We start from the raw sequence: 55,298 nt of genomic DNA on the forward strand, positions 1-55,298 counted from the left end.
GACGCCGGCAAGAACCCGCGTTCTGGACGTGGCGCGGGACGGCTTTGCCCGCCGTTCCGGTGAGCTTGCCGAAGAAGCCGGTGTTTCGGCGGGTGTCGTTAAGGGCCTTGCCGATGCCGGCGTCCTGGAAAAAGTCGCTTTCACCACCGAGCGCGGTTTCGATGTGCCGGATCTTGAGGTGCCGCGCCCGGCGCTTTCAGCGGCGCAAAGCGATGCGGCGGCGGCAATCGGCACGCGGGTTGAAGAAGGCGGCTTTGAAACGTTCCTGCTTGATGGGGTGACGGGCTCTGGCAAGACGGAGGTTTATTTCGAGGCGGCGGCGCGGGCGCTTGCCGCCGGGCGCCAGGTGCTCATCCTCTTGCCGGAAATCGCCCTTACCTCACAGTTTCTCGACCGCTTCGAGGCGCGCTTCGGATGCCGGCCCGCCGAGTGGCATTCGGATCTTCCGGCGCGCGAGCGCCGCCGGGTCTGGCGCGGGGTGGCGGAGGGCCGTGCGCGCATTGTCGTCGGCGCGCGCTCGGCGCTCTTTTTGCCCTTTGCCGAGCTCGGGCTCATCGTCGTCGATGAAGAACATGAGATCGCCTTCAAGCAGGATGAAGGCGTCCATTACAATGCCCGCGACATGGCGGTGGTGCGCGGCTCGCTCGGTGCCTTTCCGGTGGTGCTTGCCTCCGCCACGCCGGCGCTTGAAACCATGGCGAATGTCTGGGCGGGGCGCTACCGGCATCTCGTGCTTTCCGAGCGTCATGGGGCGGCGCAAATGCCGGATGTCTTTGCCATCGATATGCGCGCCGATCCGCCCGAGCGCGGGCGCTGGCTGTCCCCCCGCCTCGTCAAATCCATGGCGCAAGGGCTGGCAAAAGAAGAACAGTCGCTGCTCTTTTTGAACCGGCGCGGCTATGCGCCGCTTACCCTTTGTAGGAGCTGCGGGCACCGGCTGGAATGCCCGCAATGCGACAGCTGGCTGGTCGAGCACCGGTTCCGGAAAGAGCTCGCCTGCCATCATTGCGGCTATACCGCCCCTTCCCCCAAAGCGTGCCCGGCCTGCGGGGCGGAAGATGCGCTGGTGGCCTGCGGGCCGGGGGTGGAGCGGATCGCCGAAGAAGTCACCGAGCTTTTCCCGGAGGCGCGGGTGGCGCTCCTTTCGAGCGACGTGCTCCGCGGGCCCGCCGCCTACCGCGAGGCGGTGCGCCAGATCGAGGAGCACGAGGTCGATATCATCATCGGGACGCAGGTCGTGGCCAAGGGGCACAATTTCCCGCTTTTGACGCTGGTGGGTGTCGTCGATTCCGATCTTGGCCTTGAGAACGGGGATTTGCGGGCGGCCGAGCGCACGTTCCAGCTTCTCCATCAGGTCTCGGGCCGGGCGGGCCGGGCGGAAAAGCCGGGGCGGGTGCTGATGCAGACCTATATGCCCGAGCATGGGGTGATGCGGGCGCTGCTTTCGGGCGACCGCGACGCTTTTCTGGAGCGGGAGGCGGCGGGGCGCGAGCGGCTCGGCTATCCCCCTTACGGGCGCCTGGCGGGCATCGTGCTGTCCTCGCCCCGGCTCGACCAGCTCCAGGCGCTGGCAAGGGATATGGCCCGCCTTGCCCCCCTTTCGGAGAAGATCGACGTGCTGGGCCCGGCGCCTGCCCCGCTCGCGCTTTTGCGCGGGCGCCATAGGATGCGATTCCTCGTGAAAGCGCGCCGTGAGGCCCACATCCAAGGCTATATTGCCCAGTGGCTTGCCCAGGTGCAAATCCCGGCCGCCGTGCGGGTGGCGGTGGATATCGACCCTTACAATTTTTCCTGAAAATACCTTCCGGCAGGCCCATGTGCCCCACGGGCTGTCCCGGGCTTCGCTTCTTTGCCCCCCGCTTCTTTGCCAAGTAATTGAAAAGACCCGCACAAGCGCTTTTTATGTCCCCATGATGTACCTTTTGCCGCACCCGCTCACTTTTCGTAAGGACTCGTGTTGCCAGCCCTTACACCTTGTGTTACCTACAGCGCGGCTTAGGGGACACCGGCTTTGGCGGGCGTCTTTTTGTGCCAAAAAAGTCAAAAAATTCAATAGGTTAGGGATGTACGCCAATCGGCGGGCCTTTCTTTCTGAGAAGTTCAAGCGCAGGCGAGCCAAACGTGTCATCTGAAGACTCCATCGTCGCTGGTATGGCGGGCCGTTACGCGGTCGCGCTGTTTGAATTGGCGGAAGCTGGCGGCTCTCTCGAGCAGGTGGAAAGCGATCTTTCCACGCTCGTCTCAATGATCGGTTCCTCCAGCGATCTGGACCGCTTTATCCGCTCTCCGCTTTTCAAATCGGACGAGCAGCTGCGGGCCATGAACGCCGTCATGAAGCGGGCCGGTCTTGGCGATCTCACACAGAATTTTATCGGCGTTGTTATCAAGAACCGCCGCCTCTTTGCCCTTCCCTCCATGGTGAAGGTGTTTGGCGCGCTGATGGCGCGCCGGCGCGGTGAAATTTCGGCGGATGTGCTTTCGGCTCATCCGCTTTCTGATTCCCAGGTCACCGAACTCAAGGAAGCGTTGAAGGCTTCCATGGGTAAGGACGTGGCGATCACGACTTCAGTGGATGCGGGGCTTCTCGGCGGTCTTATCGTTAAGATGGGCAGCCGGATGATCGATGCCTCGCTCCGTACCAAGCTCAACAAGCTCAAGTTCGCGATGAAAGAGGCTGGCTGATGGACATTCAGGCCGCGGAAATTTCTGCAATTCTCAAAGAACAGATCAAGGGCTTCGGCCAAGAGGCTGAAGTATCGGAAATCGGTCAGGTGCTGTCCGTTGGTGACGGTATCGCTCGTATCTACGGCCTCGACAATGTGCAGGCCGGCGAGATGGTCGAGTTTCCGGGCGGCATCAAAGGCATGGCGCTGAACCTTGAACAGGACAATGTCGGTGTCGTGATTTTCGGTTCCGACCGTGACATCAAGGAAGGCGACACCGTTAAGCGGACCGGCGCCATCGTGGACGTGCCGGTCGGCAAGGGGCTTCTGGGCCGCGTTGTCGACCCGCTCGGCAACCCGATCGACGGCAAGGGCCCGATCGAAGGTGTTGAACGCCGCCGCGTGGACGTGAAAGCGCCGGGCATCATCCCGCGTAAATCGGTGCATGAGCCGATGCAGACGGGTCTGAAAGCCATCGACGCGCTGATCCCGATCGGCCGCGGCCAGCGCGAGCTGATCATTGGCGACCGTCAGACCGGCAAGACGGCTGTGGCGATCGACGCCATTCTCAACCAGAAGCCGCTTAATCAGTCCGACGACGAGCACAAGAAGCTTTACTGCATCTATGTCGCCATCGGTCAGAAGCGCTCGACGGTTGCGCAGATCGTGAAGACGCTGGAAGAAAACGGGGCGCTGGAATATTCGATCGTCGTGGCCGCCACGGCCTCCGATCCCGCGCCGCTGCAGTTCCTGGCGCCCTTCGCCGGCTGCACTTTCGGTGAATATTTCCGCGACAACGGCATGCATGCGCTGGTGGTCTATGACGACCTTTCCAAGCAGGCCGTTGCCTACCGTCAGATGTCGCTCCTGCTGCGCCGCCCGCCGGGCCGTGAAGCTTATCCGGGCGACGTGTTCTATCTTCACTCCCGCCTGCTCGAGCGCGCGGCGAAGATGAACGACGACAATGGCGCAGGGTCCATGACGGCGCTGCCGATCATCGAAACCCAGGCCAATGACGTGTCCGCGTACATTCCCACCAACGTGATCTCGATCACGGACGGTCAGATCTTCCTGGAAACGGACCTCTTCTATCAGGGCGTGCGTCCGGCCGTAAACGTCGGTCTCTCGGTGAGCCGTGTGGGCTCGTCCGCGCAGATCAAGGCGATGAAGCAGGTGGCCGGCCCGATTAAGGGCGAGCTTGCGCAGTACCGCGAAATGGCGGCCTTCGCGCAGTTCGGTTCCGACCTCGATGCGACGACGCAGCGCCTGCTCAACCGCGGCGCCCGTCTGACCGAGCTTCTCAAGCAGGGTCAGTTCTCGCCGCTGAAAGTGGAAGAGCAGGTCGTCGTGATCTTCGCCGGTGTGCGCGGTTATCTCGACCAGATCGCTGTCGGCGATGTGGGCCGTTTCGAAGAAGAGCTGCTGCGCACGGTTCGCGAAAAGCATGCGGGCATTCTCGATGCGATCCGCACCGAGCAGAAGCTCTCGGACGAGACGGAAGCCCAGCTTAAGGAAGCTGTCGATTCATTTGCCAAGGCGTTTGCCTAAGGCTGGCCATAGCTGGAGGTTGAGGGCTTATGCCAAGCCTTAAGGACCTACGAAACCGTATCTCAAGCGTGCAGGCCACGCGGAAGATCACCAAAGCCATGCAGATGGTGGCGGCGGCTAAGCTGCGCCGTGCGCAGGAAGCGGCCGAGGCCGCCCGGCCTTATGCCGAGCGCATGGAAGCGGTTCTCGCCAATCTTGCTGCCGGGATGACGGGGCAGGACGAAGCGCCGAAGCTCATGGTCGGCACCGGCAAGGACGATGTGCATCTGCTCGTCGTTGCAACCGCCGACCGCGGTCTTTGCGGCGCCTTCAATACGGCCATCGTCAAACTGGCGCGCGAACATGCGCGCCGTCTGACCGGCGAAGGCAAGACCGTGAAGATTCTCTGCGTCGGCAAGAAAGGCGCCGATCAGCTTAAGCGGCTTTTCCCGCAGTCGATGGTCGGCGTGATCGATATGTCCGGCACGAAGAAGATCGGCTTCAACAATGCCAACGAGATCGCCGAGCGCGTGCTCGGCATGTTCGATGCCGGCGAGTTCGACGTGGCGACGCTGTTCTATTCCGAGTTCGGTTCCGTGATCAGTCAGGTGCCGACCGCGCAGCAGCTTATCCCCGCGCATGTACCCGAAGCGGGCGAAGCCGGGGAAGCGGATGCAGATGCCGGCGCTTACGAATACGAGCCGGAAGAATCGGAAATTCTGGCAACGCTTTTGCCGCGTAACATTTCCGTGCAGATCTTCAAAGGTCTTCTGGAAAACGCGGCTTCCGAGCAGGGCGCGCGCATGACCGCGATGGACAATGCAACGCGCAATGCCGGCGACATGATCGACAAGCTGACGCTGCAGTATAACCGTTCGCGTCAGGCGCAGATTACGAAAGAACTGATCGAGATTATTTCGGGCGCCGAGGCTCTTTAAGAGCCTTTGTCACGAAAGCGGCACGATCAGAACGCGCAATACCCCGACGGGCTGGGAGCAAACCGGAGGGGAAGATGGCGAAAGCGGACGGACAAGGCCGTGGGCAGCTTTTTGAGCGGCTCAAGGCCGGGCTGAAAAGGATCCTTCAAGGGATCAGGGCATCGAGGCCGGGCGCGGTTCGCGCGTTGCCGATGCCGAAGCGGCCCGAGAGAAATGAGTGGACGGACAAGGCTCTTTTGGAGCTTCGCCCGGCCGGAATTGAGGAAAGAGCTGCGGCACCCGCGACGGGCGCCGGCTCGGCGATGAACGGAAGAAGGCAAGGGCTTTCTTTTCGACGTGAAACAGGGAAAGACGACATGAGCACAGCTGTCGGAAAAATTACCCAGGTTATTGGCGCCGTGGTGGACGTTCAGTTCGACGGCAATCTGCCGGCGATTTTGAACGCACTCGAGACCGATAATGGCGGCAACCGTCTGGTGCTCGAAGTTGCTCAGCACCTGGGCGAAAATCAGGTCCGCACGATCGCAATGGACTCGACCGAAGGTCTGGTGCGCGGTCAGGACGTCAAAGACCTTGGCTCGCCCATTCAGGTGCCCGTCGGCGCTGGCACGCTCGGCCGTATCATGAATGTGATCGGCGAACCGGTGGACGAAGCCGGCCCCATCTCCGCTGAAGGCACGCGCGGCATTCACCAGGATGCGCCGGCCTTTGTCGAGCAGTCGACGGAAGCTGAAATGCTGGTCACGGGCATCAAGGTGGTGGACCTGCTCGCGCCTTATGCCAAGGGCGGTAAGATCGGTCTCTTCGGCGGCGCCGGTGTGGGCAAGACGGTGCTCATTCAGGAACTGATCAACAACATCGCGAAAGCGCATGGCGGTTATTCCGTGTTCGCCGGTGTGGGCGAGCGCACCCGTGAAGGTAACGACCTTTACTGGGAAATGATCGAATCGGGCGTGAATAAAGAAGGCGGCGGCGAAGGCTCCAAATGTTCGCTCGTTTACGGCCAGATGAACGAGCCGCCCGGCGCGCGTGCGCGTGTGGCGCTGACGGGTCTGACCGTTGCCGAACATTTCCGCGACCAGGGCCAGGACGTGCTGTTCTTCGTGGACAACATCTTCCGCTTCACGCAGGCAGGTTCTGAAGTGTCCGCTCTGCTCGGCCGTATCCCCTCCGCTGTGGGTTATCAGCCGACGCTGGCCACCGACATGGGCGCGCTGCAGGAACGCATTACCACGACGACCAAGGGCTCGATCACCTCGGTGCAGGCCATTTACGTGCCTGCCGACGACTTGACCGACCCGGCGCCGGCCACCTCCTTCGCGCACTTGGACGCCACGACGGTGCTCAACCGTTCGATCGCGGAAAAGGGCATCTATCCGGCTGTGGACCCGCTTGACTCCACCAGCCGAATTCTCGAGCCGCGCGTTGTGGGTCAGGAACACTACGAAACCGCCCGCCAGGTGCAGGAAATCCTTCAGCGCTATAAAGGCCTGCAGGACATCATTGCGATCCTGGGCATGGACGAGCTTTCCGAAGAAGACAAGATCACGGTCGCCCGCGCCCGTAAGATCGAGCGCTTCCTCTCGCAGCCCTTCCATGTGGCGGAAGTCTTCACCGGTTCGCCCGGCCTGCTCGTGGACATCAAGGACACGGTCAAAGGCTTCAAGGGGCTTTGCAATGGCGACTACGACCACCTGCCGGAAGCGGCGTTCTACATGGTCGGCACCATTGAAGATGCGGTGAAGAAGGCCGAGCGCCTTGCCGCGGAAGCTGCCTAAGTCCAATCGCTTGAAAGGGAGTTCCGGCTCAGATGGCTGAGAAACTCAAATTCGATCTGGTCTCGCCCGAGCGGCTTCTCATGACGGCGGAAGTCGATCAAGTCACCGTGCCGGGCGCCGAGGGTGTCTTCGGTGTCGGTCCCGGCCACGTGCCGGTCATGTCGACGCTGCGCCCCGGTGTGCTGGATGTGGTGGAGAACGGCACGGAAAAGCGGTTTTTCGTGCGCGGCGGCTTTGCCGAAGTGAACGCGGACGGGCTGACGATCCTGGCCGAACAGGCGCTGGACCTTGGGGCCATCGACGCTGCCGGCCTCGATCAAGAGATCAAGAATGCCGAGGAAGACGCCGCCGATGCCAAGACGGAGGCGGCCCGCGAGGAAGCCGCCGAGCGGCTGGCAAAGCTCCGGGAAGTCCGCGCCGCTGTTTGAGGCCAAGACATTACGGGCACTAGGGATTTGGAGGGCGGCAGATTGCCGCCCTTTTTCTTTGCGATAGAGTCTTAAATCGGTGGATCACTTGAGTATAATCGTGCGTTAACGATTGAGACGGGTAGCCGACCATGGGTCATTGGACATTAGACGATATCAACTGGGACGCTTTTGAAGCGGACGCGGTCGATCCTGATATCTTGGCCGCGGTCAAGGCGGCGGCGATGGTGGAATATAATGCCGCCGACTATGTGACTTATCTGTGTAACGTCTTCGCCGAGCACCCGGACATTCAGGAGACGATCCGCCAATGGGGCGCCGAAGAAGCACAGCACGGCAAGGCGCTCTCGGCCTGGGCGGAGCTTGCCGATCCGGGCTTCACTTTCGATGAGGCTTTTGCCCGTTTTCAGACGATTTATTCCATCCCCGTCGATGCAACCGAAAGCGTGCGCGGCAGCCGGGCGGGGGAAATGATCGCGCGCTGCGTGGTGGAAACCGGCACCTCTTCTTTTTATACCGCCATCAAAGACGCGGCGGACGAACCGGTGCTGAAGGAAATCGCAACGCGTATTGCCGCCGACGAATTCCGCCACTACAAACTTTTCTATGATGTGCTGCGCAAATTCGAGGGTGAAGAACCCTCGCTCTGGGCGCGGGCGAAGGTGGCACTCGGCCGCTTGAGCGAGGCCGATGACGACGAGCTTGCCTCGGCCTATTACGCCGCCAACACGCCAACGGATGGCAGCACACCTTATAGCCGCAAGCGGTTTGCCGCAGCTTACGAACTGCGCGCGCTCACTCTTTACAAGCGCCATCACACGGACCGGCTGGTCTCCATGATCGCAAAAGCCATCGGCATGCATCCGCATGGGCGCGTGGTGCGCACGCTTTCCCCGGTTGTCTGGAAGGTGATGCAGTATAAGCGCCGCCGCGCCATGGCGGCTGCGGCTTAAGCGCCGGCCAGCGTTAGCGCGCGGAACTCGGCCACCACCTGTTCATAGACCGGCCGTTTGAAGGGCACGATGAGATCGACCAGCTCGTCGATATCGGCCCAGCGCCATTCGCTGAATTCCTGTTCTTCATGCGCCATGATGTCGATATCGCTATCCACGCCGGTAAAGCGCATGGCGAACCATTTCTGCTCCTGGCCGCGGAATTTTCCTTTCAGCCCTTTGCCGATGAGTTCCGGCGGCAGATCGTAGCGGAACCATTCGCGCGCCTCGGCGATGATCTTGGCCTTGTGCGTCCCGGTCTCTTCCTGCAATTCGCGGAAGGCGGCATGTTCGGGCAGCTCGCCCTTGTCGATCCCGCCTTGCGGCATCTGCCAGTGATTGCCGGCGGGCAGGCCTTCCCCGGCCAGCCGGTTGCCGATCCACACTTTGCCTTGCTTGTTCAGGAGCATGACGCCGACGCAAGGCCGGTAGGGCAGTGTGTCCGCAAGGGCAGGGCTCATTGGGTCTTTTCCATTTTCCGTTTCACCGCAGCGCTTACCGGGATAAGCGTGATCCCGGCCTCTTCCAGGGTTTGCGTCCATTCCAAGGCCTTTTCGACCGTGATGGGAAAGCCGGACCCGGTGCCGATCGCGGTGCCCTGTTTTCCGGCATCTTCGGTTAAGTTGTCCAGCGACGTTTCGATGATGTTTTCGCGCAAGGCCGGGTCGATCAGCCGGTCGCCGCTTGCCCAGGGCATGGCGTTTTCAGATGCCAGTTCGCCCGCCACCGAGCGGCGGCCGACGCCTGCATCGATATAGAGAAGGCCGCGCGCCGACAGCGCCTCGATAATCGGCATCATCGCCCCCTTCTCCGCCGTAAAGCGCGCGCCCTGATAAGGCAGGACACCGACATAGCCGGTAAAGCGGCTGAGCAGCCAGTCAAGCCGGTCGAGGTTGTCGGCGGCGCTCGCCCCTGTCAGCAGCGTGTAGGGGCCGGGGTCGTTATTGGGATAATCGAAGGGCTCCATGGGCAGTTCCAGCAGCACTTCATGGCCGTCCGCCCGCGCCTCGTCGATCCAGCGCTGCAGATTGCGCCCGTAAGGGGCAAAGGCGAGGGAGACTTCGGCGGGCAGTTTTTCTATGGCGTTCGCCGTCGCGCTTTCCGAAATGCCGAGCCCGCCGATGACAAGGGCGGCGGCGGGGCCTTCGATGGGCTCTTGCGGGCGGGCATAGGCCTGCCAGGGCCGTGTGCCATCGGCGCCGATCACGGGCAGGGGACCGTATTTGCTTTCCTTGGTCAGCGCCTCGATCGGGGCCTTGGCGAGCGCCCGAGCGGCTTCTTCCTGGGCTTTCTCGGCCCCTTCTTCGGGCTCAGGCTCCTGGGGGATGAGCGTCTCTGCAGGCGCTTTTTCTGCCGCCGGTTCTTCCGTCTTCTTTTCCGTCAGGGGCATGGGCGGGGGCAGGTCGGGCCCGGCCCGGCGCAGCAATTTGCTTAAGTCTTCGCCTTCGCTCGTGCGCTTGCCATTTGCCGGCGGATCGGGTTCCGGGCCGAGCGCGATAATGATTTCCGGGCTTTTTGCCTTTTCCGGCTCGCTCAGCGCCAGCCAGCCTGCGAGCGCGGCATAGACCAGCGCCACGGCCAGCGCGGTGACGAGCAACGGGCTGAAGCGGCCCTGGCGTTTTGCCAGCGCGCGCCGCTGCTGGAGCCTTTCCTTAAGCCACGGGTCCTGTCCGGCGGTTTCCTCCGCCGCGTTATCGTCGTCCGTGGACATTATGGCCTCTTTGCGCGTCTTGCGTTACCGCTCAAGGCGCAGCCCCGTCTTGTCAATTGGCGGTGCCTTGCTCCACACCGGCATTGGATTTTGCCTGCTTGTTGGCTGCGGCCTGTGCGCTTGGTTTCTTGCCGTTCAGAAGGTCGATGGCATAAAGCAGCTGTGTATCGTCTTCCTTGTTGGCCGGCACGTAGGAAGAAGAGCCCGAGGCTTCTTTTTCCTCGCCTTCTTCGGAGGTCAGGTGGCCGCGCAAAGATGCCTCGCCCGTCACGCGGCGGTTTTTCTCTTCCTCGGTTTCCTGGCGCACGATCAGATCGGGATCGATACCTTTGGCCTGAATGGAGCGGCCCGAGGGCGTGTAATAGCGTGCCGTGGTCAGGCGGATGGCGCCGTCCGAGCCGAGCGGAATGATGGTCTGAACCGAGCCTTTGCCGAAGGAGCGCGTGCCGATAACGGTGGCGCGGCGATGATCCTGCAGCGCCCCGGCAACGATTTCGGAGGCCGAGGCGGAGCCGCCATTGACCAGCACCACCACGGGCCGCCCGCCGGTCATGTCGCCGCTGCGCGAATTGTAGCGCTGTGTGTCTTCCGAATGGCGCCCGCGTGTCGAGACGATTTCACCCTGCTCGAGGAAGGCGTCGGAAACCGAGATCGCCTGGTCGAGGAGGCCCCCCGGATTGTTGCGCAGGTCGATGATATAGCCTTTCAGATTGGCGCCGATTTCTTTCTGCAGCGCCGTCACCGCTTCATCGAGGCCGCTCGAGGTCTGCTCGTTGAAGGTCGTGACGCGGATATAACCGATATCGCCTTCGCGCCGGTAGCGCACGGATTTGATGGTGATTTTGTCGCGCGTGATGGAAATATCGAAAGGCTCGTCCCGGCCTTCGCGGATGATGGAGAGCTTGATGCTCGTGCCGACCGGGCCGCGCATTTTTTCCACCGCTTCCGACAGCGACATGCCCATGATCGGTTCGTCGTCGAGATGCGTGATCAGATCGTTCGGGCGCACGCCGGCTTCCGACGCGGGGGTTTCGTCGATGGGCGTGACGACTTTGACGAGGCCGTTTTCCATCGTCACTTCGATGCCCAGACCGCCGAATTCACCGCGGGTCTGCACCTGCATGTCGCGGTAGTTTTTCGGGTTGAGATAGCTGGAATGCGGATCGAGCGAGGAGAGCATGCCGTTGATCGCATTGTCGATCAGCGAGGCATCATCCGTTTCTTCCACATAATCGGCGCGCACGCGCTCGAAAACGTCGCCGAAGAGATTGAGCTGGCGGTAGGTTTCCGAGTTCGCGGCGTTGGCCGGCGTCTCCTGGGAAATGGGCTGAAGAGCGAAAATGGCCAAAGTGGCCGAAAGAGTGCCAATGGCAAAACTGGCAAGTATCTGCCTCTTCATTATCCTCGCGCCTTTCTTTCACTCAGGGCAAACCAGGGTTTGGGGTCTATCGGTTCGCCGTCCTTACGGAATTCAATATAGAGGGTGGGTTTAACGTTTCCCTTTAACGCAGCATTTTTTGCTTCGGACCCTGCCATCTGCCCCAACGGCTCGCCCGCCAGCACCTGCTGGCCGACCTGGGTGTCGATTCGCTCCAGGCCCGCGAACAGCAAATGGTATCCTTCGCCCACCGACAGGATCAAGAGTTGCCCGTATCGCCGGAAGGGTCCAGCAAACACTATTTTACCGTCAAATGGGGCAGTAATTTGCGCATCGGGACGGGTCTTGAGCGATAAACCGCGATTGCGCCCGCCTGCGCCGTCATTTTCGCCGAAAATCTTCGTGATTTCGCCATGGGCGGGCAGGCGAATTTGCCCCCGCGCTTTCGAAAAAAGCCTGTTTTGTCCTGAGATGAGCGGCCTGCCGGAGGGCAGGGAGGCCAGTTGCCGGTCCTCGTCCGCAGGCGCCTCGGGGCCGGCTTCTGCCGGGGAGAGCGGTTTTGAGGCCGGGGCCTGGAGGCGGGCAGAGGGGCGGACAGGGCGCGCCTCGGGCAGGCGGTGGGCGGCGCGGGCTTCCAGTTTTTCGATCAGTTCGCTCAAGGTGCGCGCTTCCTGGGAGAGGCGGGCCACTTCCTCGCGCTCGGTTTCAAGGCGTTCGTCCAGTTCGGCCTGGGCGGTGAGCTTGGCGGAGAGCAGACGTTCCAATTCCTGCTGCTCGGCGGCAAGCGCGCCGCTGGCATCGGAAAGCGTTTCGCGCTCTGCCAGAATATCCTGGCGCACCCGGCGCAGCTCATCGAGGCGGGCGCGGATTTCGCGCGCCTCCGCTTCAAGCTGCGGCACCAGCGTGCCCAGCACCATGGCCGAGCGCATGGCGCCCAGCGCGTCGTCCGGCTTGACGGCAAGGGCGGGCGGGGGATTGCGGTCGAGGCGCTGGAGGGCGGCCAGCGTTTCGGCAAGGTCTTTGCGCCGGGCGCTAAGCTGGGCGCGCAGCACCGCCTCCGCCCCGACAAGGCCCGTCAAGCGGTCTTCGGAAAGCGTGACGTCTTCCTCGCGCGCCTGCACGCGGGCGGCGGCCTTGATCAATTGGGCCCGCAATTTGGCGACTTCCGCGCGCAGCTCTTCGGCCTGCGCTTCCAGCATGACCTGGCGCTCTTTGGCGGTGCCCAGTTCCTTTTCGATGGATTGCAGCGCTTCGGGGTCGGGCGCGCGCTCCTGGGCGGAGGCGCCGCTCCCGGCGGCATGAAAGGCGAGCACGGCGAAAGCGCCAGCCGTCAAAAGGGAAAGGCTGCGGGAACCGGCTGTCTTGTGCCTAAAGCGCGGCACGAGGCGAGGTCTCCTCATCGGTCAGTATGAGCGAGGCGCCGGTCATGCCGGCCGGAGGATCGACGCCCAAAAGGCCAAGCAGGGTGGGCGCGACATCGGCAAGCGTGCCCGGCCGCAGCGGCGCGGCCCCGCCCTCTCTCCCGCGCACCAGCACGAAGGGGACGCGGTTCGTCGTATTGCCGGGATAGATATCGCCGGTTTCCGGGTCCGTCATTGTCTCCGCATTGCCATAGGTCGAGGTGATCAGCAATGTCCCCCCGCGTTTTTCCAGCTGAGCGGCAATCTTGCCGAGGCATTTGTCGATCACTTCGGCGGCCTTGCGGGTCAGCGTAACATCGCCCGTCCGGGCGGCAAGGCTGACATTGGCGAAGTTGAGCACGATGACGTCGTGCGACTTCTTCTTGATCGCTTTCACGGCCTCGCCCGCCATGTCGAGAGCGGCAAGTTCCGGCTTCTTTTCGAATTTCGTGCGCGGCGGCGGTTCCATGATCTGGAAGGTTTCGCCGGGCAGCAGGTCCTTGCGACCGCCCGTCTGATAAAGGCGCGCCTTGACGGCGATGGCCGGATCGGCGAGGTGAAGCTGGCTGAGCCCGGCTTCGGCCAAAGCTTCCGAGAACGAGCCCGTCAGCGTCTCCATGGCGAAAAGGGGCTGCACGGCGCCGTCCAGCGGCGGCATCAGCTCGTAAAGCGAGTATGCGCCGGCAAGGTCCGCGCGGCCCTGGCGCTCGAACAGGGAAAAATCATCGCTGGTAAGCGCGCCCATCAGGGATTGGAAGCCGTCGGCGCGCAGGTTCATGAGCAAAATCGCATCGTCCTGCCGGATGCCCCGGTATTGCGTATGCACGCCGGGGGGAACGAGATGGGGCGGGATACCCTTGGCCTCATAATCGGCGACATGGGAGGGGCCATGCTCGATTTGCTCGCCCAGCCCATGCACGATGGCCTCATAGGCCGCAGGCAGGCGCTCGCCGATACCGACGCCGTCCATCACGTAATTGCGCCCCATGACGGTGGCCAAGCGCGCGTTTTCCGCCCCCGCCAGGTCTTCCATCAGCTCGGCCATGTAATCGACGGCCTTGACCCGGTGACTGTCCACCCCGTCGGCAAAGGCATGAACCCAGACGTCGAACCCTTCATGGCTCAAAAGCGCTGCCAGCACGGCCAGGTGATATTGATGGGAATAATTGGCTGCCGGCGAGGCGATGCCGAAAAGATGTACCGATCCGCCCAGCCGCCGTAGCCGGGCGAGCATGTCCTGCAGCACGGGGTGGGAGGCAATGTTGCCGCCGCCATCGGCGATGAACGTGTCGTGGATGATCTGCGCGGGCCGTGTGACGGGCCGCCCGAGGCCGAGCACCCGGTGCCCGGTTTCGCCATTGCCCGCTTCGCCCGGTTTCATGCCGACCGCCTCGCCGCTTGCCGTTAGCGCGGTGCGTGCATTGCGCGCTGACAGCCGGTCGTAGATCGGCGTCTTGGCGTCGGCCAGTACGTTGCTGCTGCGGTCTGGATTGAGCCCCCAGCCGTCAATTACAGCAAGAACGAGCGGGTGTGCCGGATGGGCCATATTCGGAAACGACTCACAGATTTGGAAGTGCCGGGCAACTTAACCAAGCACCGCAGGGCTGTCCATATTTCCCGGTTTACCCTGGCCCCGCCCGCCTCAGGGGCGGTGGTAAGGATGGCCGGCCAGAATGGTGACGGCGCGGTATAGCTGTTCGGTCAGCATCACGCGGGCCAGCATATGGGGCCAGGTTTGCGGCCCGAAGGCCAGCGTTTTCGCGGCCCGCTCGCGGATTTGCGGGGAAAGCCCGTCCGCCCCGCCGATCAGAAAGGCCATATCGGCGGTGCCGCTGTCGCGCTCCCGGCCTATCCAATCTGCAAATTTTTCACTGCCCATCGCGCCGCCGCGTTCATCCAGCGCCACGATCAGCGCGGTCTCGGGAATGGCGGCAAGCAGCTTTGCCGCCTCGCGCTCTTTCAGCCCGGCGCTTTTGTTCTTTTCTTCGACTTCGGTGAGGTGAAACCCCGTCAGGCCGAGCCCCGGGCCGAGGGCGGCAGCGCGTGCCAGATAATCGGAGCAAAGTTCCTGCTCGGGCCCGGCTTTCAGCCGCCCGACACAGCCCAGAAAAATGCGCATCCGCTTTCAGCCGTCAGTTAATTGACGGCGACATGTTCGGCTTCCACATCCGCCGACCACATTTTTTCCAGCTTGTAGAATTCGCGTACTTCCGGCCGGAAGATGTGCACGATGACGTCGCCGCCATCCATCAGCACCCAGTCGCCTTGCGTGAGCCCTTCCACGCGAGCCGTGCCATACCCGGCCTCTTTCATCCGGCGCAGCAAATGATCGGCGACCGCGCTGACATGCCGGTGCGAGCGCCCGCTCGCCACCACCATGTGATCGGCGATTGCCGTTTTGCCTTGCAGATCGATCGAGACGATATCCTCGGCCTTGTCATCGCCGAGACTTTCGAGAACCACGTCAATGAGGGCCCGTTCGGGCATCTGGCGCGGTTCCGCGGCCTGATTTTTCGCCGCGTTTTTACCGGTGTTGGACACGGCGGCATCGAAGCTGCCTGCCGGTGTACTCGGGGCATCAAAGCCCGTCCTGTCCATGCTCAGGAGTATGTTCCTTTCCCTTGGGTACAAGATCGCCGGCAGCACCTGCCGCCCGGCGGGAGCATCTCTAACGCTAGAGGCGCTCTATGCCAAGAATATGACTGTTGGCGAGTGAGATTCAACCGGCCTGATCAGGCTGCGACGTTTAGCCAGTGAAGGCTGAAATAGTCGTTTTCATCCGTCCAGACGGTATCGGCGGCAAATCCGGCCTTTTCGGCGAGGCGGGTAAACTCTTCCACCGTGTATTTGTGGGAATTTTCCGTATGTAGCGTCTCGCCTTTGGCGAAGGGGTAGCGCGTGCCGCCCAGCTCCACGGCCTGATCGCACAGGCTCTCCAGATGCATTTCGATGCGGCCTTTTTCTTCGTTGAAAAAAGCCTTGTGCATGAAATTGTCCGGCTCGAGGACGGCGCCGAGCTCGTTTTGCATGCGCTTTAAGATATTGAGATTGAAGGCGGCGGTGAGCCCGGCTGCATCGTTATAGGCGGCATCGAGCACGGCTTTGTCTTTTTTCAGATCGACGCCGATGAGCAGCGCCCCGCCTTTGCCGAGCATGGCGGCGATGCGGGAGAGAAAAAGCTCTGCCATTTCCGGCGAGAAATTGCCGATGGTCGAGCCGGGCAAAAAGCCGAGGGCAAGACCGTTGCCGATCGCTGCTTCCGGCGGCAGGGTGAGCGGGGCGGTAAAGTCCGCGCAAATGGCGCCCATGGCGATGTGCGGATAATCGGCGGCAAGCGTGCGCGTTGCGCCGAGCAGATGCTCGCGGCTGATATCGATGGCGATATAGGCGGCCGGTTCATCCAGCGCATCAAGGAGCGTGCGGATTTTGACCCCCGCGCCTGAGCCATATTCGATAATGCGCGTACCCTTGCCCGCTTTCTCGGCAAAGGCGGGGCCCAGTTTTTCCAGCAGCGCGATCTCGGTGCGGGTCACGTAATATTCGCGCGTTTCGCAAATGCCTTCGAAAAGCTCCGAGCCGCGCTGGTCGTAGAAATATTTCGGCGAGAGTGTTTTGGGCGCGCTTGCAAGGCCCGCGCTCGCATCGGCCAGAAAGTCGCCGAGCGGCGGCTCAAGGTCTTCGAAAAAAGCAAGATCCGCCGGCGCCCGGTTTTCGCGTGCTGGTTTTTCGCGCAGATCGAGAGAAGCATTCATAACGGATCGGTTCCTTGAGGGGCCTTTAAAAAGGGGACGGTTAAAGGTCGCTTGCCAGACGCAGGCCGGAAAATTGCCAGCGGGCGGCGGCGGGAAAGAAATTGCGGTACGTGGCGCGCATATGCCCGTGCGGGGTGGCGCAGCTTCCCCCCCGAAGGACCATCTGATTGCACATGAACTTGCCATTATATTCGCCGATGGCTCCGCTCGGCGCGCGGTAGCCGGGATAAGCGCTGTATGAGCTTGCCGTCCATTCCCAGACATCGCCGAAAAGCTGCTGCGGGCCATCGCCTGCTGCGCTTGCCGCCGACATGTTTACCGCTTGCGGGTGGATGATGGGCGCCGCGCCGCCATCGCGCTGAGGCATCAGGAAATTGCCCTCAAGGGGCAGGCCGCGGGCGGCGACTTCAAGCTCGGCTTCAAGCGGCAGGCGCGCGCCTGCCCATTCGGCATAGGCGGCCGCTTCATAAAGGCTGATATGGGTGACGGGGGCGTTCTCATCGAGCGGCACCTCGCCGTGCAGCGTGAACTCGCGCCAGGACCCGTCATCGGCGCGGCGCCAATAAGCCGGGGTCTGCCAGCCGCCTTCGCTTACCGCGTTCCAGCCATCCGAGAGCCAGAGCGGCGCGCGCTGATAGCCGCCCTCTTCGATGAAGGCGCGGAACTCGCCATTGGTGACGGGCCGGCTTGCGAGGCGGAAGGGGCGCAGCAGAATTTCATGGCGCGGGCCTTCATTGTCGAAACTGAAACCGGCCGGGTCCATGTCGCGGCCGATCTCGTAAATGCCGCCGCCGAATTCGCTCCAGCTCAAGGCGGGCGCGGAGGCGCTTTCTCCAGGCGGCGTATAAAGCGCGGGCGAGAGCGGGTTTTGCGCCAGCACATGTTTGATGTCGGTGCAAATGAGTTCCTGATGCTGCTGCTCGTGATTGAGGCCGAGCGTGATGAGCACGGCAAGCTTCTGCCAGAGCGCGGCGCCTGCTTCTTCCATCAGCTCCAGCATCGCCCCGTCCACATAGGCGCGGTAGTCCATCACTTCGGCCACCGTTGGGCGGGAGAGAAACCCCCGGTGAGGGCGCAGCCATTGCGGGCCGACCTGCTGGTAATAGGAATTGAAAAGCAGGTCATACGTCTCGTTGAGAGGGCGGTAGTTTTTTGCGTGGGGCTTCAGCAAGAAGGTCTCGAAGAACCAGCTTGTATGCGCCAAATGCCATTTCGTCGGGCTGACATCGGGCATGGTCTGCACGACCATGTCTTCGGGGGCGAGCGGAGCGGCCAGCGCTTCGCTGTCCCGGCGCACGGTCAGATAATAGGCGCGCATCGCCTCGCGCTCGTTCAGATCGGCAGGGGGCGTGCGCTGGGCTTTCAGCGCGGCAACGCCGCCGGTGCTTTTTGGGGCGCGCGCTCCGCGCTCCGCTTCCGATTCGATATGTGGCTGTGCTGGCCCTGGCATCTACCCCTCCCTCCAGCCGCCTGTCCGGCGGAACCGTTCTCTATTTAGTCCATCACGAGTGAATGTCAGGTGTCCATCACCGTTTCGTGAAAAACGGTTGCGCGCAGAATGGGTTCCGGGGAACCAAAGCGCCGCATCGCCTGCGCGCTGCGGTCCATAAGGGGTTGCTGCGTGCCGGCTCTGTTGTCAGGAAATGGCAGGAGGGAGGATCAACCGAACCTGAATTTCGCCACCAGAACGGCGCCTGCGAGAACCAGCGTCACGGAATTGGCGATGATGAGCGGCAAGTCGCCTGCAAGAAGCCCGTAGATCAGCCAGAGCACGATGCCGAGGCACATGGCCAGAAACATCAAAAGCGAGACATCGGCGGTGGAGCGGGTGCGCCAGGCGCGCAAGACCTGGGGAAGGAAGGCGAGCGTGGTCAGCGTGCCAGCGCTCATGCCGATCAGCGTGATGGGGTCCATGCGGTTTGTCCGGAACGGGCGCGCGCGGCGCGGATTTCTGTAGCGGAGGCCGGGTGCTCCGGTCCCTCAATAAAGGTCAGCGCGGGCGCTTTGACAAGCGGCAAAAGTGCCGCGTCCGCCGCCTCGAGCCGGTAGGGCGCGAGATACTGCGCGGCTTTGGAGAGGCGTGCCTTCAAGGTGAAGCCGGGGCGCGGGTAAACGGCGATCGGCACGGTGCGGGCGATGGTTTTCCAGTCCCGCCATTTCGGAAACTGCACCATATTGTCCGCGCCCATTAGCCAGATGAAATGGACATGAGGGTGGCGGGCGGTGAGTGCCTTCAGGGTATCTGCGGTGTAAGCGGTGCCGAGGCGCCGCTCGATATCGGTAACGCAGATGCGCGGGTGGTCCGCCGCTTCGCGCGCCGAGGCAAGGCGCGCTTCGAGGCTTGCCATGCCGGCTTTGTCTTTCAGCGGATTTTGCGGGGAGACGAGCCACCAGACGCGGTGGAGCTGCAGCTTTTCCATTGCCATGAGGCTGAGGTGGCGGTGGCCTTCATGAGCGGGATTGAACGAGCCGCCCAGAAGGGCGACCTTCATGCCGGGCGAAAGCGCTGGCGTGGCGGTGCGCATGGGCAGCTCGTGTCCTTTGCGGGGTGGCTCAAGGGCGCGTCTGGCCTTTGCCGCGCACCACATATTTGAAGCTCGTGAGTTGCTCGACACCGACCGGCCCGCGCGCATGAAAGCGGCCCGTTGCAATGCCGATTTCCGCGCCCATGCCGAATTCGCCGCCATCGGCAAATTGGGTGGAGGCATTGTGAAGGACGATGGCGCTATCGACCTCGTTCAAAAACTTCTCGGCGGTTTTCTCGTCCGAGGTGACGATGGCATCGGTGTGATGGGAGCCATATTTGCCGATATGCTCGATCGCCTCGCTCACGCCATTGACGACCTTGATAGCGATAATGGCATCTAGATATTCGGTATACCAATCATCTTCCGAGGCTTGCTTGGCGGCGCTCACTTCCGCGCGCACCGTATCATCGCCGCGCACCTCGCAACCCTTTTCCAGCAGCGCCTCGATGATGGGGCGCAGATGCGTGCCTGCGCAGGCGCGGTCCACCAGCACCGTTTCCGCCGACCCGCAAATGCCGGTACGGCGCATTTTGGCATTGACCACGATGTCGCGCGCCATGTCGAGATCGGCAGCCCCGTCCACATAGACATGGCAGACACCGTCGAGATGGGCGAAGACCGGCACGCGGGCTTCCGTTTGCACGCGCTCGATGAGCCCGCGCCCGCCGCGCGGCACGATCACGTCGAGCCTGCCGCCGAGCCCGCGCAGCATCTCGCCGACGGCGGCGCGGTCGCGGGTGGGGACAAGCTGGATCGCCGCTTCGGGAAGACCGGCGGCCGAAAGCCCCTCTACAAGGCAGTCATGGATGGCATGGCTGGAATGAAAGCTTTCCGAGCCCCCGCGCAGGATCGCCGCATTGCCCGCCTTCAGGCAAAGCGCGCCCGCATCGGCGGTGACATTGGGCCGGCTTTCATAAATGACGCCGATCACCCCGAGCGGCACGCGCACGCGCTCTATGCGCAGCCCGTTGGGCCGTTCCCAATCGGCCATGATGTCGCCGACGGGATCTTTCAGCGCGGCGACGGCTTCAAGCCCCTTGGCAATGCCTTCGATGCGCTCTTCATCGAGCGCCAGACGGTCGAGCATGGCGGCGGTCAGGCCCTTTTCGCGGCCGAAGGCCATATCGCGCGCATTGGCATCGAGAATGTCATCGACATTGGCGCGCAGCGTCATGGCGGCGGCGAGCAGGGCGGCGTCTTTCGCCTTCGATGGGGCAAGCGCCAAAAGCTCGGCGCTGGCGCGGGCCTTGCGGCCCACTTCTTCCATCAGTCCGGCGACATCGGCGCTTTGGTCTTCGGCCATGCTCATCTGCTCAACCCGTCTTTCGCGTCTATCTCTTCGTTAAAACCAGATCGTCCCGGTGGATCATGGCGGTGCGCCCACGATAGCCCAGCCGGGCTTCGATTTCACTGCTGTTATGCCCGATGATGAGTTGGGCATCCTCGCTGGAATAAGCAACAAGGCCGCGGGCGATTTCCCGGCCCTCGGCGGTTTTAACCATAACGGCATCGCCGCGCTCGAAATGACCTTCCAGCGCGCTCACCCCGGCGGGCAGGAGGCTGCGCCCGCTCTCCAGCGCTTTGGCCGCGCCCGGATCGATGATCAGTTTACCGCGCGGCTGTAGCGAGCCCTGGATCCAGCGCTTGCGGGCGGAAGCGGGGCTTTGATCGGCGAGGAACCAGGTGGCGCGCGCGCCCTCCTCGATGGCTTTGAGCGGGGCAAGAACATGGCCGCTTGCAATCACCATCTGACAGCCCGCGCTTACCGCGATCTTGGCCGCTTCGATTTTGGTTTTCATGCCGCCTTTGGAAAATTCGGACCCGGCATCGCCCGCCATGGCTTCGATTTCCGGCGTCACGGCGTTGACGACGGGCAGGTGTTCGGCGCCGGGCATATGGGGCGGAGCGGTGTAAAGCCCGTCAATGTCGGAAAGAAGGACCAGGCAATCGGCGCTGATCATGGTGGCGACGCGGGCGGCGAGGCGGTCATTGTCGCCGTAGCGGATTTCGGTGGTGGCGATCGTGTCGTTTTCGTTGATGACGGGCACCGCGCCCAATTTGATCAGTGTCGTGAGCGTCGAGCGGGCATTGAGATAGCGCCGGCGCTGCTCGGTATCATCGAGGGTGAGAAGCACCTGGGCGCAGGTCGCGCCGTGTTTTTTCAAGGCTTCCTGAAAGGCATGGGCAAGATGAATTTGCCCGGCCGCCGCCGCCGCCTGGCTTTCTTCCAGTTTCAATGTGCCCTTGGGCAGGCCGAGCGCGCCGCGCCCGAGCGCGATTGCGCCGGAGGACACGATCACCACTTCCTGGCCGCGCGCGCGCAGCCGCGCCACATCTTCGATCATGCTGGCGAACCAGCTTTGATTGAGCGCGCCCGTGGCCTTGTCCGTCAAAAGGGCGGAGCCGATCTTGACGACGACGCGTTTGGCTTTGGTGAGGCGCTCTTCGTTCATGGCTTCTGCTCTGGCCTTTGCGCCTAAGGGCGCCAGCCTTGCTGTTGTTCTTCGCTGGCGGCGGTGTCTTCTTTCAGCGCCTTGCGCCGTGCTTTGCGCACTTCGCCGAGAAGTTTGTAAAGCACCTCTTCGACGCCTTGGCCGGAAACGCCGGAAAGGCGCATGGGCTCTTGCCCGCTTGCCCCGGCCAGCGCCTTGGCGCGCTCTTCTATCACATCCTCGGTCAAGGCATCGCATTTGTTGAGCGCCAGGATGACGGGCTTTTCATCCAGCCCGTTGCCATAGGCTTCAAGCTCGCCGCGGATGGTGCGGTAATCGCCCGCCACATCCTCGCTCGTGCCATCGACGAGATGCAGAAGAATGGCGCAGCGCTCCACATGTCCGAGAAAGCGGTCGCCGAGCCCATGGCCTTCATGCGCGCCTTCGATAAGGCCGGGAATATCGGCCAGAACGAAACTCTCACCGCCTGCCTGCACGACGCCGAGGCCGGGATTGAGCGTGGTGAAAGGATAATCGGCGATCTTCGGGCGCGCGCGGCTGACGGCGGCAAGGAAGGTGCTCTTGCCCGCATTGGGCAGGCCGACAAGGCCTGCATCGGCGATGAGTTTCAGACGCAGCCAGATCCATTTTTCCGTGCCTTCCTGGCCGGGATTGGCGCGGCGCGGGGCCTGATTGACCGAGCTTTTGAAATAGGCATTGCCGAAGCCGCCATTGCCGCCTTTGGCAAGAACGAGCTTCTGACCGACCTCTGTCATGTCGCAAAGAAGGGTTTCGCCGTCTTCCTCGAAAACCTGCGTGCCCACGGGCACTTTCAAAACGATGTCGGCGCCGTTTGCGCCGTGGCGGTTGCGGCCCATGCCGTGGCCGCCGGTCTTGGCTTTGAAATGCTGCTGGTAGCGGTAGTCGATGAGGGTGTTCAGCCCGTCCACGCATTCGACGATGACATCGCCGCCGCGCCCGCCGTCACCGCCATCGGGGCCGCCGAATTCGACATATTTTTCGCGCCGGAAAGACACGGAGCCCGCCCCGCCGTCGCCGGAGCGGATATAGACCTTGGCCTGATCGAGAAACTTCATGTTCTTTCCGTCGGTTCTGCCCGTTGCAGGCTCGTTCGCCGTGCGGCAGGCGTTGCTTCCGGGCCCTTGCGCGGGGCAAAGACCCGGAAGTCGTGTCAAGAAGCCTTAAGCGGCGTCCTCGGTCAAGAGGTAGTCGCTCAAGGTCTGTTCAAGCAAAAGACAGCGCACCTCTTCCTCACGCGCGGAAGAGTAGCGCATTTCCTCGCCCACATAGCGAAAGCCGGCCTTTTCCAGCACCCGGCCGGAGGCGGGATTGTCGGCGAAATGGCCGGAGATGAGGCGGCCCAGTTTCCAATCGGCAAAGGCATGTTTGACGAGAAGGCGCGCCGTCTTCGTCGCGATGCCCCGGCCCCAATAGGGCTGGCCGATCCAGTAGCCGATCTCCCAGCCCGCTTCCTTCAGGTGATGGTAGCCGGTGGCGCCCACAAGCTCGCCCTGCCAGACGATGGCACGGGGAATGTCCCCCTCCTGCTGGATGTCGGGATGAGAGGCGATCCACTCGCGCGCGTGATCGATCTCGTAAGGGTAGGGCACACGGGTGAGCATGGAGACGATGTTCCAATTATTGATGAGGCCGGAAAGGCGCGGCGCATCGGCCATGGAAAACGGTCTTATGGTCAGCTCGCCCGATTTCAAAACGGGTATCATAGTCCCTCCTCCCCCTGCTGGTTCCTCTTCGGCCTGGCAAGGCATGTGGCCCGCGGTTTGGGTTTGCGGGGCACCTGGGTTTCATTTCAGCGCCTTTCGGGCGCCATTTGGGCAAGAGGGAATAAAAAAGAGGGAGATGGCGGTCCCATCTCCCTCTTGATCCGATGTTCTCGCCATCCGCAGATGGCGGCATCCATCTGCTAAATTAGTCTGCGGCCTGAGCCGGCGTGCCTGCCGGGAGCACGTTCACGAAGGTGCGGCCGTTCTTGCGCATGCGGAACGACACCGTGCCTTCGGTCACTGCAAAGATCGTGTGGTCTTTGCCGATGCCCACGCCTTCGCCGGGATGCCATTTGGTCCCGCGCTGACGCACGATGATGTTGCCGGGGATCACGCGCTCGCCGCCGAATTTCTTGACGCCGAGGCGCCGGCCTGCCGAGTCGCGCCCGTTACGGGACGAACCGCCTGCTTTTTTGTGAGCCATGGGTCTCTCCTAAAACGCCTGATTAACCGGCAATATTGGTGATCTTCAGCACGGTCTGGTGCTGGCGATGACCGGCCTTGCGGCGGTAGTTCTGACGGCGTTTCTTCTTGAAAACGATGATTTTGCGGGCACGGGTCTGGTCCACGACTTCCGCCGTGACCTTGGCACCGTCCACGAGAGGCGCGCCGATCTTGGTCTGGGCGCCTTCGCCGCCGAGCATCAGTACCTCATCGAGTTCAACGGTCGAACCGGCTTCAGCGGCCAGTTTTTCCACCGTGATCACGTCGTCTTTCGCGACTTTGTACTGCTTGCCGCCGGTCTTGATGACTGCGAACATGGGATGTCATCCATTCCAAAGAGAAAAAGCGGGCAAAAGGCCACTTTTGGCCCGCCCGTGAATTGGCGGGCACTATAGCCGCCCGCTTCTATGTGTCAAGCAGGGGCAGGGGAGAATCTGCCTCTATGGCGCAGATTTCGGGCTTTAAGCGGGGTGGCGCGCTTTCGCGGCCCTTAGCGGCGCCAATCGAGGGCGGAGCGCCAGAGGCTGAGCCCGGCAAAATAAAGACTGACCGCGAGCCAGAGCCCTAAAACCGCCGATTCGGTCAGAAGCGGGGTGGGGGCAGGCCCCTTGCCGAACCAGACGAGGAAAACCGCGCCCGCCGCCCAAAGCGCGGTGAGCGGCAGCGTGAGCGCGCGCCATTCGCGCACCCGGAAAGGATGGATGAATTTCAGCGGCACAAAGGTGAGCGCGCCAAGGGCGAGGATCAGCGCCAGATTGAAGAGCGCGCCGGTGGAAAGCACATAAATGTAAAGGACGACGAGGTTCCAGAGGGCGGGAAAGCCTTGGAAGTAATTATCCGCCGTCTTCATGTCCTTATTGCCGAAGCAGTAAAGCGAGGTTGCCATGATGAAGGCGGCAGCAGGCAGCTCGAAAGGCTCGGGCACGAGCGCGAACCGCGCCACCATCAGCGCCGGAATGACCGTATAGGTCAGATAGTCGATGACGAAATCCAGCACCGCGCCGTCAAAGCGGGGGGTATGGGTGAAGACATCGACCTTGCGGGCAAGCGGGCCGTCCAGCCCGTCGATGATCATGGCGACACCGAGCCAGATCAGGCCCATGCGGAAATCATCCCGCATCACCGCATCGATGGATAAAAGCGCGGGGATGACGCCCGAGGCGGTGAACCAATGGGCAAAGCGCGCGGCGAAGCGGTTTTGTTTTGTGGTCTCTTGAATTTTCCGGTCCTGCACGACGCTTGCCCCTCTACGCTCCCCAGTGCCCGTGAATAGACCACAGGCCGATGGGCAACGGAAAGGGGCGTGTGCGTCCCTCAGGCGGCGATTTCGACGCCGATCTTGCCCATATGGTTCTGGGCCTGAAGCGCGCTGAGGGCGGCGCGGTAATCTTCAAGCGCATAGGTGCTGTCGATGAGGGGGCGCAGGCCCGTGGCCGCGATGGCCCGGGTCATGGCCTCGAATTCCTCGCGGTTGCCGATGCTGATGCCTTCGATGCGCGCGCTTTGGGCATTGATGAGGGCAAGCAGGACTTCCGCCGAGGCGCCGGAGACGAAGCCGACAAAGCCGATGAAACCGCCGGGGCGGATGGCAAAAAGCGATTGCTGGAAGGTCTCGCCGCCGCCGATCTCCACCACGATGTCCACGCCGCGTCCTCCCGTCACCTCGAGCGCGGCGCCCGCCCAATTGGGCTCGGCTTTATAATTAATGGTGTGATCGGCGCCGAGGGCGCGGCCCTTTTCCAGTTTTTCGTCCGATGATGAGGTAAGGATCACGCGGGCGCCGGCGGCTTTGGCAAATTGCAGGGCAAAGAGGGAGACGCCGCCCGTGCCTTGCACAAGCACCCAGTCGCCAGGCTTTACCTTGCCGCGCGTGACGACGGCGTTCCAAGCGGTCAGCCCCGCGCAGGGAAGGGCGGCAGCTTCCATATAGCTGAGATGCGGCGGGACCGGCGCCACGCCTTCTTCGCTCAGCTTCACATATTCCTGGGCGATGCCTTGATAGCGCGGGCCGACAAGGGTGCTCGCCGAGGCCTCGCGGGTGATCGGGCCAGAGCGCCAGTCCTGATAAAAGAGCGGGGCGACGCGGTCGCCTTTTTTGACGCGGGTAACCGCCGCGCCCGTTTCCACCACGATGCCCGCCCCGTCCGACAGCGGGGTCAGGGGCAGCGGGAAATCCGCCCCATAACCCATCATGCCCGTCAGGTAGATGATGTCGCGGTAATTCAGCGTCGCCGCCTTCATTTCCACGATCACGTCGTTCGGGTCGGGCTTCGGGCGGGGGCGCTCGCTCAGGCGCAGATTTTCCAGGGATTGGCTGGTGTGAAGTTCCAGGGCTTTCATGTCTCTCTCCATTAAATTCCGACCAGTCGGTATTTAATGGTCCAGAGCGCAGCTTTAAAGAGGAAAACGACCCACGGGTCGGAAAAACTTTCCCCGCCAAATCAGCCTGTTATGGTTCTTGCCTTAAGAATCTGTCCTGAAAGGGAGACATCATGGCCCGCGCACAGCGCTCTGGCTGGAAGAAGATGCCCGAAGAGGTGCGCCGCGCCGCGATCCTGGCGGCGGCAGGCGCGGCTTTCGGTGAGCTCGGCTTTGAAAAAGCCTCCGTTCAAGACATTGCCGAGCGGGCGGGGCTGACCAAGGGCGGGGTCTATTTCCATTTCGAGAGTAAAGAGGCGCTGCGCACGGCGCTTCTCAAAGGCGTGGCGGCGGAGGCGAGCGCCGTGCTCGCCCGTGTCGAGCCTGGCGTGGGGGCAGAGGATCCGGCGGCAGCGCTTCTCGGGCTGATGGAGGAGATGGCGCGCGCCCTTGGCGGGGCGGGCATGAGCGCGGTCAAGCTGATGGAGCTTGCAAACGGGGAAGGGGGCGAAGGCCGCGCCGCGCTGATGGCGCTTTATGTCGCCTTTCACGGCGCTTTGGCGGATCTCATCGGCGAGGCGCAGGCGGCAGGCAAAGCCACGCGCCGTCTGCCGCCCGCAACGCTTGCCCGTCTTCTTCTTGCGGTTTTCGACGGGCTGCACATGCAGGCCGAGCTTGTTGCCGAGCAGATCGACCGGGCCGCCGGGGTGCCCGCGCTGCTTGAGGCGGCGGTGCGCAAACTTCTTCTGGAAGAGGCGGCATAGCGGGCTTGTGCGCGGATGCGCGCCACGTTACATTCCGCGCCGTTTCCAGCGCCTGACCAGCGCGGCCCGCGCCACAGCAGGCTCGAAACGCTCCGGAGAGGTGGCTGAGTGGTTGAAAGCACCGCACTCGAAATGCGGCATAGGGGCAACTCTATCGGGGGTTCGAATCCCCCCCTCTCCGCCACTTAATTTATATATCTTGTTGATTTTTCAGAGATTTCTGTGCGATTGCCTGTTTTCACCCAACACTTCGGCCTTGGTGGGGGCCTTTTGAGCTTGTTTTAGAGGGGGGCTTGTCCCTTGGTCGCAACTTGCCAGCTCCCGTCAGGCAGTGGCGTTTGCAGCATTAGTGCTTCAATTCGGCGCGGCATGCGGCCACGAACCCCATCCCTCTTCATTTAGCCTTACATCAGCGCAACTTGATTTCTTGCGATAGGACTTCAAGCTTAGGGTAAATCTGTCTCGGTTCGTAAATCGAGATTTCCCGTACCTTGATACGGGACACGCCGTCAGCACTGGCGTTCGTCACCAACAAGGGGCCGCTTCGCTGGCCATTTGCTGGAACGGTAAGCCAAACACTCTGCCAGCTTTCCGACTCCGTGATCGGAGGGGTGATATTTATCCATTTGGCCCGATCCTCGGTCAGAACGCCGAATTGGACCGAACCGTTCTCGACTTGGACATCGAACCGGACCCTGTAGGGGATGCCGCTCTGCGCTACTTCTGGCAGCGACGCTTCCGCAGAATAGGCGTTCTGCTCAGATTTCGTCGTAAGCGAGTACACGCCGTTGTTCAGTTTCATCAATGCCCCCGGCAGTGGCATGAAGTTTGTCAGTGGTCCGCTCAACGTCGCCGCTCGGTCTTCGCCACAGTCGATCTCAACTGTACGAATGTTCTTGGGAACCGGGGGGCCTGACGTCTCTCGGGCTGAACGAGGGTACCTTCCTTCCTGAATGTCCTTCTCAAGGACCGAGATAAGCTCCTGCAGGACGATCCAGGCGCGCAGTCTGACGCCGCCGTATGTCTGGTGAATGGCATCGACGAAAAGGTCAGGATCGGAAGGATAAAGAGCGGCGACGTCAATGAATTCGACGTCCTCATGTTGCTGCGCGTACTTAGCAAAGACTAAGTTTTGGAACGCGGCAAGACGCTCCATCAGTTGATAGCTGTAGGGATAGAAGCCAACATTCAGGTACCGGTGTATGGACTGATGCCGAACTGGATCGAGCTTCATCCCGTCCTCGACCAGCCACTTGAATGATGTCATGACAAATTGTGCATCTGAATGAGCGGCTGCTTTGCGGATGTCCTCAAGGTCGTTCAGGATCGTCGGGAGATTGATTGGGAGGTTTGGTGACTCAAGGTCGGGATCTTTCTCGTCGACGTCCGCAGGCCAAACTACGTTCAGTTCCGGCTTGTCCTCTTCCGCTCCAGGATCTTTTGCGAAAATCCTCGTAAGCTCTTGAACCCGTCGGGCCACGGCAGAATATTCGGCTAATGCGTCTAGAAGGTCCTGCGTGGCCTCGGACTCTAGACCGGTCCGGCGGGAGGGCAGATCGCCTTTGACGATGGAGCCGGGCCAGAACTGGTTGGATCCCTCGTAGTAGAGTATGTAGTCCGGATCGAGCGGTAGAGCCTCTGAGCGCACCACGCTGGCGATATCAGTAGAATTGATTCCTTCCCGTCCAAAATTCATGACCTCAAATTTGATGTCATAGTTCTTAACCTGCGCCCACAGGTTTAACCAGTGGTTTAGCAGTTCGGGATAGGAGAATGGATAACCGTGGCTGTGGACGGTCGTCGAAGCGCCGACGACGGCTATGCGAATCGTACCTAGTTCTTTTTTGAACGCGATGTCGGGTCCGCGAAGCCCGTACTGGTTGGTACGTAACCCCATGGGGGTTCGAGAATTAGGAATGAATCTGTACCGTGGGTAAGGGGTACCGTCCTCTGCGCTGAAAACGAATAAATAACCAGGGAAACCGCGGAAATATGACTCAAGCTGAGGGCTGCCGCACTCTAACGATTGAACGAAATTGCTGTTCCATAGCTTGAAAAAATCAAAGGACGCTGTTCCCTGCAAACGTGTGTCGTAAACTTTTTTCCAATCAGCCGGCGTTGCTCGTTGGAACGGTGCCGGATCCTCGGAAATAAACCAGTCCCGGGAAACTCCGTCAGAGAGTGCTACGTTCTTGGCATGCTCAAAGGCGGCATCGTAGTGTGTGAGTGGTTGGCTTTGGGGGGTGGGCGCGTTGCTCCGGGGTAATTTTAGCTGGGATATCGGATAGTTGTCTATGACGCGGATAGCGACCTCCCCCAGCGCTAGGGAGACGCTCATCGCCATCAAGACGGTAGCCAAGCCGCCGACTGTGTTGTGAAGAAAGGTTCTCACGCCCATGAGGTCGAGCCTTAGTCGAGTTCGAAGATGTCTTTGTAGTCCTGCTGCAGCGACGGATCTTGGTCCTCTTTGCGGAGGAAGCAGTTGCCGACCACCAGAACCTCGATCTCGGTGCCCATGAAGCAGCGGAAAGCGTCCTCGGGCGTACAAACAATCGGTTCACCACGGACGTTGAAGCTAGTGTTTACAAGCATGCCGCAGCCCGTGCGCTGTTTGAATGCGCTTAGCAAGGTATGATAACGCGGGTTGGTTTCCTTGTGCACCGTCTGGACACGCGCGGAGTAGTCGACGTGCGTGACAGCTGGAATTGTTGAGCGTGGCACGTTCAGTTTGTCGATGCCGAAAAGCTGCTCCTCCTCTTCTGTCATGGCGCGCCGGTGTTCCTCGCGGACCGGGGCGACGATCAACATGTAGGGGCTTTCGCTATCTAGGTCGAACCAATGCGAGGCATCTTCTGCTAGAACGCTGGGTGCAAACGGGCGAAAGCTTTCACGGTACTTCACCTTTAGGTTCAGCAGCTTCTGCATATTCGGCGAGCGCGGGTCGCCCAGGATGGATCGACCGCCCAGGGCGCGCGGACCGAACTCCATACGTCCTTGCATCCAGCCTACAGCCGAACCGTCCGCCAGTGCGGCGGCTGTGCTCTCGTACAGGCGGCTGTCGGAAAGGACCTCGAACTTAGCTCCGGCAGCCGTAAGTCGACGTTCGATGTCGTCCTGCTCGAACTCTGGGCCTATGTAAGAGCCCCGCATGGCATCTTGCTTTGTCGGATCGACGGTCCGTTCATTCTCGCCGAAAAGGTAATAGCCTGCCAAGGCGGCGCCGAGTGCACCGCCGGCGTCGCCTGCGGCGGGCTGAATCCAGATGCTCTCGAATATGCCCTCGCGCAAAATCTTGCCGTTGGCCACGCAGTTCAGCGCCACGCCTCCGGCGAGGCAGAGGTTCTTTGCACCGGTCTCCTTAGCGGCATTGCGCGCGAGCTTGAGAACGACCTCTTCAGTAACGGCCTGGATGGACGCCGCCATGTCCATGTGAAACTGCGTCAGGTCTTCGCTTTCCGGCTTGCGCACAGGGTGGCCGAACAGTTTTGCAAAGTGATCGTTGACCATTGTCAAGCCGGTGCAATAGTCAAAATATTGCTGATCTAGCCAAAACGAACCGTCATCTCGCACGTCGATAATCTTGTCGAAGAAGGTGTGGGCGTACTTCGGTTCACCGTACGGAGCTAAGCCCATGACTTTATATTCTCCGGAGTTCACCTTGAATCCAAGATAATAGGTGACGGCGGAGTACAGCAGGCCGAGTGAATGCGGGAAATGAATCTCCTTCGCAATATGAAGCTCGCTACCCTTACCCATAGCGAACGACGTTGTCGTCCATTCGCCGACGCCGTCCATGGTAAGCACGGCGGCTTCTTCGAACGGCGACGGAAAGAACGCCGACGCGGCATGTGAAAGGTGGTGCTCTGCAAAGAGGAGTCTGCTCTTCCACTCGAAGTTCTTGGAGATCGCTTGCAACTCGTCGCGGATTAGATCCTTCTGAAAAAGCTTTTCTCGAAGCCAAACCGGTATGGCCATCTGGAACGACTTGAAGCCTTTCGGGGAAAAAGACAAATACGTTTCAAGAAGTCGCTCGAACTTCAAAAAGGGTTTGTCATAGAAGACCACCTGATCCACGGCCTTGAGGCCGCACCCGGCGGCCTCAAGGCAGTAGGCGATGGAGTTCACTGGAAAATCTGAGTCGTGCTTGCGCCGCGTGAATCGCTCTTCCTGAGCGGCGGCGATGACTTGACCATTTTCGACCATTGCTGCCGCACTGTCGTGATACAGCGCGGAGATACCCAGGATGCGCATGCTCCCCCCCCAGAGGAAACGGGATCAGAAGATAGTATAGATGAACGGAGCGACCGCCGAACCCTTGGTAAGAACAATCAGGCCGCCGAATAGAAGCATCACCACCATTACCGGGATAAGCCAGTACTTCTTCCTGGCGCGAATGAAAGAGAAGATCTCAAGAAGAAAGGACATGGTGTTATCCTAGTATTGGTTTTTCATGGACGACCCCGAAGGCTCACCGGCACCGCGGACGCGCCAGTAACTATCGCCCGGCGGCGCCATCTTAAGGTGCAGTGGGTCCTTGCCCATGAGCCGCATGAGAAGTCCGATGGGCATAAGAACAACGAAGAACATAAACCCAAGCGTGAGCGGCGTGACTAACTTGTGCAGAAGGAGCCCCAGCTTGAACCAGACGACGTTCAGTGGCTTCAGCCCTGAAGGGAATAGAAGGGCGAGAGCGAGGAACGCTGCGGCAACCCCGATTGCCCAAAGGCGCGGCAACTCGCCGTAAAGGACAGGTACTACGGCAATGACTGCGAAGACTACGGTAAACACTATGCCAAAGGATTTCTCCGACCCCATTGTCGCATCGGTTTCTTCCCGCCGATCTTCATGCATCATGTCGCACTGCCTTATCTCCTCGTGGTGTAAACCGAGTAGTGTAAACCAATGACTGCAATATGCAGGGTTTACAGCACGATCAACTGCACTGTCAACGCTGCCGCACCGGGGAGCTTTTTCGTTCCGATCTATTCACTGTACTGCCCGCTCGGCCTCTGTCTGGCGAGTAACCGATCACCGAATATCCGGCCAGCTGACTATTTCCCGAAATATAAAGAACCCGTGCGCGCAGCGCTCTCCCGTTTCCCCAGCGGAAACCGAGGGCGTTCTTACTGGCTTTTTGGCGGGTGCGGCGAATCCCGCCCGCGCTTCAATATGCTTTTGACTTCGGGCCCCTCGGCGGGGAGCATATGCCTATAAAACATATCAAAAAGAAGATGACGGCTCTGGGAGGACAAGAAATGAAACTGGACATTGCGACAACGGCATTGCTCTCGCAAATGGCGGCGGCAGGCGCCCCGCCCATGCATGAGCTGAGCCCGGAGGAAGCGCGCTTCGTCGGCGGCCAGATGGCCAAGGCCTATCCGGCGGGTCCGGACATGTTCGGCGCCGAAGAAGTTGAGATTCCCGCGCAAGATGGCGCGAAGGTCCGCGCCCGTGTCTTGAAGCCTTCCGAAAGCCCCCGCGGCGTTCTTGTCTATTATCATGGCGGCGGCTGGGTGCTCGGCGACATCGACCAATATGACACGCTGGGCCGCCAGCTTGCCGAGCGCACCGGCTGCACGGTGCTGCTCGTCGATTACCGTAAAGCCCCCGAACACCGCTTCCCCACGGCCCATCACGATGCCTGGGACGCGCTTCTCTGGGCGGAGAAAAACATGAGCGCGCTCGCGGGCCGCAAGGTGCCGCTCATTGTCGCTGGCGACAGCGCGGGCGGCACGCTTGCCGCAAGCGTCTGCCAGAAGGCGAAAGCCGAAGGCGGGCCCGCCATTGCGCTGCAGATCCTCGTCTATCCGGTAACGGACGGGGCGATGGAAACACCGGGCTATGCAAGCCCCGACAATCAGCTCTTGCTCAACACGCCGCTCATGGCGTGGTTCTGGGATCATTATGCGCCCAATAAAGAGGACCGGCTTTCGCCCGAGGCCTCGCCCTTGCGCGCCAAGGACCTTTCCGGCTTGCCGCCCGCGATTGTCGTCACCGCCGAGTTCGACATTCTGCGCGAGGAAAGCGAGGCCTATGCCGCCCGGTTGAAAGAGGCGGGCGTGCCCGTCACGCAAAAACAGTTCGACCGGCAAATGCATAATTTCTTTGCGATGCCGGGCCTTCTGCCCGCGCAGGCCAAGGCGGTGGAATATGTCGGCGAGCAGGTGGACCGCCATCTTGCGAAATTCTCCGAGGCCGATGCCGTTGTCGTCGGCGCGGGCTTTGCCGGCATGTATCAGCTTCACCGGCTGCGGCAGATGGGCCTCAAGACCCGCGTCATCGAGGTGGGCGACGGGGTGGGCGGCACCTGGTACTGGAATCGCTATCCGGGCGCGCGCTGCGACATCGAAAGCATGGCCTATTCTTTCGGCTTCTCGCCGGAGCTCGAACAGGATTGGGTCTGGTCTGAGAAATACGCCACCCAGCCGGAAATCCTGCGCTATGCCGAGCATGTGGCGGACCGTTTCGATCTGCGCCGCGACATCACGTTCGAGACGCGCGTCACCCGCGCGATCTATGACGAGGAAGAAAAACGCTGGATCGTTTATACGGACAAGGGCGAGGCGATTTCCGCGCAATATGTGATCATGGCGACGGGCTGCCTCTCCGTGCCGAAACAGCCGGATATTCCGGGAGCGGACGATTTCAAGGGGCCGACTTACATAACGGGCCGCTGGCCCCATGAGGGCGTGGATTTCACCGGCCAGCGTGTTGCGGTAATCGGCACGGGGTCGTCCGCCATTCAGTCGATCCCATTGATCGCGGAACAGGCAGAAGAGCTCACCGTCTATCAGCGCACGCCCGCCTATTCGCTGCCCGCCGGCAACCGGCCGCTCACCAACTCGGAAATTTCCGAGATGAAGAAGCATTACCGCGAATACCGCGAGGCGCAGAAGCACCACCCGGCGGGCATTCCCAATCCGCCGCGCGCGCTCCTTTCGGCGCATGATGTGAGCGAGGCGGAGCGCCGGGCGAAATATGAAGAGGCCTGGGAGACGGGCATCCTGACCGCGCTTTCCAGCGCCTATCGCGACACGATGACCGATCAGCAGGCCAATGACTGGGTGTCGGATTTCATCCGCGAGAAAATCCACGAGCGGGTGAAGGACCCGAAAGTTGCCGAGGCGCTGACCCCGCGCTCTTTCCCCTTCGGCACCAAGCGCCCTTGTCTCGATACGGATTATTTTGAGACGTTCAACCGGGACAATGTCTCGCTTGTCGATGTGCGCGAGACGCCGATCGAACGGATCACGGCAAATGGCGTGAAGACGAAGGATGGCGAGCGTCAGGTGGATTCCATCGTCTTTGCCACCGGTTTCGATGCCATGACGGGGGCGATCCTAAATGTCGATATTCGCGGCATTGGCGGCCAGGCGCTGCGGGACAAATGGGCGGACGGGCCGCATACCTATCTCGGTCTCGGCATTGCCGGCTTCCCCAATCTCTTCACGATTACCGGACCCTCGAGCCCTTCGGTGCTCTCCAACATGCTGGTCTCCATCGAGCAGCATGTGGACTGGGTGAGCGATTGCATCAAATGGATGCGTGAGCGTGAGCTTGCCGCCATCGAGCCGACGGAAGAGGCGGAAGACGAATGGGCCGAGCACAATGAGGCAACCGCCGAGCTGACGCTCTTCCCGCAAGCCAATAGCTGGTATATCGGCGCCAATGTGCCCGGCAAGCCGCGCACCTTCATGGCCTATGTGGGCGGCGTCGACACCTACCGCGCCATTTGCGACCAGGTGGCGGCAACGGGTTATGCGGGCTTCCGCACCTATGAAGCCCGGCAGCGGAAACAAGCGCTCAGCGCCTGACGCGGCGCACCCGGCAACGAGGGATAAAAGGGCGGCGCCAATGTAAGGTGCCGCCTTTTTTGTGGCGCGGTCTCGATTTACAGGGGGGCAAAAGCGGCTGCCGCACGGCGCGCGGGCCGGCCCCAGCGGTGGGGGAACCGGATGCAGGCCTTACTCGTTTCTCTAGAAGTCCGTTCTTTTGAACCAGGTGGCAGGAAGAGGGTGATGAGCGGAATGATCTCAAGCATATGCGCGGTTCTGGCAACGGCTCTGGCGGCAACTTTGGCCCTGCTGCTGCCCATCCGCGAGGCTGAGGCCCGGACGGTTTTGACCGCCAGCGGCCCTTTGGCGGTCGAAACCGTGGCGGGCGGGCTGGAATATCCCTGGGGCATGGCGGTGCTGCCGGATGGCAAGGTGTTGGTGACGGAACGGCCCGGGCGGCTGCGGATCGTTTCGGCCGATGGAACGCTGTCAGCGCCGCTGAAGGGCGTGCCGGATGTCTTTGCCGAAGAAGAGCGCGGCTTGATCGGTCTCTTTTCGAAAGGGCAGGGCGGCCTTCTCGATGTGGCGCTCGATCCGGATTTCGGCGCGAACCGGCTGATCTATCTCAGCTTCGCCGAGGCCGGAGAGGACGGCGCCTCGAGCACGGTGGCGCGGGCCCGGCTGCGGGAAGACCGGACCGGGCTGGAAGAGCTTGACGTGATTTTCCGGCAGGAACCTAAGATGGGCGGCAGCAAGCATTTCGGCTCCCGCCTCGCTTTCGCGCCGGATGGCACGCTCTTTATTACGACGGGCGAGCGGTTCCGTTTCGACCCGGCGCAGGATCTGGGCAGTCATCTGGGCAAGGTGATCCGTATCCGGCCCGATGGATCGGTCCCGGAAGACAATCCATTTGTAGGCAAATCCGGCGCGCGCCCCGAAATCTGGTCCTACGGGCACCGGAATATCGAGGCGGCTGCCATCCACCCGGAGACAGGCGCGTTGTGGATCGGCGAAATGGGGCCGAGCGGCGGCGACGAGCTGAACGTGCCGGAAGCCGGCGGAAACTATGGCTGGCCTTTGGTCAGTTGGGGCGATCATTACAGCGGCCGGGAGATTCCCGATCCGCCGAGCCGTCCGGACCTGAAAGGTTCGCGCCATCAATGGACGCCGGTGATCTCGCCCTCCGGGATGCTGTTTTACCAGGGCGACGCGTTTCCGGCCTGGCAGGGGGATCTGTTGATCGGCAGCCTGACGCAGGAGGCGCTGGTGCGGGTCCGGCTGGAGAACGGCCAAGTGAGCGGCGAGGAAAAAATCGGCATGGGCGCGCGCATCCGCGATGTGACGGAGGCGGGAGACGGCACGCTCTATCTTTTGACCGACGAGGCGCAAGGCAATCTGTTGAGGATCGTGCCGGCAAAGCCGCCTCTTTGATGGCCGCGGGCCGACACGTGCCGCCAGCTAGATGCGGGGCAGGGCGGTGATCCGCTGGCGATAGCGCGCCGGGGTGACGCCGACGGACCGTTTGAAGACGCGCCGGAAATAAACCGGATCGGCGTAGCCTGCCGCCAATGCCACGGCGTCCGTCGGTTCATCGCTCGTCTCCAGCATTTGCTTGGCTTCCTCGATCCGCAGGGCCTGTACATATTCGACCGGTCCGTATCCGGTTGCCTTGCGGAAGCGCCGGGAAAACGTGCGCTCGGGCAGGCCTGCAATTTCGGCCATGCGGCTGACGGGATTGGCCGCGGTATAATTATCGGCGATCCAGACCTGTGCCTCGGCGATGGCGGCATCGGCGTGCTGGCGCGGGCGGGCCATGGCGGCGAAGGGCAGCTGACCCTCGCTCTTGTCGCCGATCACAAAGAGTTTCGATATGCGCTGCGCCTCGATGTCGCCTGCAAACCGCGCGATCAAATAGAGCCCGAGTTCGCTCCAGGTCGAGCTGCCACCGGCGGTGACGATGCGGTGTTCGGGGCCTGCGGGACAAAGGATCCGCTCCGGCCTGAGCTTTACTTGCGGATAGTGCTGGCGGAAGCGCGGCGCCGCGGACCAGTGGGAGGTTGCTTCATGCCCGTCGAGAAGCCCTGCCTCCGCCAGGAAGAGCGAGCCGGTGCAAATGGAACAGATAACGCTTCCTTCTTCATATAGGCGGCGCACCCAGCCGGTTTCCTCGGGCCACCAGCCGGCAAGCGCCGCATCGGGCGGCAGCGCGAGGTCGGTTACGATGACGATGTCAGGCCGCGGCATGTCATCGAGCGCCGCATCGATGGCGATAGCAGGTCCGGTTGGAGATGGCGCCGTGCGGCCGGTACGCGAGACCAGCATGGGCGCGAATTGACGGGCCGCTGCCTCCGGCTCCCCCGTGATATCTCCCCAGGCGCGCCCGACCGACCAGAAAAGCTCATGCAGACTGTAGAGCGTTCCCGGAAAGGACTCGGGCAACACCAGAAGGCTGACGGCGAGGGCGGGGGCGGTGTCTGACATGCCCATAAATATGGCCGGAATATCGCTGTTTGTGCAATTTTCTGCGCATGTTTTGGCCGATTTGCCCTGTTTCCGACCAATTCGGCCCTCACCGGCGGCCTTTGCGAGATGTATCCCGCCGCCACGGGATCAAACTCTAAAAAGGATCGTCGCGATGACAGTTATGGAAACAACGGCCCTCGATATGGCCAAAGCCGAAGCCTTTGCCGAACAGGTGGGCGATATGATCAATGCGGGCGCCGCGGCGGCGATGGTGTCGCTCGGGCACCGGCTCGGCCTCTTCGACACGCTTGCGGGCCGTGCGCCCTCTACAAGCGCTGAGATTGCCGAGGCCGCCGCTCTCAATGAGCGCTATGTACGCGAATGGCTGGCCGCCATGGTCATGGCGGGGATCTTGGAATACGGGCCGAAGGACAAAAGCTATTGGCTGCCGGCCGAGCATGCTGCTTGTCTCACCCGCGATGCGCCGCTTGGCAATCTTGCCGTCTATGCCCAGCATGTCTCCCTGTTCGGAAAGGTCGAAGAGCGGACCATCCATATCATGGAGACCGGCGAAGGCACCGGCTATGACGATTATCCCTGTTTTCACCAGATCATGGCCGAGGATAGCAGTCAGACCGTAATCGCGGGTCTTTTTGAGCACATTTTGCCCCTGGCGCCCGAGCTCGACGGGCGGTTGAAGGCGGGCATCGATGTGCTGGATGCCGGCTGCGCGCGCGGATCGGCCTTGATCGCCATGGCAAAGCACTATCCGGCAAGCCGGTTCACCGGCTACGATCTTTGCGCCGATGCCATCGAATTTGCGCAAAAGACGGCGCAGGCCGAAGGGTTGACCAATGTCACATTCGAAACCCGCGATCTGACGGGTTATGCCGAAGCGGCGCGATGGGATTTCGTGACCAGTTTCGACGCCGTTCACGATCAGAAGGACCCGTTCGGCCTGGTCAAAGGTCTTAGCGCTTCGCTGCGGCCGGGCGGCGTTTATTTGATGCAGGATGTCGGCGGGTCCGCGCATCTTGAAAACAATTTCGATTTTCCGATGGCAGCCCTTCTTTATGCGGTGTCCCTGGTCCACTGCACACCCGTTTCGATCGGTCAGGGGGGTGAAGGCCTCGGCACGATGTGGGGCTGGGAGACGGCGGAGCGGTTTCTGAGCGAGGCAGGGTTTGCGCGCGTCGAACGGCACGTCCTGCCTCACGACCCGATGAATGTATGGTTCGTGGCAAGGAAGTAAGGCAGGTGCGGCGGGCCGCCGGTTCGCCTTCCGGTTCGTTATGTTGGCCGGACATGAGGCCGCCCCCTTCACCGCCATGGCGGTGAAGGGGGCGGCCTGAACCAAGGAGCGTGATGCATGAAACCCCTTAGAACGCCCGTCCGCCTGCGCGCCGCGGGAAATGTCGAGAAATCGATTTACGAGTATATCGGCCGGATGAGCGGTGAGGAAAGTTTGTCGGTTGCGCGTATGGAAAGCCCCGCCGGCTGGTCCGAACCCGGCCAGCGGCCCGCATTTCGAGAGTTCACGCTGGTCATTTCAGGCGCGGTGCGCATCGAGACGGAGGCCGGCGTGGAGATCGTGCGCGCGGGGGAAGCGTTTATCTGTGAGCCGGGAGAATGGGTTCGCTATAGCACGCCTGAAGAACCGGCCGAATATGTCGCCGTCTGCACTCCGGCTTTTTCGCCCGAGATGGTGAACCGGGACGAGGAAGCCGGTCCCGGCGCCGGTCCCGTGCGGCAGCCGTGATTGCGCCCGAGGGGCAAGGCAAACACGTCAAGCGTCCCTGAACCAGTTCACCTGCATGAAATATTCATCCGTGTCGTGTTTGACGTCCGCTTGGCCGTTATAGGCGCTTGTCAGCGCATCGTTCATCCGCTGCACAAGATGCGGGTCCGTTGCCGCCACAACCATGGCATTGCCGTCCGCCGCCACGCTCATGATGCGGTGGAGGGGGAAATTTTTCTTGTCCTGCTGTTCGACATTGTGCAGCAGGTTCAAAATTTCCGTCTGATGCATTGGCCAGAATGTGCCTTCGAGCACCAGTAGGCCGCCCGGATCATCCGCCTCGATCCGTTTGCAGGCCGGACAGAGAATTTCTTCTCCTTCGGTCTTTTTCTCCGGGCCGGGCCATGCCCAGCGGCCGTGCTCATATATCACGCCGCATGTGGTGCAATGCGCCGGGCTTTTCAGTTTTGTGGCGGCGGCGTAAGGATCGTGCACATCGGGTGCGCGGCCACGGCCCCATTTCCGGCGCCTTCCGGTAAAGTCATGCGTATCTTTGACGTTCATGTCTTTCGTCCTCAAAGATTGAGGGCCGGAAGAATGATGTCTTCCGGCCTTTCATCTATTGGGATCACGCGTGGTGATCGGCGACGGCGGCAACAAGATCGCTTGTCAATTTTGACGGTGCAGCATGGGACAGATCGCCTATGCTCAGCATGCCCACCAAACGCTTCTTGCCGTCGATGACCGGCAGGCGGCGAATCTTGTTTTTCTGCATCATTTGGACAGCCTCTTCGATATCCTCGTCCTCGCTGCAATAGAAGATACCCTTGCTCATTACGTCCCGGGCCTTGAGCGTACTCAGGTCCTTACCATTGGAAAAGCCGCGGCAGACCATGTCCCGGTCCGTGACCATGCCGATCATCTTATCGTTTTCACCGATCGGAATGGCACCGACATCCTGCTCGCTCATGAGCTTGGCGATTTCACTGAGAGGCGTATCCGGTGAGCGCCATTCGGCGCCCTTATGCATCACTTCTTTGACCTGTTTCACTTTCGTCTCCATCGGGGGCTGGAATGGATCAATTTTTGACGGTAACGGAAATTTTGCGTTCGCTTGCCTGAGCTTCTGCTGTTTTAGGTAGCGTAACTGTCAAGACTCCGGCCTTGTAATCGGCCGTAATCTTGCTCAGGTCGATATTGTGGGGAAGCGAGAAGCTGCGCTCGAATGAACCGAAATGCCGTTCGGAGCGGTGATAGGTTTTTTTCTTCTCTTCCTTTTCTTCCCGCTTTTCACCTCGGATCGTCAACATGCCGTCCGACGCTTTCACTTCGATATTTTCAGCATCGATACCCGGAAGGTCTGCGGTTACTTCAAAGCAGTCGTCCTTCTCGGCGACGTCGATGGCGGGTGCTGCTATGTGCCATTCGTGCGGCTCCCACAGGTGGCGGAACCACGGACGGGTTTCGCCAAACTGGTCGAAAAGCCGGTCGATTTCCCGGTGCAGACCCTGGATCGGGCTTGCAAGGGAGGCAGGCAAAGCCGCTTTTTGAGTTTTGGGGGCCGATTGTTCGATTTTCACTGCGCTTTTAGACATGTTTACCTCCACTGTCAGGGGAAAGCGTCAGAGAGTACGGTAACTCTATACAGCTTTGCCGCTTCATCTGTTGCGCTAAATCAAAGAAGATGCCGCAGAGTGAAAATCTTTATGCGGATAATTATGTCAAGAATACTGCCGTTCTTCCTGTTTGCATATTCGTTGACGCATATCCCCAACCGTTGACGCATATCCCCAACCGTTGACGCATATCAATGCCGCGCCGCCTATTCCTGTGACAATTGCCGCAACTCCTTGAGAAAGGCATATCAATGACCGGCAATATTTTTCAGAGCAAATCCTGGTCTCCTTATGCGGCAGGCATTGTCATCGGATTGCTGCAAATTCCAGCTTTCCTGCTTATCGAAACAGCACTCGGGGCTTCTTCTTCGTATGTCACGATCGGCGCCCTTCTCAGCGGGATATGGGACGGTGATCTGAGCGGCAACTCGTATCTGCTGAAACATGCGGCGACGACGGGAAAGAACTGGTGGCAAGTGGCGCTTGTTCTTGGGATTGCGCTTGGAGCATTCATTTCCATGCGTTTATCGGGGGCAAGGCGCAAGGCCATATCGCCCATCTGGGCGCGCACCTTGGGAACGTCCCGCCCAGCGGCGCGTTATGCGCTTGCCTTCGGCGCGGGCTTTTTGATGTTGTTCGGCGCGCGCATAGCCGACGGCTGCACCAGCGGTCATGGACTTTCCGGCGTGGCGCAGCTTTCCATCGGATCGACCGTGGCCGTTGCCGCCATGTTTGCCGGCGGCATTGCCACGGCCCTGCTCGTTCTGCGCCGTATTTAGGAAGGATATTCCATGTCGGTATTTTCAGCCATTTTGATCGGTATTTTGATGGGAACCGTTTTCGGGTTCGCACTCGAAAAATCCCGCGTTTTCGAACCCGGCATGATCGTCGGCCAAATGCAGCTGCGGAACTTCATCATGCTCAAGGTGTTTCTGACAGCCGTTGCGGTGGGCGCGCTCGTGCTGGCCGTCATGACCTCCATGGGCTGGGCGAGCCTCCATCCGAAAGGTGCGCTTTATGTGGCCGATGTCATCGGCGGTCTTATTCTCGGCGCGGGCATCGCCCTGGCCGGGGCTTGCCCGGGGACCGTATTGGCTCAGATCGGGGCCGGTTACCGGGATGCGCTTTTCGTGCTGGCGGGCGGCATCGCCGGGGCGACCTTCTATGGGTATTTGGATCCTGTGCTGGCGCCGCTTCTCAAGACATTGGATGCGGGAAAAATCACCTTTGCCGATAGTTTCGGCCTTCCATACTGGTTCTTGGCTGTTTTACTTGCTGTACTGATCGGCGTGGTGCTGTTCATCCTCGAAAAAGTCTCGCCCTGGCGGGTGGAAATGGGGGCGGATGTGGATGGGGATCTGGCGCCCTAGATTTCTGCGGCTGGAAGGAGCGGGGCTGCGATGAAAGCAATGGTTCTGGAGGAAATCGGCCGCCCTCTTGTTCTACAAGAAAGAGAAAATCCCCTTCCCGGGCCAGGGGAAATCAGGCTGCGTGTCGAGGCCTGCGCTGTGTGCCGCACGGATTTGCATGTCGTGGACGGCGATCTGAAACATCCCAAACTGCCTTTGATTCCCGGTCATGAAATTGTCGGCCTGGTCGACAAAGTGGGGCCCGGCGTGAGCGAGGCCAGGCTCGGGCGCCGCGCAGGGGTGCCGTGGCTCGGTCATACATGCGGCACCTGTCTTTATTGCCGCGAGGGGGCCGAAAATCTGTGCGATACACCTCTTTTCACCGGCTACACGCGGGACGGCGGGTTTGCCACGCATGTCATCGCGGATTCGGCCTTCGCCTTCGATCTGGATGAGGCGGCCGAACCTGCAGCGACCGCGCCGCTTCTCTGTGCAGGCCTTATCGGCTGGCGCTCGCTGAAAAAGGCGGGCGAGGGCAAACGCATCGGCATTTACGGCTTCGGCGCGGCGGCCCATATCATTACGCAAATTTGCGTTTGGCAGGGCCGGGAGGTTTACGCCTTCACGCGGGAAGGGGATATGCCGGCGCAACGTTTCGCCAAAGACCTTGGCGCGGTATGGGCGGGCGCTTCAGGTGAGGCCCCGCCAACGCTGCTCGATGCGGCCATCATTTTCGCGCCTATCGGCACGCTTGTCCCGGCCGCATTAAAGGCCGTCCGGAAGGGCGGGCGTGTTGTTTGCGGCGGCATTCATATGAGCGACCTGCCGGCTATGCCCTATTCGCTGCTTTGGCAAGAGCGCCATGTGATGTCCGTTGCCAATCTGACCCGTGCGGATGCGCTAGAGTTTTTCCCCGTGGCCAAGCAGGCGGGCGTTGCCACGCATACGAAAATCTATGCGCTGTGCGAGGCGAATGATGCGCTAAGCGATCTTAGAGAAGGCCGGTTTACCGGCGCTGCCGTGCTTGTGCCTTCCTTGCAGTAAGAGGCCTGCCGGTTTCCCGGATCAAGTCATGAGCGCGAGACCTTCAGATTTGCGAAAGTTTGGCTGAGACGAGATCGCGCACCAGCGGGTTGGGAAATTTGCGCTCCATGGTGACGGCATAGAAATTTTCGGCAATGCCGGGCAGGCTCCCGGCTTCTTTCAAAAAGCCGGAGGCAAGCTCGTCCTTCACCACGATAGGCGGAATGACGCCAAGACCCACCCCTTCCCGCGTTAAAAGGCGCAGCATGGCCATGTCGTCCACCTCGGCGGCGATTTGCGGCTGAATGTTCCAGCGTTCCATCAAGGCATTGAAGTCCGTTCGCACGCTGCTGTCTGCCGTGGGCAGGAGCACCGGCTCGCTCGCCAAAAGCTCGCGCAGTTTTCCCTTGCTGCGCCGTCCGACAAGTTCCGCCCGCCCGACGAGCGAGATGCGCTGCTGGGCCAGGCGGTGAGAGACGAACGGGGTAATGGCGTCGCGTGCCGGCGGCTGGGTGAGGAGCACCACATCGAGATTGAGCGCCTCTAGCCCGCGCAAGAGTTCGGCCGCCGTGCCGGAGCGCAAAATCACTTCCACATCGCTCCGCCCGAGAACCGGTTTTAGAAACGCGATCTGGAAGTTGCGCGATAGCGTGGCGAGCGCGCCCACGCGCAGCGCCTGGCGGCTGCGCCCGCTGGCGCGCAGATTGGCGAGCAGTTCTTCCCCCGCGGAAAAGATTGCATCGGCATGGTCGAGCGCGAGCCGTCCTGCTTCCGTCAGGGCGAGCTGACGGCCCCGGCGTTCGAAAAGCGCATGGCCGAGCCGTTCTTCCAGCTGCTTGATTTGGATGGAAAGCGCCGATTGGGAAACGTTCAGCCGCTCCGCCGTGCGGGTCAGGTTGCCGTCATGGGCGACCGCCCAGAAATAGCGCAGGTGATGGAAGTTCAGTTCGTTCATATGATCTATTTTATAGAACGAAAACCAGCAAACAATGAATTTTTCTTATCTCTTCTTCGTCCCTACTTTCTCCGCACCCGGCCGTACCAAGTGGAGAACACCTCATGCCTGTCCTGCCAAGCCTCGATGGCCCTGCCGCTGCCTCGCTTTTGGCGCTCCTGCCGGTCCTTGCGCCGCTGCTTCTCCTGCTTGCCGGATTTGCTGCCTTTGCGGGGCCGGGTTTGCGCCCACGCCTGCAGGTGCGCGCGGCGGAAGGCGCGGCGCTTCTTTCCCTTTTTGCCGTGCTGGGCGCTGCCGGGCTTGCCGCGTTCGGGGCGGGCGATGGGCTCCTGCCTCCCGCGCTTGCCCCGCTCGACGGGCTTTTCATGGCGGATGCCGTTTCCCTCGTCATGTTGCTGGTCGTCTCCAGCATCGGCTGGGCGGTTTTGCGGTTTTCAGCGAGTTATCTTGACGGGGAAGCGCGGCAGGGCGCTTTTACCGGCTGGCTTTGTCTGACGCTTGCCTCGGTTCTCTTCTTTGTGCAGGCAGGCACATTGTCGGGGCTCGTTCTGTCCTGGATCGCTGCGAGCCTCTTCCTGCAAAAGCTTCTGCTCTTTTACCCAGAGCGCCTTCCCGCCCGGCGGGCGGCGCGCAAACACGCATTGATGGCGCGGCTCAGCGACGGCGCGCTGATCGGTGCGGCGCTTCTTCTTTATATGGCTTACGGCACGCAGGAGATCGGCGCGCTCAGCGCGGCGGCACGGGCCGATTTTGCGGGCGGCGGCGGCGCGGCAGTCATTCTAGCGGCAGGCCTCCTCGCTCTAGCCGCGCTCTTCAAATCGGCGCAGTTCCCCGCCCATGGCTGGCTGACGGAGGTGATGGATACGCCGACGCCGGTTTCCGCGCTGCTTCATGCAGGTGTTGTCAATGCGGGCGGCTTTCTTCTGATCCGCTTTGCCGATGTCATGCTGCTGGCGCCGGGCGTACTTGCCGCGCTCGTTCTCATCGGCGGCTTTACGGCGCTGTTCGGTTCGCTGGTGATGCTGACGCAGCCTGCGGTCAAAACCTCGCTCGCCTGGTCCACCATCGCGCAGATGGGCTTCATGATTTTTCAGTGCGGCCTCGCGCTCTTTCCCCTCGCGCTTTTGCATATCGCCGCGCATTCCTTCTACAAGGCCCATGCTTTCCTTTCATCCGGCAGCGCGGTGGAAAATGTTGCGGCGATCAAGAAGCCGGGCTCCATCGCGGTGCCGAACGGCAAGGCCGTGGGGCGGGCCTTTCTCATCGCGCTTGTCATTTTCGCGGCCACGGGCGCGCTCTTCGGCTTCGAGACGAAATCCCCGCAAGCGATCGCGCTTGGCGCCATTCTTATCTTCGGTGTCGCCTATCTTCTGGCGCAGGGCCTTGCCGATGCCGCGCCCCGGCTTTTAACCCAGCGCACCGCGCTTTATTCGCTGGCCGCTACCGCGGGTTATTTCACGCTGCAAGCGGGCGCCGAATGGCTGACGGCAGGCACCTTGCCCGCAACGCCGGCGCCAGGGCCGCTCGAATGGGCGCTCATTGCGCTTGCGGTACTCAGCTTCGCTTTGACCGCTTTTGCCCAGGCGACCTTCCCGCTCTGGTCGGCGCATCCGGCAGCAGCCGGTCTTCGGGTGCATCTTGCTAACGGGCTTTACGCCAATGCGCTTTTCGACCGCCTGCTTGGCAGCTGGCGGATGAACGAGCAAGTCAATGCCGGGCCTCCGGCGCCAAAGAAGGGATAAAACGATGACGGAGATCCATTCTCTTCCGAGCAAGAAGGCGCTTACGGCGCTTGCTGCGGATATGGGGGAGGCGGCACGCGCCGTGCCGCCGCTTTGGCCGCTTTCTTCTTCCGTTGCCGTCAATCCCTTTCTCGGCCAAGCGGATAGGGGCCTTGCAGAGACGGGTGCGCTTCTTGCCAAGACCGCCGGCATCAAGGTGACGATGGCGCGCAGTTGGTACCAAGCCGAAATCGCCAAAGGCGCGATCACGGATGAGGATCTGGAAGGGGCTCTTTTCGCCTCGCCCCACAAAAACCGGCCCGCCGATATAGCTGCTTTGAAGCGGGCGGCGAGAATAGAGGCACCGGTGCCCGAGGCTTTGCCGACAGTCGCGACGCTGGCCGCGCATCACGCCGCCACCGATTGGCCGGGGCTTGCCGCCGAGCGGATCGGGGCTTGGGCAGGGGCCTATTTCGATGAAGGTCAGGCGCTGTGGGCTCTGCCGCGCAAGGAGCGGGCTTATGCGTCCTGGCGGGCGGCGGCGAGCCATGACCTTGTACCGGAAATTCTGGGCCTGCGCGGCTTTGCCGCCCATGTTGCCGATGCCCCGCAGCGCCCTCTTGAAGCGGCGGCGCGCGCGCTGGCAACGCTTCAGGTAAGCACGGCCGCGCGCCCGCTTTATTTCCAGCGGCTCCTGATGGAGCTTGGCGGCTGGGCGCAGGCTGCGCGCTACCGGCTCTGGCAGGCAGAGCTTGAGGGCGGTGGGGACGAAACGCTGTGCGATCTCCTGACCATCCGGCTTGTCTGGGAAGAGGCGCTTTATCTTCACCACCAAAAGCAAATCTCGCCTGCCTGGCAGGAGGCGCTTGCTGAATATGAGAAAGCGCCTGCGGCGACGCCCGACCTTATTGCCGATGAAATTCTGCAAGAAGCGGCAGAGCGGGCCGGGCAGCGGCGCCTTGCCACGCAGCTTCTCTCGGGCGGACGTTTTGCAGAACAAGACGAGACGCAGGTCCCGCTCCATGCCGCCTTCTGCATCGATGTGCGCTCGGAGGTTTTCCGCCGGGCGCTGGAGACGGCCTATCCCGGCGCGCGCACATCGGGCTTTGCCGGGTTTTTCGGCCTGCCCGCCGCTCATCACGCCCTTGCCTCGGATGTGGAGGAAAAGCGGCTGCCGGTTCTGCTTTCGCCCAGCCTTCATAGCTGCGCGGTGGGGGAGAAGGAAAAAGAGACGGATTTGCGCGCACGGCTTTTGGCGCGAGCTGCCAGAGCCTGGGGACGCTTTAAAATGGCGGCGGTTTCCTCCTTCGCCTTTGTGGAGGCAACGGGCCCGCTTTATGTGGGCAAGCTCTTCCGCGATGGGCTGGGCGGCGGCGCGGCCGCTAAGGCGCCCGATCCGGCACCGAAATTCGCCCCCGAGCTCGATCTTGCCGCGCGCGCAGCGCTTGGCGAGAGCGTGCTGCGGGCCATGTCCATGACGAAGGACTTTGCCCGGCTCGTGCTTCTGGCGGGGCACGGGGCAAGCGTGCGCAACAATCCTCATGCAAGCGCGCTTCATTGCGGGGCCTGCGGGGGTTATGCGGGGGATGTGAATGCGCGCCTGCTGGCATCGCTTCTCAACGATCCTCTGGTGCGGGCCGAACTTGCGCAGAGGGGCATCGTGATCCCTTCGCAAACGCTCTTCCTTGCCGCGCTGCATGACACGACGAAGGACGCGGTCACGCTTTTCGATAAGGATATGCCCGCTGCAGGCCACGCAAATGAAATCGCCTTGCTCCGGGGTGCGCTTGAAAAGGCGGGGCTTCTTGCCCGGGCCGAACGGGCGCAGCGGCTGCCGGGCGCGAAGACGCCGGGCGATGTTGCGGCAAGAAGCTGCAATTGGGCGGAAGTGCGCCCGGAATGGGGGCTTGCCGGCTGCAAGGCCCTTATCGCCGCGCCCCGCACGCGCACCCATGGGCTCGACCTTTCAGGCGAGGCTTTTCTCCACGATTATGATTGGCACGCGGATAAGGAATTTTCCGTTCTCGAACTCATCATGACCGCGCCTGTGGTCGTGGCAAGCTGGATCAGCCTGCAATATTACGGCTCGGCGGTCGCCCCGGACGTGTTCGGCGCGGGCAACAAACTCCTGCACAATGTAACGGGAGGCATGGGGGTGCTGGAAGGAAGCAGCGGTCCCCTTCGCGCGGGGCTTCCCTGGCAATCCATTCATGACGGGGAAAAGCTGATGCACCGGCCCGTGCGGCTCTCGGTCTGCATCGAAGCGCCGCAAGAAGCGATGACGGAGATTCTCGCACGGAACGGGCAAGTGCGCGCGCTCTTCGACAATAAATGGCTGCATCTTTTTGCCATGGATGAAGAAGGCCGGCTTGCGGCGCGTTATGCCGGCGATCTCACTTGGGTGGAAGAACCTTTGCCGTTGCAGGGCGAAGAAGGCCCCGTCTTTCTGAATGCCGCCGAGTAAGGAGAGCCACGTGATGAAAGGTAAGGATATGCGGTCCGTGCGCCTGGAGGAGGCGGAAGCCTTCGTGCGCTCCAATCCGCGCACCAGCCCCTGGCTGCGGCAGGCGCTGGAAGAAACGGCGCAGCGCGATCCTCTGGATGTGCTGAATGAGGTCGAAATGCTGCGCCTTCTTCTGCTCCGCCGTCTTGCCCGTGCCTCCTCTGACGGTTCATCGTCCTGCGGCGGCTAGGAGGGCGGCGCGCGGTTTTAAGCGGCTTTGGCTTCGATAAGGCCCGACAGATAAGAGCCGCGTTTCTTCAGAAACTCGGTCAGAAGCTCCGGATAAGCAGGGCTTACCGCGTTCTGCACGGAAGGCCGCGCGCTTAAGGTTTCGCGCCAGCGGCGCACTTTCGGGGTTTCGTCGAAAAAACCGAAAGTGCCGAAGCGCTCGAACGTGTCGAAATAGCGGAAGACCGGGCCGAAGACCGCATCGACAAGGGAGAATTTGTCTCCGTCGAACCAGGGTGCGGCTTTGACACGGGTTTCGAGCCGGGAAAAGCGCTGTGCGATTTGCGCGCGTTTTGCCTCGAAGCTTTCGGCATCCTTGGCATTATAAAAACCGGAAATATCGTTCAGAATGGCCGAGCCGAATTCGATCCAGGCGCGGTGATCGGCGCGGGCAAGTGCGTCTTGCGGATGAAGCGGGTTCGGCGCCGTCTCTTCCAGATATTCTGCGATGACAGCGGATTCGAAAATCGGATGGGTTCCCACCACCAGTACCGGCGTCTTGCCGAGCGGGGAGATTTCCTTGAACCAGTCCGGTTTGTTGGAAAGGTCCACATCCTTGCGCTCGAAGGGCACGCCTTTTTCCGTAAGCGCGATGACCGCGCGCTGCACGTAGGGACAGAGCGTGTGGCTGACAAGCGTGAGGGGCTCTTCAGTCTTTTGAGCGGATTGGGTCATGCCGGCGTCCTTCCATATAGATGCAGTTGCATCTATATGGGGTGGGCTGCCGTTTTGTCAATCTTGATGCAACGGCATGAATGAGGGATGATCGGTCCATGCCGGGGGAAAAGCCTTCCAAGGAAACCGTTCTTGCCTGGGCGCGGCTTATGCGCGCGGGCCGGCATGTGCTGGGCGCGGTGGAGCGGGATTTGAAACAGGCAGGCTTTCCGCCCCTTGCCTGGTACGACGTGCTGTTGGAGCTGCGCCGCGCCAAAGGGGGCTTGCGGCCGGGCGCGCTTGAGGCGGAGCTCCTGATCGCCCAGCACAATATTTCCCGTCTCCTGGTCCGGCTGGAAGAAGCAGGGCTCATAGAGCGCCGCCGCCACCCGGAAGACGGGCGCGGCCAGATCATCTTGATCAGTGAGGAGGGGCGGGCGCTGTTGCGGCAGATGTGGCCCATCTACCGCACGGCGATCGAGACGCATGTGGGCGCGAAATTGAAAAGTGAGAAAGAGGCCGGTGAACTTGCCCGCCTGCTTGGCGCGCTGCTGGAATAGACCCTGAAAGCAAAGAGGGCGCTTCCGTTTGGAAGCGCCCTCCCGCGGCCTTACGGCCTGTCGATGAGAGGCATCGACCTATGTGCGCCGATCAGAGAAGCGGCCTATTAGAGAAGAGCCCGGTCAGAGGAGAGACTGGGCGCCGATGATCAGAATGGCCGCCCAGGACACCAGATAGACCGGTGTGCGCAGGAAAGGCACGGCCAGGATATAGACCACGGCATGGGCAATGCGGGCATAGAAGAACACGGCGGCCCAAGTGGCGACGACGGCAACCGCCGCTTCACCCGCCAGGAAACCGGCGGCCACCACGACGGCGATGAAAGCCGGCATGGTTTCGACCATGTTCAAATGCGCGCGCTGCGCACGCTGGGCCCAAAGCGGCGGCTCGGGCTGTTTGGCCGGATAACCTTCCGGATAGTTGTTGAGGAAGGTGGGCAGGCCCCAAACGAAGACCCGTGCCAGGATGTAAGGTGTCCAGAGAAGGACGGTAAGAACGCCGCTTAAGGCGAGGTAGTGATAAGCCGTTTCCATAATCAGCCCCATATAGTCAAAGGTTACGCAGAAAATCCGTTGTGAATCGCTTCGAGCTTGTTGCCGAAGGGGTCACGCACGAAGGCGGTGTAGATGTCCGGCTTGGGATAGGCCGCGCGCGGGCCCGGTTCACCTTCGCACTGGCCGCCATTGGCGGAGCCGAACTTGTGGAAAGCGTCGACCGCTTCGCGCGTTGCCGCGGCAAAGCAGATATGCGTGCCGTTGCCGGCGGAGTATGCGCCGCCGTCATTGGGCAGCATCACGAGAAACTGGACCGACCCATTGCCATAAGCGGCAAAGCCGTCGGTGGCGGCCATGCAGGTGCAGCCAAGCGTTTCCATCAGGCCGTCGTAGTATTTGCGCGCCTCGTCAATGCTGGGAACGCCGACGGAGAGGTGATCGATGATATTCATGGTCTTACCCTTGTTCGAACTGGCCGTGCATGGCCGGTCATCAATTGATGCCGAAGAGAATGCGTTCGGAAGAATGCAATTCCCCTTGCGGCAGATACGGACGAATGAGCCCTTGAGAGGCGGCGGCATCGCCGGAGCACGTGCTGCTGTCATGAGCGCAGGAAAGAGCGGCGAGAGTGCCTTCTTCTTTTCCTGTCATGCGCGCAGCGGCGTTTTGATCTTTGCGGTGCATACCGTCTCCTTCGGGCCGTTACTGGCCGACAAGGGCAATTTGTGGCGGGGCCGACGATTGATCAATTAGCCCGCAGGAGATAGGGATTTACTGCAATGTCTTTGGGACGGAACGCAAACTCAGGCGAGAGCGCGGCGATATTCCGTCGGCGGAAGGCCGAATTTCCCGGCAAAGGCGCGGGTGAACGCGGCCGGTGACTGATAGCCCGTCTGAGTTGCGACCTGCTGCACGGAGCGGCGCGAATCGTCGAGCAGCGCCAGCGCCTTTTGCAGCCGCCAATCGGCCAGATAGGCCATGGGGCCGACACCCATCAGCGAGGAAAAACGGTCGGCAAAACGGCTGCGCGACATACCGATTTCCGCCGCCAGAAGTTCCACCGTCCAGGGGCGGGCGGGATTGGCGTGAATAAGTTCGAGGGCGCGGCCGATCTGTTTGTCGCGCAAGGCTTCGAGCATCGCGCCGAGCTGCGGGTCCTCGGCAATGCCGGCGCGCAAAAGCTCGATGAAGACGATTTCGGATAGGCGTGTAACGGCGGCGTCCGATCCGATCTCCCCGGAAAAGACCGTGCGGGCGACAAGGCGCAGCATTTCATCGAGAAGCGGTGTGCGCGCCCGGGTGGCGGCGCTCGCCAGCATATATTCAGGCAGCGCGCGCAGCAGCGGATGGTCCGCGCCGCCGCGGAAGGAGAGATGGCCGCAGACCATTTGCGTGGCCGCATGGGCGCTGCCTTCACCCCAAACAAGGACGCCTTGCCCGGTAAAACCGGCGCGCTCCAGCACCGTTTCAAGGGGCGGGGCATTAGCGCTGCTTCTATCGGAAAGAATATGCGAGCGGCCCTTGGGAATGAGCACGAGATCGCCGGGGCCCAGATCGATTTCGGCGCCGGAGGGGAAGGTCACATGGCAATTGCCCTGCACCACGAGATGGAAGCGGGCGGCTTGCTGCAGCTCCGGCACCGTCACGCCCCAGGGGGCGGAAAAATCGGTGCGGAAATATAGCGCGCCCTTCAGATCCAGCGTGTCGAGAATGTCGTTGAGTACATCCATACCCGGCCCCTGTTCCTGCCGTTCCAGCTTTTTCGTCCCGTATGTTGGGACGCTTGATCAAAAGATGGCAGGAAGAGGCGATCACGGGAATTCACGTTCAAGTCAACTGCGCCCGGAAACGCGCTTAACCGCCCCCATGGTTAAAGCCCGGTCATGAGAAACTTGATGGGGTAGGAAAGGGCGGTCACTATGGCAAGCCCGCCCGCCCAAAGCACGGCAAACCAGAGCCATTGCCGGGCTTTGGGATGGGCGCCCAGCCAGCGGCGGGCGTACTCAATAAATCGGCTCATGGCCTGCCTTGCCGCGGAAGACGTAATAGCTATAGGCCGTATAGCCCAGAATGATGGGCAGAAGCGGCAGCACCCCGACAAGCAGCAAGGAAAGCGAGGTGCCGGCAGCGGCTGCGCCCCAGATGTCGATCTCGAAGGGCACGATCCAGGGATAAAGGCTGAGGGCAAGGCCGAGATAGCCCAGCGCGAAAATGCCCATGGCGGTCAGGAAGGGCCGGTATTCGGCATCGGCGCGGTGCAGATCACGCCAGAGGAGGAAGAAGAGCGCGGCGGTCAAAAGCGGTACGGGCGCGAGGAAGAAGATATTGGGCGCGGAAAACCAGAAGCTCGCAATGGCAGGATTGAGAAAGGGCACGGAAAGGCTGACGAGCCCCATGAAGATCCCGACCAGGCCGAGCGCGTAAGAAGCGACCTTGCGGGCCCAGTCCTGCGTCTCGCCATCCGTTTTCATGATGAGCCAGGCCGCGCCGAGCAGCACATAGCCTGCAACAACCGCAAGCCCGGTCATGACGCTGAAGGCGCTTGCCCAGTCGAACGGGCCGCCCGCGAAATTGCGGCCCGAAACCTCCACCCCTTGCACGAAAGCGCCGAGCACCATGCCCTGGCACAGCGCGGCGATGAGCGAGCCGAAGTGAAACGTGTAGTCCCAAAGGCGGCGGGAATTGCCCTCCGCCTTGAAGCGGAACTCAAAAGCGACCCCGCGCATGATAAGGCCGAGCAGCATCAGGATGATCGGGATGTAAAAGGCGGGCATCAGCACCGCATAGGCAAGCGGGAAGGCGGCAAAAAGCCCGCCGCCGCCCAGCACGAGCCAGGTCTCGTTGCCGTCCCAGAATGGCGCGATGGAATTCATCATCCGGTCGCGGGACTTGTCGGACGGGGCGAAGGGAAAAAGAATGCCGAGGCCGAGATCGAACCCGTCGAGCAGCACGTATAGAAAGACCGCCGCCGCAATGAGAAGGCCCCAGATCAGGGGAAGGTCGAGCGCGGAAGAAAAATCAAACATGCGGCGCCTCCGGTTTTTTGCCGGCCGCGCGCATGGGCGCAGCTTCCAGCCCATGGCCGTAATAATCGCTTGCGTCGTCTTGTCCGCTTTCCTCGCCCGGCGGAATGCCTTTGCCGATCAGTTTGAGGATGTAGAAACTGCCCGCGCCGAAGACGAGCGTGTACATGACGACGAAAGCCAGCAGCGACCAGGCGACTTGCGGCCCCAGAATGGCGGGAGAAACGCCCTCGGCGGTTTTGATGATGCCGTAGGCGACATAAGGCTGGCGGCCGATTTCGGTGACGAACCATCCGGCGAGCAGCGCGATGAAACCGCTCGGCATCATCGCCATCCACCAAAGCTGCAGCCAGCGCGTCTCGAAAAGCTTGCCGCGGTAATAATAGAGGGCGCTGATAAGGCCGATGCCGACCATCAAGAAGCCGATCCCCACCATGATGCGGAAAGACCAGAAGACCCAGGCGACGGGCGGGCGCTCGTCGCGCGGCCAGTCTTTCAGGCCTTTCACCTCGCCCTCCCAGTCATGGGTGAGGATGAGGCTCGCAAGGCCTGGAATTTCGACCGTGTAGCGCATCTCTTCGGCTTCTTCATCGGGCCAGCCGAAAAGCAGCAGCGGCACACCGCGCCCGGTCTCGTAATGACCTTCCATCCGCGACCTTGGCCGGTTGATGCTCGAGCGTGTTGAGGCCATGCAGATCGCCGATAAAAACTTGTAAGGGCGCCACGAGCGCGGCCATGATCACAGCCATTCCGAGCATGACGCGCGCCTCGCTCTCATGCCTTTTGCGCCAGAGGTAAAAGGCACCGACGCCGCCCACCACGAAGGCAGTGGTCAGATAAGCTGCCGTGACCATGTGGACGAAGCGGTAAGGAAAGGAGGGATTGAAAATGACCTCCAGCCAGTCGGTCGGGAAGAGCCGCCCGTCCGGGCCGATCTCGAAGCCTTGCGGGGTTTGCATCCAGCTATTGGCGGATAGAATCCAAAAGGCGGAAATCAATGTGCCGATAGCAACGATGCAGGTCGAGGCGAAATGCATGCGCGGGCTGACCCGCCCCCAGCCGAAAAGCATGATGCCGAGGAAAGAAGCTTCGAGGAAAAACGCGGTCAGCACTTCATAGCCGAGCAACGGGCCGATGACATTGCCCACTTGGTCCGAGAAGACCGACCAGTTGGTGCCGAACTGATAGGACATGACGACGCCGGAGACGACGCCCATGCCGAAGGCAACGGCGAAGATTTTCACCCAGAATTTGTAAAGCTTGCGGAAGCGCTCATCGCCCGTTGCAAGCCAGCGCCATTCCACCACGGCCAGAAAGCTCGCCAGCCCGATCGTGAAGGCAGGAAAGACGATGTGAAAGGAAATGGTGAACGCAAACTGGATACGGGCGAGAAGGATGGGATCGAGGTCCATAATATCCTGCCCTCCGGGCTGAAACCTGAACGATGTCCTTACGTTGTTTAACTATAGATAAAACCGGCAGGGGCTCTACCGTTCCGGTGAAAAAAATCCCCGGCGTGCCTCTATGCCGCAGGAGCTGCTCCTCTGCGGCCTCTCTGCGGCCCCTCTGCGCCCTTTGTGCGGCGTTAATGTTTTTTTGGGAGCTGGATTTTAGATTTGAAGCCAGAGACGGGGTTTTTCTCCCTCTGGCCTTTCCTCAGGAGACATGTGTGTCAGCGGTTAAAGTCGATGATCCGATGCAACAGCTTGGCGCGTATTGGCGCGCCCTCCAGCCGCCGGAAGGCGGGTTGCCGGATCGCCGGGATGTAAGGCCCAACCGGCAGATCGCCAATCTTCTTCCGCATCTCATGCTGATGGAAGTGACGAAAGACGATGTTGTCTTCCGCCTGGTCGGCACCGGTCATAGCGGGCGTATTCCCCATGACATTACCGGCCAGCGCTACGGCGATTATATCGGCGCCGAGCGCATCGCCCGCGGCGTAAGGCGGGCGGGTTCCATGGTAGCGCATGCTTGCGGGGCCCGCGTATTGGTGCGCGAGCGTTATGAGCGCGAGCGTCAGGAGGAAGTGATTATGAGTTGCCTGCCGCTGATGGATTATCAAAGCGGAACGCCGTTCATTTTGGCGCATGCGGGCACGACCCTGGCACTGGACGAATTGTTGCGGGTGGAAGGCCCGTTCTTCACCCAGCCTTTCTCCGGTTTCGAGTTTGTCGATCTTGGCGAGGGGCTGCCCCCTGCCGATATCCGCGCGCGGGACGAACAGCCCTTTCCTGCATCCTTCGCCCTTTAAAGATGCCGGCATGAAGAGACGGCATGGTCATGGCCGGCCGGGATGG

The 55,298-nt window shown here is 61.4% G+C and carries 55 protein-coding genes, 1 tRNA gene and 1 pseudogene (1 of these 57 cut by a window edge); 22 read left to right on the forward strand and 35 right to left on the reverse strand.

Going from position 1 to position 55,298, the window contains the following annotated elements:
* From M2A_RS04070 to M2A_RS04100, 7 genes are all read left to right on the forward strand, one after another.
* Positions 1-1,795, forward strand: the 3' portion of a protein-coding gene (locus M2A_RS04070; protein ID WP_081875377.1) for a primosomal protein N'. Its footprint begins 446 nt before the window's first position; the window shows 1,795 of its 2,241 coding nt (coding positions 447-2,241); its start codon lies beyond the left edge, outside the window; the stop codon is at positions 1,793-1,795.
* A 326-nt stretch (positions 1,796-2,121) separates the two neighbouring features.
* Positions 2,122-2,682: a F0F1 ATP synthase subunit delta gene (locus tag M2A_RS04075; RefSeq protein WP_045443322.1), complete on the forward strand. Its 561-nt coding sequence runs from the start codon at positions 2,122-2,124 to the stop codon at positions 2,680-2,682.
* Positions 2,682-4,211: a F0F1 ATP synthase subunit alpha gene (gene atpA / locus M2A_RS04080; RefSeq protein WP_045443325.1), complete on the forward strand. Its 1,530-nt coding sequence runs from the start codon at positions 2,682-2,684 to the stop codon at positions 4,209-4,211. Before M2A_RS04075 ends, atpA begins: the two co-directional genes overlap by 1 nt.
* Before the next feature lie 29 nt (positions 4,212-4,240).
* On the forward strand, positions 4,241-5,128 hold the full coding sequence (locus M2A_RS04085; RefSeq protein ID WP_045443328.1) for a F0F1 ATP synthase subunit gamma: 888 nt from the start codon (positions 4,241-4,243) through the stop codon (positions 5,126-5,128).
* Positions 5,129-5,484: 356 nt separating this feature from the next.
* Positions 5,485-6,906, forward strand: a complete 1,422-nt coding sequence (gene atpD / locus M2A_RS04090) for a F0F1 ATP synthase subunit beta (RefSeq protein ID WP_045443331.1) — start codon at positions 5,485-5,487, stop codon at positions 6,904-6,906.
* Between the two features lie 32 nt (positions 6,907-6,938).
* Positions 6,939-7,334 carry a F0F1 ATP synthase subunit epsilon gene (locus M2A_RS04095; protein ID WP_045443334.1) on the forward strand — a complete coding sequence of 132 codons (396 nt, stop codon included), beginning with the start codon at positions 6,939-6,941 and terminating at the stop codon, positions 7,332-7,334.
* Between the two features lie 131 nt (positions 7,335-7,465).
* The gene (locus tag M2A_RS04100) at positions 7,466-8,287 is read left to right on the forward strand and encodes a ferritin family protein (RefSeq protein WP_045443336.1); all 822 of its coding nucleotides are present in this window, start codon (positions 7,466-7,468) and stop codon (positions 8,285-8,287) included.
* Here M2A_RS04100 and M2A_RS04105 read toward each other — a convergent pair.
* The 19 genes from M2A_RS04105 to M2A_RS04195 all read right to left on the reverse strand — a co-directional run bounded on the left by M2A_RS04105 (position 8,284) and on the right by M2A_RS04195 (position 26,116).
* Positions 8,284-8,787, reverse strand: a complete 504-nt coding sequence (locus tag M2A_RS04105) for an RNA pyrophosphohydrolase (protein WP_045443338.1) — start codon at positions 8,785-8,787, stop codon at positions 8,284-8,286. The two genes, M2A_RS04100 and M2A_RS04105, sit on opposite strands and share 4 nt — an antisense overlap.
* Positions 8,784-10,037, reverse strand: coding sequence for a divergent polysaccharide deacetylase family protein (locus M2A_RS04110; protein WP_052379189.1), 1,254 nt, complete (start codon positions 10,035-10,037; stop codon positions 8,784-8,786). Before M2A_RS04110 ends, M2A_RS04105 begins: the two co-directional genes overlap by 4 nt.
* A 52-nt stretch (positions 10,038-10,089) precedes the next feature.
* The gene (locus tag M2A_RS04115; RefSeq protein ID WP_045443340.1) at positions 10,090-11,436 is read right to left on the reverse strand and encodes a S41 family peptidase; all 1,347 of its coding nucleotides are present in this window, start codon (positions 11,434-11,436) and stop codon (positions 10,090-10,092) included.
* Positions 11,436-12,797 carry a murein hydrolase activator EnvC family protein gene (locus M2A_RS04120; RefSeq protein ID WP_052379190.1) on the reverse strand — a complete coding sequence of 454 codons (1,362 nt, stop codon included), beginning with the start codon at positions 12,795-12,797 and terminating at the stop codon, positions 11,436-11,438. The genes M2A_RS04115 and M2A_RS04120 overlap by 1 nt, the downstream gene beginning before the upstream one ends.
* Entirely contained in the window at positions 12,784-14,361 is a 1,578-nt protein-coding gene (locus M2A_RS04125) for a hypothetical protein (RefSeq protein WP_045443342.1), read from the reverse strand. Before M2A_RS04125 ends, M2A_RS04120 begins: the two co-directional genes overlap by 14 nt.
* A gap of 96 nt (positions 14,362-14,457) precedes the next feature.
* Positions 14,458-14,934, reverse strand: a complete 477-nt coding sequence (gene rlmH, locus M2A_RS04130) for a 23S rRNA (pseudouridine(1915)-N(3))-methyltransferase RlmH (protein WP_045443344.1) — start codon at positions 14,932-14,934, stop codon at positions 14,458-14,460.
* 17 nt (positions 14,935-14,951) lie between these two features.
* The gene (gene rsfS, locus M2A_RS04135) at positions 14,952-15,302 is read right to left on the reverse strand and encodes a ribosome silencing factor (RefSeq protein WP_045443758.1); all 351 of its coding nucleotides are present in this window, start codon (positions 15,300-15,302) and stop codon (positions 14,952-14,954) included.
* A 245-nt stretch (positions 15,303-15,547) separates the two neighbouring features.
* Complete coding sequence (gene egtD, locus M2A_RS04140; RefSeq protein WP_045443347.1) at positions 15,548-16,567, reverse strand: L-histidine N(alpha)-methyltransferase; 1,020 nt, start codon at positions 16,565-16,567, stop codon at positions 15,548-15,550.
* Between the two features lie 40 nt (positions 16,568-16,607).
* On the reverse strand, positions 16,608-18,017 hold the full coding sequence (egtB, locus tag M2A_RS04145; RefSeq protein WP_244444375.1) for an ergothioneine biosynthesis protein EgtB: 1,410 nt from the start codon (positions 18,015-18,017) through the stop codon (positions 16,608-16,610).
* Positions 18,018-18,226: 209 nt separating this feature from the next.
* Positions 18,227-18,481: a SemiSWEET transporter gene (locus M2A_RS04150; protein WP_045443350.1), complete on the reverse strand. Its 255-nt coding sequence runs from the start codon at positions 18,479-18,481 to the stop codon at positions 18,227-18,229.
* On the reverse strand, positions 18,463-19,092 hold the full coding sequence (locus M2A_RS04155) for a nicotinate-nucleotide adenylyltransferase (RefSeq protein ID WP_045443352.1): 630 nt from the start codon (positions 19,090-19,092) through the stop codon (positions 18,463-18,465). The genes M2A_RS04150 and M2A_RS04155 overlap by 19 nt, the downstream gene beginning before the upstream one ends.
* A gap of 28 nt (positions 19,093-19,120) precedes the next feature.
* Complete coding sequence (locus M2A_RS04160; protein WP_045443354.1) at positions 19,121-20,404, reverse strand: glutamate-5-semialdehyde dehydrogenase; 1,284 nt, start codon at positions 20,402-20,404, stop codon at positions 19,121-19,123.
* Positions 20,405-20,426: 22 nt separating this feature from the next.
* Complete coding sequence (gene proB / locus M2A_RS04165) at positions 20,427-21,548, reverse strand: glutamate 5-kinase (RefSeq protein WP_045443356.1); 1,122 nt, start codon at positions 21,546-21,548, stop codon at positions 20,427-20,429.
* A 23-nt stretch (positions 21,549-21,571) separates the two neighbouring features.
* Positions 21,572-22,624, reverse strand: coding sequence for a GTPase ObgE (obgE, locus tag M2A_RS04170; protein ID WP_045443358.1), 1,053 nt, complete (start codon positions 22,622-22,624; stop codon positions 21,572-21,574).
* A 105-nt stretch (positions 22,625-22,729) separates the two neighbouring features.
* The gene (locus tag M2A_RS04175) at positions 22,730-23,272 is read right to left on the reverse strand and encodes a GNAT family N-acetyltransferase (protein ID WP_045443361.1); all 543 of its coding nucleotides are present in this window, start codon (positions 23,270-23,272) and stop codon (positions 22,730-22,732) included.
* Positions 23,273-23,477: 205 nt separating this feature from the next.
* Positions 23,478-23,756: a 50S ribosomal protein L27 gene (gene rpmA, locus M2A_RS04180; protein ID WP_045443364.1), complete on the reverse strand. Its 279-nt coding sequence runs from the start codon at positions 23,754-23,756 to the stop codon at positions 23,478-23,480.
* A gap of 22 nt (positions 23,757-23,778) precedes the next feature.
* Positions 23,779-24,093, reverse strand: coding sequence for a 50S ribosomal protein L21 (rplU, locus tag M2A_RS04185; protein WP_045443367.1), 315 nt, complete (start codon positions 24,091-24,093; stop codon positions 23,779-23,781).
* A gap of 173 nt (positions 24,094-24,266) precedes the next feature.
* On the reverse strand, positions 24,267-25,010 hold the full coding sequence (locus M2A_RS04190) for a CDP-alcohol phosphatidyltransferase family protein (protein WP_197052830.1): 744 nt from the start codon (positions 25,008-25,010) through the stop codon (positions 24,267-24,269).
* Between the two features lie 80 nt (positions 25,011-25,090).
* Positions 25,091-26,116 carry a zinc-dependent alcohol dehydrogenase family protein gene (locus tag M2A_RS04195; RefSeq protein ID WP_045443370.1) on the reverse strand — a complete coding sequence of 342 codons (1,026 nt, stop codon included), beginning with the start codon at positions 26,114-26,116 and terminating at the stop codon, positions 25,091-25,093.
* A 152-nt stretch (positions 26,117-26,268) separates the two neighbouring features.
* Here M2A_RS04195 and M2A_RS04200 point away from each other — a divergent pair, with 152 nt between their 5' ends.
* Both M2A_RS04200 and M2A_RS04205 read left to right on the forward strand, forming a co-directional pair.
* Positions 26,269-26,898, forward strand: a complete 630-nt coding sequence (locus M2A_RS04200) for a TetR family transcriptional regulator (protein WP_052379192.1) — start codon at positions 26,269-26,271, stop codon at positions 26,896-26,898.
* A gap of 94 nt (positions 26,899-26,992) precedes the next feature.
* A tRNA-Ser gene (locus M2A_RS04205) sits at positions 26,993-27,082 on the forward strand.
* A gap of 225 nt (positions 27,083-27,307) precedes the next feature.
* On the opposite strand, the gene M2A_RS04210 is transcribed toward M2A_RS04205, so the two are convergent.
* Genes M2A_RS04210 through M2A_RS04220 form a run of 4 tightly spaced genes read right to left on the reverse strand, consistent with a single transcriptional unit; the run spans position 27,308 to position 31,752 of the window.
* Positions 27,308-29,296 carry an SGNH/GDSL hydrolase family protein gene (locus M2A_RS04210; protein ID WP_045443373.1) on the reverse strand — a complete coding sequence of 663 codons (1,989 nt, stop codon included), beginning with the start codon at positions 29,294-29,296 and terminating at the stop codon, positions 27,308-27,310.
* 11 nt (positions 29,297-29,307) lie between these two features.
* On the reverse strand, positions 29,308-31,149 hold the full coding sequence (locus M2A_RS04215; protein ID WP_045443376.1) for a carbamoyltransferase family protein: 1,842 nt from the start codon (positions 31,147-31,149) through the stop codon (positions 29,308-29,310).
* 24 nt (positions 31,150-31,173) lie between these two features.
* Positions 31,174-31,323, reverse strand: coding sequence for a DUF5989 family protein (locus tag M2A_RS18130; protein ID WP_197052831.1), 150 nt, complete (start codon positions 31,321-31,323; stop codon positions 31,174-31,176).
* Positions 31,324-31,332: 9 nt separating this feature from the next.
* On the reverse strand, positions 31,333-31,752 hold the full coding sequence (locus tag M2A_RS04220; RefSeq protein WP_045443378.1) for an SxtJ family membrane protein: 420 nt from the start codon (positions 31,750-31,752) through the stop codon (positions 31,333-31,335).
* A 401-nt stretch (positions 31,753-32,153) separates the two neighbouring features.
* Here M2A_RS04220 and M2A_RS18505 point away from each other — a divergent pair, with 401 nt between their 5' ends.
* Both M2A_RS18505 and M2A_RS04230 read left to right on the forward strand, forming a co-directional pair.
* A complete protein-coding gene (locus M2A_RS18505; RefSeq protein WP_081875381.1) occupies positions 32,154-34,712 on the forward strand; it encodes an alpha/beta hydrolase fold domain-containing protein in 2,559 nt (852 codons plus the stop codon).
* Between the two features lie 204 nt (positions 34,713-34,916).
* Positions 34,917-36,104 carry a PQQ-dependent sugar dehydrogenase gene (locus tag M2A_RS04230; RefSeq protein ID WP_081875382.1) on the forward strand — a complete coding sequence of 396 codons (1,188 nt, stop codon included), beginning with the start codon at positions 34,917-34,919 and terminating at the stop codon, positions 36,102-36,104.
* 27 nt (positions 36,105-36,131) lie between these two features.
* Here M2A_RS04230 and M2A_RS04235 read toward each other — a convergent pair whose 3' ends face one another.
* A complete protein-coding gene (locus M2A_RS04235; protein WP_045443773.1) occupies positions 36,132-37,154 on the reverse strand; it encodes a GlxA family transcriptional regulator in 1,023 nt (340 codons plus the stop codon).
* Between the two features lie 154 nt (positions 37,155-37,308).
* Here M2A_RS04235 and M2A_RS04240 point away from each other — a divergent pair, with 154 nt between their 5' ends.
* Together M2A_RS04240 and M2A_RS04245 are read left to right on the forward strand one after the other, a co-directional pair.
* A complete protein-coding gene (locus tag M2A_RS04240) occupies positions 37,309-38,388 on the forward strand; it encodes a class I SAM-dependent methyltransferase (protein ID WP_045443380.1) in 1,080 nt (359 codons plus the stop codon).
* A gap of 117 nt (positions 38,389-38,505) precedes the next feature.
* On the forward strand, positions 38,506-38,895 hold the full coding sequence (locus M2A_RS04245; RefSeq protein ID WP_045443382.1) for a cupin domain-containing protein: 390 nt from the start codon (positions 38,506-38,508) through the stop codon (positions 38,893-38,895).
* Between the two features lie 27 nt (positions 38,896-38,922).
* Here M2A_RS04245 and M2A_RS04250 read toward each other — a convergent pair whose 3' ends face one another.
* From M2A_RS04250 to M2A_RS04260, 3 genes are all read right to left on the reverse strand, one after another.
* On the reverse strand, positions 38,923-39,438 hold the full coding sequence (locus tag M2A_RS04250; protein WP_052379193.1) for a BCAM0308 family protein: 516 nt from the start codon (positions 39,436-39,438) through the stop codon (positions 38,923-38,925).
* 64 nt (positions 39,439-39,502) lie between these two features.
* Positions 39,503-39,904: a CBS domain-containing protein gene (locus tag M2A_RS04255; protein WP_045443777.1), complete on the reverse strand. Its 402-nt coding sequence runs from the start codon at positions 39,902-39,904 to the stop codon at positions 39,503-39,505.
* Positions 39,905-39,953: 49 nt separating this feature from the next.
* Entirely contained in the window at positions 39,954-40,469 is a 516-nt protein-coding gene (locus M2A_RS04260; protein ID WP_045443383.1) for an Hsp20/alpha crystallin family protein, read from the reverse strand.
* A 272-nt stretch (positions 40,470-40,741) separates the two neighbouring features.
* Here M2A_RS04260 and M2A_RS04265 point away from each other — a divergent pair, with 272 nt between their 5' ends.
* From M2A_RS04265 to M2A_RS04275, 3 genes are read left to right on the forward strand one after another with little or no spacing between them, the layout of a single operon-like run.
* Complete coding sequence (locus M2A_RS04265; protein ID WP_045443385.1) at positions 40,742-41,269, forward strand: YeeE/YedE thiosulfate transporter family protein; 528 nt, start codon at positions 40,742-40,744, stop codon at positions 41,267-41,269.
* Positions 41,270-41,281: 12 nt separating this feature from the next.
* Positions 41,282-41,860 (forward strand): YeeE/YedE thiosulfate transporter family protein, encoded by a 579-nt coding sequence (locus M2A_RS04270; protein ID WP_045443388.1) that lies wholly within the window; start codon positions 41,282-41,284, stop codon positions 41,858-41,860.
* A 30-nt stretch (positions 41,861-41,890) separates the two neighbouring features.
* Positions 41,891-42,883 carry a zinc-dependent alcohol dehydrogenase family protein gene (locus tag M2A_RS04275; RefSeq protein ID WP_045443391.1) on the forward strand — a complete coding sequence of 331 codons (993 nt, stop codon included), beginning with the start codon at positions 41,891-41,893 and terminating at the stop codon, positions 42,881-42,883.
* A 43-nt stretch (positions 42,884-42,926) separates the two neighbouring features.
* Here the strand turns inward: M2A_RS04275 and M2A_RS04280 are convergent, their stop codons facing one another.
* Positions 42,927-43,817: a LysR family transcriptional regulator gene (locus tag M2A_RS04280; protein WP_045443394.1), complete on the reverse strand. Its 891-nt coding sequence runs from the start codon at positions 43,815-43,817 to the stop codon at positions 42,927-42,929.
* Positions 43,818-43,921: 104 nt separating this feature from the next.
* On the opposite strand from M2A_RS04280, the gene M2A_RS04285 reads away from it, so the two are divergent.
* Genes M2A_RS04285 through M2A_RS04295 form a run of 3 tightly spaced genes read left to right on the forward strand, consistent with a single transcriptional unit; the run spans position 43,922 to position 48,231 of the window.
* The gene (locus M2A_RS04285; protein ID WP_045443397.1) at positions 43,922-45,559 is read left to right on the forward strand and encodes a proton-conducting transporter transmembrane domain-containing protein; all 1,638 of its coding nucleotides are present in this window, start codon (positions 43,922-43,924) and stop codon (positions 45,557-45,559) included.
* 4 nt (positions 45,560-45,563) lie between these two features.
* Positions 45,564-48,002 carry a YbcC family protein gene (locus M2A_RS04290; RefSeq protein WP_045443400.1) on the forward strand — a complete coding sequence of 813 codons (2,439 nt, stop codon included), beginning with the start codon at positions 45,564-45,566 and terminating at the stop codon, positions 48,000-48,002.
* Positions 48,003-48,012: 10 nt separating this feature from the next.
* A complete protein-coding gene (locus tag M2A_RS04295; protein WP_197052833.1) occupies positions 48,013-48,231 on the forward strand; it encodes a hypothetical protein in 219 nt (72 codons plus the stop codon).
* Positions 48,232-48,248: 17 nt separating this feature from the next.
* Here the strand turns inward: M2A_RS04295 and M2A_RS04300 are convergent, their stop codons facing one another.
* Positions 48,249-48,944, reverse strand: a complete 696-nt coding sequence (locus tag M2A_RS04300) for a glutathione S-transferase family protein (protein WP_045443406.1) — start codon at positions 48,942-48,944, stop codon at positions 48,249-48,251.
* Positions 48,945-49,042: 98 nt separating this feature from the next.
* Between M2A_RS04300 and M2A_RS04305 the strand changes: the two genes are divergently transcribed.
* A complete protein-coding gene (locus M2A_RS04305) occupies positions 49,043-49,483 on the forward strand; it encodes a MarR family winged helix-turn-helix transcriptional regulator (protein ID WP_045443408.1) in 441 nt (146 codons plus the stop codon).
* Between the two features lie 123 nt (positions 49,484-49,606).
* On the opposite strand, the gene M2A_RS04310 is transcribed toward M2A_RS04305, so the two are convergent.
* Positions 49,607-50,017 (reverse strand): MAPEG family protein, encoded by a 411-nt coding sequence (locus M2A_RS04310; protein ID WP_045443780.1) that lies wholly within the window; start codon positions 50,015-50,017, stop codon positions 49,607-49,609.
* A 23-nt stretch (positions 50,018-50,040) separates the two neighbouring features.
* Entirely contained in the window at positions 50,041-50,430 is a 390-nt protein-coding gene (locus tag M2A_RS04315; RefSeq protein ID WP_052379194.1) for a VOC family protein, read from the reverse strand.
* On the opposite strand from M2A_RS04315, the gene M2A_RS18135 reads away from it, so the two are divergent.
* Positions 50,420-50,731 (forward strand): hypothetical protein, encoded by a 312-nt coding sequence (locus M2A_RS18135; protein WP_197052834.1) that lies wholly within the window; start codon positions 50,420-50,422, stop codon positions 50,729-50,731. The genes M2A_RS04315 and M2A_RS18135 overlap by 11 nt on opposite strands.
* Before the next feature lie 50 nt (positions 50,732-50,781).
* Here M2A_RS18135 and M2A_RS04325 read toward each other — a convergent pair whose 3' ends face one another.
* The 4 genes and pseudogenes from M2A_RS04325 to M2A_RS04335 form a co-directional block, all read right to left on the reverse strand.
* On the reverse strand, positions 50,782-51,708 hold the full coding sequence (locus tag M2A_RS04325; RefSeq protein ID WP_045443415.1) for an AraC family transcriptional regulator: 927 nt from the start codon (positions 51,706-51,708) through the stop codon (positions 50,782-50,784).
* A gap of 140 nt (positions 51,709-51,848) precedes the next feature.
* Positions 51,849-51,998 carry a hypothetical protein gene (locus tag M2A_RS18140; RefSeq protein ID WP_197052835.1) on the reverse strand — a complete coding sequence of 50 codons (150 nt, stop codon included), beginning with the start codon at positions 51,996-51,998 and terminating at the stop codon, positions 51,849-51,851.
* Positions 51,982-53,004 carry a cytochrome d ubiquinol oxidase subunit II gene (cydB, locus tag M2A_RS04330; protein WP_045443418.1) on the reverse strand — a complete coding sequence of 341 codons (1,023 nt, stop codon included), beginning with the start codon at positions 53,002-53,004 and terminating at the stop codon, positions 51,982-51,984. Before cydB ends, M2A_RS18140 begins: the two co-directional genes overlap by 17 nt.
* A pseudogene (locus M2A_RS04335) lies at positions 52,997-54,413 on the reverse strand (cytochrome ubiquinol oxidase subunit I). The gene cydB and the pseudogene M2A_RS04335 overlap by 8 nt, the downstream one beginning before the upstream one ends.
* Before the next feature lie 257 nt (positions 54,414-54,670).
* On the opposite strand from M2A_RS04335, the gene M2A_RS04340 reads away from it, so the two are divergent.
* Complete coding sequence (locus M2A_RS04340) at positions 54,671-55,252, forward strand: PAS domain-containing protein (RefSeq protein WP_197052836.1); 582 nt, start codon at positions 54,671-54,673, stop codon at positions 55,250-55,252.
* Positions 55,253-55,298 lie beyond the last annotated feature (46 nt).

It is taken from the genome of Tepidicaulis marinus (genome assembly GCF_000739695.1).
Lineage (GTDB): Bacteria > Pseudomonadota > Alphaproteobacteria > Parvibaculales > Parvibaculaceae > Tepidicaulis > Tepidicaulis marinus.

Coding starts and splice junctions, on each gene's coding strand:
- M2A_RS18135 (WP_197052834.1), top strand. CDS start 50,420: ATGATATTCATGGTCTTACCCTTGTTCGAACTGGCCGTGCATGGCCGG.
- M2A_RS04285 (WP_045443397.1), top strand. CDS start 43,922: ATGCCTGTCCTGCCAAGCCTCGATGGCCCTGCCGCTGCCTCGCTTTTG.
- rplU (WP_045443367.1), bottom strand. CDS start 24,093: ATGTTCGCAGTCATCAAGACCGGCGGCAAGCAGTACAAAGTCGCGAAA.
- egtB (WP_244444375.1), bottom strand. CDS start 18,017: ATGCCAGGGCCAGCACAGCCACATATCGAATCGGAAGCGGAGCGCGGA.
- M2A_RS04250 (WP_052379193.1), bottom strand. CDS start 39,438: ATGAACGTCAAAGATACGCATGACTTTACCGGAAGGCGCCGGAAATGG.
- M2A_RS18130 (WP_197052831.1), bottom strand. CDS start 31,323: ATGTCCTTTCTTCTTGAGATCTTCTCTTTCATTCGCGCCAGGAAGAAG.
- M2A_RS04105 (WP_045443338.1), bottom strand. CDS start 8,787: ATGAGCCCTGCCCTTGCGGACACACTGCCCTACCGGCCTTGCGTCGGC.
- M2A_RS04085 (WP_045443328.1), top strand. CDS start 4,241: ATGCCAAGCCTTAAGGACCTACGAAACCGTATCTCAAGCGTGCAGGCC.
- M2A_RS04150 (WP_045443350.1), bottom strand. CDS start 18,481: ATGGACCCCATCACGCTGATCGGCATGAGCGCTGGCACGCTGACCACG.
- M2A_RS04095 (WP_045443334.1), top strand. CDS start 6,939: ATGGCTGAGAAACTCAAATTCGATCTGGTCTCGCCCGAGCGGCTTCTC.
- M2A_RS04195 (WP_045443370.1), bottom strand. CDS start 26,116: ATGAAAGCCCTGGAACTTCACACCAGCCAATCCCTGGAAAATCTGCGC.
- proB (WP_045443356.1), bottom strand. CDS start 21,548: ATGAACGAAGAGCGCCTCACCAAAGCCAAACGCGTCGTCGTCAAGATC.
- M2A_RS04100 (WP_045443336.1), top strand. CDS start 7,466: ATGGGTCATTGGACATTAGACGATATCAACTGGGACGCTTTTGAAGCG.
- M2A_RS04240 (WP_045443380.1), top strand. CDS start 37,309: ATGACAGTTATGGAAACAACGGCCCTCGATATGGCCAAAGCCGAAGCC.
- M2A_RS18140 (WP_197052835.1), bottom strand. CDS start 51,998: ATGAGCCGATTTATTGAGTACGCCCGCCGCTGGCTGGGCGCCCATCCC.
- M2A_RS04200 (WP_052379192.1), top strand. CDS start 26,269: ATGGCCCGCGCACAGCGCTCTGGCTGGAAGAAGATGCCCGAAGAGGTG.
- M2A_RS04255 (WP_045443777.1), bottom strand. CDS start 39,904: ATGCATAAGGGCGCCGAATGGCGCTCACCGGATACGCCTCTCAGTGAA.
- rlmH (WP_045443344.1), bottom strand. CDS start 14,934: ATGCGCATTTTTCTGGGCTGTGTCGGGCGGCTGAAAGCCGGGCCCGAG.
- M2A_RS04290 (WP_045443400.1), top strand. CDS start 45,564: ATGACGGAGATCCATTCTCTTCCGAGCAAGAAGGCGCTTACGGCGCTT.
- M2A_RS04115 (WP_045443340.1), bottom strand. CDS start 11,436: ATGAAGAGGCAGATACTTGCCAGTTTTGCCATTGGCACTCTTTCGGCC.
- M2A_RS04155 (WP_045443352.1), bottom strand. CDS start 19,092: ATGCGCACCGCCACGCCAGCGCTTTCGCCCGGCATGAAGGTCGCCCTT.
- M2A_RS04315 (WP_052379194.1), bottom strand. CDS start 50,430: ATGAATATCATCGATCACCTCTCCGTCGGCGTTCCCAGCATTGACGAG.
- atpD (WP_045443331.1), top strand. CDS start 5,485: ATGAGCACAGCTGTCGGAAAAATTACCCAGGTTATTGGCGCCGTGGTG.
- M2A_RS04325 (WP_045443415.1), bottom strand. CDS start 51,708: ATGGATGTACTCAACGACATTCTCGACACGCTGGATCTGAAGGGCGCG.
- cydB (WP_045443418.1), bottom strand. CDS start 53,004: ATGTTTGATTTTTCTTCCGCGCTCGACCTTCCCCTGATCTGGGGCCTT.
- atpA (WP_045443325.1), top strand. CDS start 2,682: ATGGACATTCAGGCCGCGGAAATTTCTGCAATTCTCAAAGAACAGATC.
- M2A_RS04210 (WP_045443373.1), bottom strand. CDS start 29,296: ATGGGCGTGAGAACCTTTCTTCACAACACAGTCGGCGGCTTGGCTACC.
- M2A_RS04125 (WP_045443342.1), bottom strand. CDS start 14,361: ATGGCCCATCCGGCACACCCGCTCGTTCTTGCTGTAATTGACGGCTGG.
- M2A_RS04245 (WP_045443382.1), top strand. CDS start 38,506: ATGAAACCCCTTAGAACGCCCGTCCGCCTGCGCGCCGCGGGAAATGTC.
- M2A_RS04300 (WP_045443406.1), bottom strand. CDS start 48,944: ATGACCCAATCCGCTCAAAAGACTGAAGAGCCCCTCACGCTTGTCAGC.
- M2A_RS04280 (WP_045443394.1), bottom strand. CDS start 43,817: ATGAACGAACTGAACTTCCATCACCTGCGCTATTTCTGGGCGGTCGCC.
- M2A_RS04175 (WP_045443361.1), bottom strand. CDS start 23,272: ATGATACCCGTTTTGAAATCGGGCGAGCTGACCATAAGACCGTTTTCC.
- M2A_RS04310 (WP_045443780.1), bottom strand. CDS start 50,017: ATGGAAACGGCTTATCACTACCTCGCCTTAAGCGGCGTTCTTACCGTC.
- rpmA (WP_045443364.1), bottom strand. CDS start 23,756: ATGGCTCACAAAAAAGCAGGCGGTTCGTCCCGTAACGGGCGCGACTCG.
- M2A_RS04260 (WP_045443383.1), bottom strand. CDS start 40,469: ATGTCTAAAAGCGCAGTGAAAATCGAACAATCGGCCCCCAAAACTCAA.
- M2A_RS04215 (WP_045443376.1), bottom strand. CDS start 31,149: ATGCGCATCCTGGGTATCTCCGCGCTGTATCACGACAGTGCGGCAGCA.
- M2A_RS04270 (WP_045443388.1), top strand. CDS start 41,282: ATGTCGGTATTTTCAGCCATTTTGATCGGTATTTTGATGGGAACCGTT.
- M2A_RS04230 (WP_081875382.1), top strand. CDS start 34,917: ATGAGCGGAATGATCTCAAGCATATGCGCGGTTCTGGCAACGGCTCTG.
- M2A_RS04265 (WP_045443385.1), top strand. CDS start 40,742: ATGACCGGCAATATTTTTCAGAGCAAATCCTGGTCTCCTTATGCGGCA.
- M2A_RS04235 (WP_045443773.1), bottom strand. CDS start 37,154: ATGTCAGACACCGCCCCCGCCCTCGCCGTCAGCCTTCTGGTGTTGCCC.
- M2A_RS04305 (WP_045443408.1), top strand. CDS start 49,043: ATGCCGGGGGAAAAGCCTTCCAAGGAAACCGTTCTTGCCTGGGCGCGG.
- M2A_RS04160 (WP_045443354.1), bottom strand. CDS start 20,404: ATGAGCATGGCCGAAGACCAAAGCGCCGATGTCGCCGGACTGATGGAA.
- M2A_RS04220 (WP_045443378.1), bottom strand. CDS start 31,752: ATGATGCATGAAGATCGGCGGGAAGAAACCGATGCGACAATGGGGTCG.
- M2A_RS18505 (WP_081875381.1), top strand. CDS start 32,154: ATGAAACTGGACATTGCGACAACGGCATTGCTCTCGCAAATGGCGGCG.
- obgE (WP_045443358.1), bottom strand. CDS start 22,624: ATGAAGTTTCTCGATCAGGCCAAGGTCTATATCCGCTCCGGCGACGGC.
- M2A_RS04110 (WP_052379189.1), bottom strand. CDS start 10,037: ATGTCCACGGACGACGATAACGCGGCGGAGGAAACCGCCGGACAGGAC.
- M2A_RS04275 (WP_045443391.1), top strand. CDS start 41,891: ATGAAAGCAATGGTTCTGGAGGAAATCGGCCGCCCTCTTGTTCTACAA.
- egtD (WP_045443347.1), bottom strand. CDS start 16,567: ATGAATGCTTCTCTCGATCTGCGCGAAAAACCAGCACGCGAAAACCGG.
- rsfS (WP_045443758.1), bottom strand. CDS start 15,302: ATGCCCGAACGGGCCCTCATTGACGTGGTTCTCGAAAGTCTCGGCGAT.